Below are 56,802 nucleotides of genomic sequence, written 5' to 3'. Positions count from 1 at the left end.
CCGCAGACCGGCCAGCCCTTGATGGTGGTGGTGAGGATCTGCGGCTCCGCGCCGGGCCGGAGGCTCGCGGAGTCCTCCGGCGCGATCTTCCAGGCGGCCAGCATGCCCCGCCGCCCTTCCAGCACGCGCGTGGCGCCGGGGATGCGTGCTTCGGCGAAGAGCGCGGCCGTCACGCCGTTGCGCACGGCGATGGCGGGGTGCAGCGCCTTGGCCTCCGTCGCCCCGTCATCCAGGAACTGCCAGAGGCCCGCGGCCTGGGTGCCAGCATGGCCGAGGGCCCAGAGGGTGCGCTCGGCATCCAGCCGCAGCAGCCGCGCGGCGGCGGCGGCGGCGCCGAAGGTCCCGGCCGTGGCGGTGGTGTGATTCGTGGCCGAATGCGCCTTGCCGAGATGGGCGCCCATGCGAAGCCCGGCCTCGTATCCCGCCACCACGGCCGCGCGCATGTCCGCCAGCGTCGTGCCCGGCCGTGCCTGGGCCAGCGCGACCACGGCGGGCATCACCGTGATGCCGGGATGCATCATCGCCGCGCGGTGGGAATCGTCGAACTCCCAGAAATGGCTGATCGCGGCATTGGCGGCGGCAGCCTCCACTGGTCCCCAGCCGCGCGCATCGCCGGCCACCGCGCAGGGGCCCGAGCCCGGCGCGGCGCCGGCGGCGAAGGCGTCACGATAGGCGGGGTAGAGCGGGTGAGCCGCGCCGGCGATCAGCGCGCCGCACCAGTCCAGCGCGCTGGAAGAGAGGGAGGACGCCACTGCCTCGGGCCAGTCATCGGGATCGAGCGCCGCGATCCACTCGGCCAGGGGCCGCAGGGCGGGGGTGGTCACGGTTTCTCGGTCTCCTCGGCGTCCTGCGGAATGACGCCCCTGCCCGCCACGGGGATGCGCAGGAAGGTCGGGCCACCCTCCCCGCCCGGGAAGCGCCCGGCGCGGATGTTCACCTGGATGGAGGGCAGCAGCAGCATCGGCGCCGCGAGGGTCGCGTCCCGCTTGGTGCGCATCGCGACGAACTCCTCCTCGCTGCGGCCGCCGCCGACATGGATGTTCTTCGCCCGCTCCTCCGCCACCGTCGTCTCCCAGGCGAAGTGGTCACGGCCCGGAGCCTTGTAGTCGTGGCAGATGAAGACGCGGGTCTCCGGCGGCAGGGCGAGGAGGCGCTGGATGGAGCGATACAGCGCATGCGCGTCGCCCCCCGGGAAGTCCGCGCGCGCGGTTCCCGAATCCGGCATGAACAGCGTGTCGCCCACGAAGACCGCATCGCCGATGCGGTAGGCCACGTCGGCGGGGGTGTGTCCGGGGACGTGCAGCACCTCCACCTCCAGCCCCCCAAGGGCGAAGCGTTCCCCGTCCGCGAAGAGCCGGTCGAAATCCGCGCCGCCCGGGCGCAGGTCCCGGGCGTCGAAGACGGGGCGGAAGATGGTCTGCACCTCCGTGATGCGCGCACCGATGCCGATCGGCGCGCCGGTGCGGTGCTTGATATAGGGCGCGGCGGTAAGGTGGTCGGCATGGGCATGGGTCTCCAGCACCCATTCCAGCCGCAGCCCCTTCTCCTCGGCGGCCCGCAGCATCGCATCGGCCGAACGCGTATCCGCCTCGCCGGATCGGTTGTCCCAGTCCAGCACGGGGTCGATCACCGCGGCCGCGCGCGTCGCGGCGTCCCAGACGAGGTAGCTGACCGTGTTCGTCGCTTCGTCGAAGAAGGCCTGAATGGCCGGTGCCGCGGTGGTCATGACATGACGCCCCTATTGCGGATCGATGCGGACCTTGGTGCTGAGATCCGTCCAGCCTTTGATCTCGCGGTCAAGAATTTCCGCCAGGGCCTGACGCGGGCCAGGCACGAACTCCACTCCGTCCGCACGAAAGCGCTCGCGCAGCCCCGGATTGGACAGGGCCTTGTTCAGCCCGGCGTTCAGAGTCTCCAGCACGGGCACGGGCGTCGCGGCGGGGGCGAAGATGCCATTCCAGCTGAACACGTCGAAGCCCGGCACGATCTCGGAAATGGCGGGCACGTCTGGCAGCAGCGGGGCACGGTTGAGCGAGCTGACGGCGAGCAACTTCGCGCCCTGGCGCTGCAGGGCCAGTGCATCGGAAAGCTGGGCGAAGATGCCGTGTACGCGGCCCGAGAGCAGGTCGGTCGCCACCACGCCGCTGCCGCGATAGGGCACGGGCGTGATCTCGGTGCCAATGCGCAGGCCGAGCAGTTCCCCGGCGAGGCGCGTCGCGGTCATCTGCCCCGTATTGGCCAGCAGGAAGGCGCCGGAATTCGCCTTCGTCCAGGCCACGAAGCCGGCGAGGTCATTCGCGGGGAAGGACTTGGTCACCGTCAGCACATAGGGCTGCGTCGCCATCCGCCCCACCGGCGCCAGGAACTGGCGCGGATCGCCGGGCAGGAGCTGCGGCTGGAAGGCGGCCGTGATGGAGGTTCCGGGGGTCGCGATGAAGAGCGTGTGCCCATCGGGCTCCGCCCGCGCCACCGAGGCGGCCGCGATGGCGCCCGAGGCGCCAGGCCGGTTGTCGATGACGATCGTGGTGCCGAGGGCGGCGGCCAGCGGCTCGGACAGCGCGCGGGCGATGATGTCCACCGCGCCGCCGGGCGCAAAGGGCACGGCCAGCAGCACGGGGCGGGAACTCAGCGACTGTGCCCGGGCGGGGCCCGCGCCGAGCAGGGCGGCTCCGCCGCCGATCACCCCCAGGAGGGCGCGGCGTCGCGTCAGGAGCGGTCCGGTCGAAAGGGATGTGTCACGCATGGTTGGTTCCTCCAGATGCACCGATCCCTGCCGCTTCATACGGCTTATGTCCAGATCAATGCGTTAATTGCCAATTTTCACATTTCTTGACTGTGCATCCTATCGCGCGGCCCCCTGGCCCACCGGCGCATCCGGCTGAGCCGACCACTCGCTCCAGGAGCCGGCATAGAGGGATGCGCCGTGCAGGCCCGCGACCTCCATGGCCAGGAGGTTATGGCAGGCGGTCACACCGGAGCCGCATTGCGCCACCAGCTCGGCCGCTGGGCGGCCACCGGTGATGGCGTCGAACTCGGCGTGCAGGACGGAAGCGGGCTTGAAGCGGCCGTCCGGCCCAAGATTGTCCCGGAAGAAGCGGTTGCGCGCGCCCGGGATATGACCGCCGACCGGGTCGAGTGTCTCGTTCTCGCCGCGGAAGCGGTCGGGGGCGCGCGCATCCAGCACCTGCCGCGTCCGGGGGCCGAGATCGGCCAGCACCGTAGGGTAGTCCACCGTCGGAACGAGGGAGGGGCGCAGCGCGAGGTCGCCGGCCCGGCGCGGCGCGGGGGTGCCGGTCTCCAGCGCGCCACCCGCCGCCTGCCAGGCGGGCAGGCCACCATCGAGCACCGCCGCGGCCTCATGCCCGATCCAGCGCAGCATCCACCAGAGCCGGGCAGCATACATGCCGGCCGCGTTGTCATAGGCCACCACCTGCATGCCGGCCGAGAGCCCCAGCGCGGCCATGCGCGCGGCGAAGTCTTCGCGGCTGGGAAGCGGATGGCGGCCGTTGCGGCCGGTCTTCGCGGCGCTCAGGTCGCGCTCGAGCTCCAGATGCATGGCGCCGGGCAGATGGCCCGCCGCGTGAACCCGCGCACCCGCGGAGGGGTCGGTCAGATCGGCGCTGCAATCGCAGACGAGGATCCGGTCCGGGCCTTGCGCCAGGAGCGCTACGAGTTCCCCGGCCTGGATGAGGGTGGTGAAGGCCACGCCCTCAGCCCTCCAGCCAGGCGGCGGTGCGGGCGAGCACGCGGTCCACGCTCGCCCCGGCCTCGCCGAGATAGCCGCGCGGGTCGGTCATCCGGGCGATGTCGGCATCGTTCGAGACCTTCGAGATCTCGGGATGGCGGCGCATGGCCTCCGCGAAGTCGAGCTTGTTCTCGATGCCATGCATCGAGGCCTCGTAGATCCAGTGATGGGCGTTCTGCTTGCCGACCTTCTCGCCGAGTTCAAGCATCACGCGCTCGGAGAGGAGATAGCCGCGCATCCGGTCGAGATTGGCCATCATCGCCTCCTGGTCCACGCGGAGGCCGCGCAGCAGCACGGAGCATTGGAACAGCAGCGCGCCGGCGATGAGGCAGCATTCCGGCATGGCCTTCCACTCGGTCTTCCAGCCGATGCCGTCGCGCTCATGCTCCGCGACCATCGCTTCCACCATCATGTTGGCGGAGGCGCGCAGGCCGCGGGCGATGCAGGGCAGGTTCTCGGCGAAGACCGGGTTGCGCTTGTGCGGCATGGTCGAGGAGCCGAGCTTGCCCTCGGTGAAGCCCTCCTCCACCTCGGCGAACTCGTTGCGCTGCATGTTGAACAGCTCGTTGCCGATCTTGCCGATCGTGCCGCCGATGAGGTTCAGGATGCCCGCATATTCCGCGAAGCGGTCGCGCGCCGGGGCCCAGGAGATGTCGGGCACGCCGAGTCCGAGGATCGCCATCGTCTCCTCCTCGACCTGCCGGGCCTTGGGGCCGAGCGAGGCCTGGGTGCCGACCGCGCCCACCAGCTCGCCGACGAAGAGGCGCGGCTCGCACTCCTTCAACCGGGCGTGGTGGCGGGAGAGCTCATCGAGCCAGATGGCGCATTTGTGGCCGAAGGTGATGGGCAGGGCGAGCACGCCATGGGTGCGCCCGGCCATGATGGTGTCCCGGTGCTGCCGCGCCAGCCGCGCGAGCTCCTTGGCGGTGGCCTTGATGTCGCGCAGGAACAGGGCATGGGCATCGCGGATCTGGAGCACCATGCCGGTGTCGATCACGTCCTGGGTGGTGGCGCCGTAATGCACCCACTGCCCGTTCTCCTCCGAGCAGGCCGCCTGGAGCTGCTTCAGCGCGGGGACCAGGGCGTGCTTCACGCGCCGGATCTCGGCGGCCATCTTCGGAATGTCGATCGTCTCGGCCCTGGCATGGGCCACGATGTCGTCCGCCGCCGCCTGCGGGATGATGCCGAGCTTCGCCTGCGCCTTGGCCAGCGCCGCCTCGACCTGCATCCATTTCTGCACGCGGCTGGTCTCTTCGAAGATCGCCCGGGTCTCGTCCGTGCTCCAGTTGTGCTGGAGGGCCTGCATGTCGAAGACCGAGATCGCCATCGCTTCCTCTCCGCCGGCGCACCGGGGCCGCCGCGCTTATTTCAATGAATGAAAGATATTTTGCTAAGTGAAATTTTGAGTAGTCCGGTCGAGGCGCCGAGTCAATCATCCCCGGCGCCGCGCGCCTTCCCGGCAGGATTTGATCGGGGGCCTGGAACTTGCACGTCGCCCATCCCTTCCCCTTCCCGCATCCGACGGTGAAGCTCGCCCCATGCCCCTGCACGTCGCCCTGACGCACCGCACCGCCTACCGCTACGACCGGCCGGTCTCGCTCGGCCCACAGACGATCCGGCTCCGGCCCGCTCCCCATGCGCGCACGCCGGTCCTTTCCTACGCGCTGGCGGTCGAGCCGAAGCCGAACTTCATCAACTGGCAGCAGGACCCGCAGGGGAACTTCCTCGCCCGCGTGGTCTTCCCCGAGCGGGTGACGCATTTCGACGTCACGGTCGATCTCCTGGCCGACATGGCCACGATCAACCCCTTCGACTTCTTCCTGGAGCCGGAGGCCGAGACCTGGCCCTTCACCTACGACCCCGTGCTGGAGCAGGAGCTGGCACCCTTCCGGCGGAAGGAGGAAGCGGGCCCCCTGCTCTCCGCCTTCCTGGCGGAGACCTCGCAGGAAGGGGGCCAGGGGACCGTCAACATGCTCGTGGCGCTGAACCAGCGCCTGATGCAGCGCGTCTCCTATGTGGTCCGCATGGAACCCGGCGTCTGGACGCCGGAGGAAACGCTGACGGCCTGCAAGGGCTCCTGCCGCGACAGCGCCTGGGTGCTGGTGCAGGTGCTGCGCCATCTCGGCTTCGCCGCGCGCTTCGTCTCGGGCTACCTCATCCAGCTCGTGCCCGATGTGAAGCCGCTGGAAGGGCCGGAGGGGCCGAGCGAGGACTTCACCGACCTGCATGCCTGGTGCGAGGTCTACCTGCCCGGCGCAGGCTGGATCGGCCTCGACCCCACCTCCGGCCTGCTGACGGGCGAGGGCCATATCCCGCTCGCCGCCACCCCCGAACCCGCCTCCGCCGCGCCCATCTCCGGGATGGTCGAGGAGAGCAAGGCCGAGTTCGACTTTGCCATGCGCGTCACGCGGCTGCGCGAGACCCCTCGCGTGACCAAGCCCTATACCGAGGCCCAGTGGCAGGCGATCCTCGTCCGCGGGCGGGAGGTGGACCGGGTGCTGGCGGCGGGCGACGTGCGCCTGACCATGGGCGGCGAGCCCACCTTCGTCGCGGCGGACGACATGGACGCGCCGGAGTGGACGACGACGGCGCTCGGCCCGACCAAGCGCAGCCTCGCCGGCCGTCTGATCCGCCGCCTGGCGGCGCGCTGGTCCCCTGGTGCCGCCCTGCAATACGCCATGGGCAAGCACTATCCCGGGGAACAGCTGCCGCGCTGGGCGCTGTTCTCTCATTGGCGGGCCGATGGGGAGCCGGTCTGGCGCAACCCGGACCTCCTCGCGTCGGATGACGACCGGGGCGATGCGACGGCGGAGGATGCCGCCCGCTTCGCCGCCGCCCTGGCCGAGCGCCTGCAGGTTGATCCCGGCCTCGTCACCCCGGCCTATGAGGACATCCACTACTTCCTCTGGCGGGAGCACCGGCTGCCGGCGAATGTGGTGGTGGAGGATGCGAAGCTGCGCGACCCGCTGGAGCGGGCGCGGCTGGCCCGCGTCTTCGGCCAGGGCCTTGCCTCACCCGTGGGCAGCGTGCTGCCCATCCGGCGCGTGCTTCAGGATGGCGCTCGGCGCTGGCAGTCCGGCCGCTGGTTCCTGCGCGGCGAGCACCTCTTCCTCGTGCCCGGCGACAGCCCGATCGGCTTCCGCCTGCCGCTGGAAACCCTGCCCTGGATGTCGGAGGAGGATCGGGCGCGGGAGTTCGAGATCGCGCCCGACCCCTTTGCCCCGCTCGCTCCCCTGCCCTCCCGCCAGGCCTTCGAGCCCGTCTCCGGCACGGATGGGCGCGGCCTTGGCGCGGGCCTAGGCAACGGTCTGAGCAATGGGTTGGGCAACGGGCTGGCGAATGGTGCCGAGGGCTTCCGCCCCGTGCCGCAGGACCTGCCCGTGGTGGGCCGCAGCGAGCCCGGCGTGGTGCGCACCGCCATGACGGTGGAGGCGCGCGGCGGCCTCATCCACGTCTTCTTCCCGCCGCTGCATCAGGCGGAGGACTGGCTGGACCTTGCCGCCGCCATCGAGGCAACGGCTGAGGAGACCGGCCGCAAGGTGGTGCTGGAGGGCTACCTGCCCCCGCGCGATCCGCGGCTGCTCAGCTTCTCCGTCACCCCCGATCCGGGCGTGATCGAGGTCAATGTCCACCCCTCCGCCTCCTGGGCGGAGCATGTGACGCGGACGGAGGAGCTGTATGAGGAGGCGCGCCAGACCGGCCTCGCCTCCGAGAAGTTCATGCTGGACGGCCGCCATGTCGGCACCGGCGGCGGCAACCATGTGGTGATGGGCGGCGCGACGCCCGCCGACAGCCCCTTCCTGCGGCGGCCGGACCTGCTGAAGTCGCTGCTGGGCTTCTGGCACAACCATCCCAGCCTCTCCTACCTCTTCTCCGGCCTGTTCATCGGCCCCACCAGCCAGCACCCCCGCGTGGACGAGGCGCGGCAGGACAGCATCGCGGAACTGGAGGTTGCCTTCTCCCAGATCCAGGCCGGGAAGGAGACGCCCCCCTGGCTGGTGGACCGGCTGTTCCGGCACCTGCTGGCGGACATGACCGGCAACACGCACCGGACCGAGTTCTGCATCGACAAGCTCTACGCGCCGGAAAGCGGCTCCGGGCGCCTCGGCCTGGTGGAATGGCGCGCGGCGGAAATGCCGCCCCATGCGCGCATGTCCGCCGCCCAGGTGCTCCTGCTGCGCTCCGCCATCGCGGCCTTCTGGCACCACCCCTATGAGCGGCGGCTCGTACGCTGGGGCACGCGGCTGCATGACGAGTTCATGCTGCCCCACTACGTGGCGCAGGACTTCCACGACGCGCTCGAGGAGCTGGCCGGCCTGGGTTGCCCGCTGGAGCGGGAGTGGTTCGCCCCGCATCTCGAATTCCGCTTCCCGCTGATCGGGGAGGTCTCCCTCCGCGGCACGGGGATCGAGCTGCGGCACGCGCTGGAGCCCTGGCACGTGCTGGGCGAGGAACCCGGCGGCGGCGGCACGGTGCGCTACGTGGACAGCTCCACCGAACGCGTGCAGGCCAGGGTGACAGGCTGGGTGGAGGAACGCTTCATCCTCTCCTGCAATGGCCGCGCCGTGCCGCTGGCGCCCACCGAACGCCAGGGCGAATACGTGGCCGGCGTGCGGTTCAAGGCCTGGGCGCCCCCCTCCGCCCTGCACCCCACGATCAAGGCGCAGTCGCCGCTGGTCTTCGACCTGTATGACCGCTGGACCCGCCGCAGCCTGGGTGGGCTGACGCACCACGTCTCCCACCCCGGCGGACGCAACTACGAAGCCCTGCCGGTGAACGCGAACGAGGCCGAGGCGCGCCGCCGCATCCGCTTCCAGCCCTTCGGCCACACGCCGGGCCCGATGGCGGAGCCGCCTCTCGAGGTCTCGCGCGAGGCGCCGCGCAGCCTGGACCTGCGGCGGGGGGCTTTCTGACCGGGGGAGCCCTGCTTCATTCCTGGCGGCCGGCGCGCCGCCGCACAGGACGACTTCGAGCTCCGGGGCTCTGGTTCTGGTCTGTCGGCCTGTCCCGGGGAGAGAAAGAAGGAATTCTTCCTCTCCCCGGACCCCTCATCTTCTTCTCTTTCTTCAATTTGGAATCGTTCGGTTGACGGTGCGCATCGGGTCGATGACCTGAGGCGACTGCAAGGGCAGGAAAAGCCAGAACTAGAAACCCCTCCATTCCGGGGCATCCACGGCAGTCAGATGGGGTTCCAAGGGCCTCAGGCCCTTGGCGGGTCGAGGGCGGAGCCCTCCCCTTAGGGTCAGAGCCCCCCGCCGGACCGCATCAGCCCGAGGACTGCCCATCGGACCGGACGAGGTCGTGGATGAAGCCCAGTTTCCCGATGGCGGCGGGTGACAGCACGAAGGGGTATAGATCCGGCTGTCCCATGCTGCGGTTGAGGCTGTTCACCGCGAAGGCCAGGGGCAGCCAGTCGTCGATGATCCTGTGGATGTCCGGTTCCTTGTAGGGGTCGTAGTCGATCCTGGCGTGCAGTTCGCCGGTCTTGTCGAGCTTCGGCTGCACCCGCAGGCCGAAGGAGCTGGCCGTTTCCAGCGTGTCGACGATGTGCAGGTAGTGGGCCCAGCTTTCCGCGAAGTCCTCCCAGGGGTGGGTGGTGGCGTAGGCGCTTACGAAGTGGTCCTGCCAGTCGGCCGGCGGTCCTTCCGCGTAGTGGCGCTGCAGCGCCGCCTCGTAGCTCTCGCTGTCGTCGCCGAAGATGGCGCGGCAGGCTTCCAGCTTCCCGCCGTCCCGCACCAGCTTGTCCCAGAAGTAGTGCCCGACCTCGTGCCGGAAGTGACCGAGGAGGGTGCGGTAGGGCTCGCCCATGTTCTTGCGCATCATCTCGCGCTCGGCGTCGTCCGCCTCCTTGAGCGCGATGGTGATCAGGCCGTTGTCATGACCGGTCATGATCTTCGGGCCGCCCGGGTCCGGGGAATCCGCCAGGAAGTCGAAGGCCAGCCCTTCCGGGTCGTCGTTCCGGTTCGCCAGGGGAAGGCAGAAGCGCACCAACGTGTAGAACAGCCGGTGCTTCGCGAATTCCAGCTTCCGCCAGCGCTGCAGGTTGTCGCCTTCGGCTGTGTTCGGGACGGTCCGGTTGTGCCGGCAGGCCGCGCAGAAGCTTTCAGGCGAATCCGCCGGAATGGTCCAGTTGCACACATCGAACTCGGCATTCGAGCAGAAGCGCCGCAGCCCTCCGGGTGCCGCCAGGGGGCGCCAGGCATCGCCTTCGGGCTGCATCGCGGAGAGGGTCGCGTTGTCCGGGAGATAGCCGAGGCGCAGCTTGCAGCGCTCGCAATGCGTGTTCTCGAAATACAGCAACTGCTCGCAGTTCTGGCAGCGGAACAGGCGCATCGGGTCGGCCTTCGGAGGGGGGCGGGGTGGTCGGAAGCCGTGAAACGCGACCGGCCTGTATGCGTTGCCCGGAGCCACGGCGAGCGGTCAAGATTCACGTGGGAACCCGGATCGGTAAGGGCCGGAGCAGGCGCTACTGCAGAAGCCCGGGAAGATTCCTGATGTGGAGATAGGTGGGGTCGAAGGCCGCCAGGTCCTTGAGCGCCCCCCATTGCAGCACCGTGATCGTGTTCCGACGCCAGACGATCAGCTCGTCCCGCCGCAGGTCCTGCAGCACCCGGTTCACATGCACATTGGACAGGCCGAGAGCGTCGGCGATGTCGTTCTGCGTGACGGGCATCTGGTACGTCATCCCCTCGGCCAGGCCCACCGCGGCGAAGCGAAGCGTCATCTCGCAGAGAAGATGCGCCACCCGCTCATGGGCGGTTCTGCGCCCGAGCGCGACCATCCAGGCCCGGAAGACCGAGGCGTCGATCAGCGTCTCCCGCCAGAAGGCGTGCAGGAGGCCGGGAAATCGCTGGGTCATCCGCTGCAGGTTCTCATGCGGGATGAAGGCGGTCGTGGTGCGGGCCATGGCGGCCACGCTGTGGTCCATGGTCTTAAGATGCAGGCTCTGGAGGTCCGGGATGTCGCCCGGCGGGTGGAAGGCGACGATCTGGCGCCGACCGTCCGGCAGCAGCATGTAGCGGCAGACGAAACCGGTCAGGATGAGGCAGCAGCTTTGGGGGTGATCGCCGGAGCGCACGATGTCATGGCCCGCATCGAACTCCCGCAGGATCACGGGAAGGTCCATGAGAGCCTGCCGCTCCTCCTCGGTCAGGTCCGTGATGCTCTCCAGCTTCCGGACCAGCCTTTGCCGCTCCGGCACATGCTCCATGTTCTGCAAGGCACGCTCCATGGGCGTCCGCGCCGCCCCCGCACCGGGACGTTGGCCCCAGAGCCTCAGCTTAGCCGAACTCGGCTTCTTCTACGAAATGCGACTGAATGCGGCATGGCGGTACAGGCCCCGGCGCCGAACGCCGGAGCCTGCTGCATCCCTGAGGGAACTTTAGGCCGACCGGGTCCTGGTCGCCCGCCGCCCGGCATCCCGGGCCCGCCGCTCCTCCTCCAGCTCGCCCAGCGCGGCCGCGAGGATCGGCAGCGCATCCGGGTCCTCGGGGACAGGCGAGCCACGCATCTGGGTTTCGAACACCGCCCGCTGGCGCCGCAACTCCAGGGCGAGAGGCCCATGGCAGGGGCGGCGCCCCCCGCTGGCCTCCAACTCGAACAGGCCGTTGGGGCAGTAGCGGTCATTGTCCCAGCCGAGATGGCTCAGCACGGGGTAGAGGCAGATGCCGCCGACCGGCACGCCCAGCCGCATCGCCGCCCGGACCTCGGCGCAGACATAGCGGAGCCACGGGGCGCGTGGCTGGCCCTCGATGCTTGTCTCGGCCAGGAAGATGGGGCGGCGGTAGCGCTGCCAGGCGTCCACCAGCAACTCGCGGAACGGACGGTAGCGGGGGTCGCCGGCCTCGATCTTCTCGCCTTGATACTCCCACTGGTTGTTCCAGTAGTAGTTCACGCCCATCACGTCGAAGCCGTCATCCCCGCCGCCCAGTTCCGGCCAGCCCTGGCCGAGAAGGGCATCCCAGCCCTGCCACTGGGAGCCGGTATAGGCCTCGGCATGGCCCGCATCCTCCGGCTTGAGCGGCACGACCCGGATCAGCGGATCCACCGCGATGATCCGCGTCCCCGGCACGGCAGCCCGGGCCGCCCGGCCAGCACGCAGCGAGGCCCGGATGAGCTGCTGCTTCAGCTCGCCGCCACGCCCCTGCGCCTTAGGGTTGAAATGCGCGACCTCTCCTCCCGCCCAGGCCCAGAACGAGATCTCGTTCACCGGGCAGAGAATGGGCGGCTGCCCCTCCTCCTCCAGCGCGAGGCGGGCGAAGGCGGCGGTGTAGCGGGCGAGGGATTCGACAAAATCCTCCGACCACGGGTCGATGAAGTCGGGATAGCCGTAATGGGCCATGTCCCACGCCACCCGCACCCCGGCCGCGCGGGCGGCCCGCATCTGCGGCAGCACGCTGGACCAGTCGTATTCCCCCGGTGCCGTCTCCACGAGATGCCAGCGGACGCCATCCCGGGCGCCCAGCATCCCGTGGGTGGCCAGCGCCGCGTAATCCTCCTCCGCCAACTCGTCGTGACGGGTGGAGGCCACGAGATCCAGGCGCCGGCCGTCGTGCCGGCGATGCGTCGAGCATTCGAAACCGCCCATGAAGAAGCTGGGGAAGAGAGGCTTCCCCTGGTCATCCGTCATGGCCGCCATTTCAGTCGGCCGCCGCCACGAGGTTCTGGCCACCGTCGCCGCGCGGCAACGTCGTCTCGATCCGGCGGAAGGTCGCGAGCGCCTGGGCCACGACCTGGTCCATGTTGTAGTAGCGGTAGGTGGCGAGGCGGCCGACGAACCAGACGTCCTGCGTGGCATCCGCCAGCGCTTCGTATTGCTTGTACAAGGCCGCGTTCTCCGGACGGGGCACGGGATAGTAGGGATCCCCTTCGGCGGCGGGGAACTCATAGGTGATGCTGGTCTTCGGATGAGCCTGCCCGGTCAGGTGCTTGTACTCGCTCACACGGGTGAAGGGCACCTCCTCCCCGGGATAGTTCACGGTGCCCACGGGCTGGAACCACTCCTGGTCATGCGTCTCATGCCGGAAGGTGAGCGAACGGTAGGGCAGTTTGCCGAAGCGGAAGCCGAAGAACTCGTCCACCGGTCCCGTCCAGACCATCCGGCGGTGGGGGATGCTGTCCTTCACCGCGGCATAGTCCGTGCTGGTCATCACCGTGATGTTCGGATGGTCCAGCATCTTCCGAAACATGGCGGTGTAACCATCGGCCGGCATGAACTGGTGGGTGTCCGTGAAGTAGCGGTCGTCGTTATCCGCCCGCGTCGGCACGCGGGAGGTCACGGAGCGGTCCAGCTCCGACGGGTCCAGGCCCCATTGCTTGCGCGTGTAGCCGCGGAAGAAGGTCTCGTAGAGCTTCCGCCCGACCCGGGAGACCACCACGTCCTCGGAGGTGCGGATCTCCTCCACCGGCTCCGCCTGGGCGGAGAAGAACGCCTCCACCTCCTCCTCGGAGGTCAGGCTCAACCCGTTCAGCCGGTTCACCGTGGTGCGGTTGATCGGCATGGGAACGAGCATGCCGTCCGCCATCCGCGCGAGCACACGGTGCTCATAGGCCCGCCAGCGCGTGAACTGCGAGAGGTGCTCGAACACCGCCGCGCTGTTCGTGTGGAAGATGTGCGGGCCGTAGCGGTGGATAAGGAGCCCCGCTGCGTCCAGCTCATCATAGGCATTGCCGCCGACGTGATCACGGCGATCGATGACGCAGACCTTCTCGCCACGGACAGTGGCGATCCGCTCCGCCAGCGTGGCCCCGGCGAAGCCGGCGCCGACAATGAGCCAATCAAACATGGGGAGCCGCCGTGGAGCTGGACATCGCGCGGTTCTGCGCCCCATCCGCCAGGTCGCGCGCCGCTGCCTGTCCGATCAGGGCCTTCATCCTCGCCCAGACCGAATCCCAGGAGATACGGGCGAGACGCATATCGGCCTTGGCGAGCCAGGCACTGCGGGGCTGGATCATCGCGGCCTCGGCGCCGGCGATCACCTCATCGGCGTTGCTGGCGATCGCCGCCAGCCCATCCTCGCCCCAATCCCGCACCACATCCGTGATCGGGGTGGACACTACCGGCACGCCGGCCGCCAGATACTCCGGCGTCTTGGTCGGGCTGATATAGCGGGTGGACTCATTCAGCGCGAAGGGCATGAAGCCCACATCCCAGCTTGCCAGGTACTGCGGCAGCTCGTCATGCGACTTGAAGCCGAGCCAGTGGATGTTCGCCGGGCGCGGCAGGCTGGCGGGGTCGATCTTCACCACCGGGCCAAGCATGACGAAGGTCCAGTCCGGCCGGCGCTCGGCGACGCTGCGGAGGAGCTCGAGATCCATCCGTTCATCGACCACGCCGAACCACCCGAGGCGCGGCCGCGGCAGCCCGGCCTGATCGGCCGGCTCCTGACAGGCATCGCCCAGGTTCCGCGCGGGGGCGAAATGCGCGGCGTCCACGCCACTGGCGAAGAGATGCGCATGCGGGTGCAGGCCACGCTTCGCCTCGTAAAGGCTGCGCCCGCCGGTGAAGACGAGGTCCGAGCGCTGCATCAGCCGGCGCTCCAGCAGGCGCAGGCCCGGCGAGGCACCGCGGAAGGCCGACAGCTCGTCCATGCAGTCATAGACCGTGACCTGCGGCTGCAGATGGCCCGAGAAGGAGAGCGCCATCGGGGTGTAGTACCAGGCCACCGCGATCGGCTCGGCCCCCTGCGGCCCTTCCAGCAGGTCGTCGATCAAGGCGCGCTGGGCGGCATCGCTCCGCGCCTCGTCTAGCCCTGCGGGCAGGATGGGGGTCGCGACCTGAACGCCATCCGGGGTGTCGCGCAGCTCCATGCGGGGAAGGCCTGCCTCGGCTGGACGGTGCATCGGCTCCTCGATGAAGAGGACGCGATACGTCTCGGCCGCCCGGGTCAGGAGATGCTGGGGGCGCTGGAACACGAAGTTCCAGCGCAGATGCGAGAAGCAGATGAGAAGCGGCTTCGAGACCTGCGCCTCGGACGGGAAGGAAAGAATGGGACGGCTCCTGCTTCTCGAGGGAGGAAGGGCCGGCCCACCGGTGGCCGGCCTCAAACCCGGTGTGATGTCGCGTTAGGAGATGGTGCCGCCAGGCACGCCTGCCGGGGGCTGCATGGTCGTCTGCTCCGCCTGGGCGCCGCCATCGGGGCGGGCCGGCGCGAGCTGCGGAACCTCGCCGAGCGGCTTGGAGATCATCGCCTCGAACTGGCCCTTGCCGTCGAGCGACGTACCGGTCGTCCAACGCCCCTCGGGCGCGATGCCATCGGCGCTGTGGACGAAGAAGGCGTAGGCGAACTCGCCCTTCTCCTGCGCCTGCGGGAAGCTGTTCGGGATCGGCAGCGCCGCGGTGCCGCCAAGTTCCTCGATCACGGCCAGCCATTGCTGCTGATGCATCGTGTCGCGGGCGATGAGGAAGGACAGCATGTCCTTCATGCCCGGATCATCCGTCATGCCGTAAAGCCGCACCGCGAGGGCGCGGCCGGTCGCCTCCGCGGCGACATTCGCATACATGTCCGCGGCCAGGTTGCCGCTCGCATAGACATGGCTGGCGTTGAAGGGAACGCCGTTGCAGTTCTCCGGCGTGGCGGCAAGGCCGGTCGAGAGGATGTGGCGGAGGTTCATGCCGTTCAGCACGGCGCCCGCCATCGGATCCGCGGACATCTCCTCCTGAAAGGAGAGTGGCGCGCCTTCGAGGTTCAGCGCGACGGCGGTGGAAAGCATCTCGACATGCCCGATCTCCTCCGTGCCGGTATTGAGGAGCATGTCACGATACTTCATCGGCCCCCGCGCGCCCCAGGACTGGAAGAGGTACTGGAGCATCACGCGGATTTCGCCTTCGACGCCGCCGATCGCCTGCTGCAAGGCCCTTGCGAAAACGGGATTGGGCCGATCCACTCGAACAGGGTATTGCAGGCGAGGGGTGGAGAAGAACATGAGGGAATCCTGTGGCAAGCGAGCCGGTGCAGGCTCGTAACTCCGTTCTCCTTGGGGCGGTTTCGAAGCATCCGGCTTAACTTAGGATGATGGACACGCAGCTTTGACCGCTTTTCACTGACGACGGAGCCGCTCATCCAGAGGAGCAACAAGGCCGCGGAGTCGAAGCCCGGCGGGTGCGCAACGCGCGAGAAGCGAGTATTCCGAGAGCTGCGGCGCATGCGATTAACCCATGTTAGTTTCGTCATCCATCTGAAATGTCGTGGGCCGCTGAACCGGTCTGATGCTGGCGCGTTCGAAGGGTCTCGGTGGTGCTTCCACCCTTCCCGGAGAATGTGACGAATGAGCGAACTGCAGACGATGCTGGTCGACCAGCTGAAGGATGCCTTTAGCGCGGAGAAGCAGGCGATCCAGGCGATGAAGAGGACGCTGCGCAAGGCGTCTGACCCCCAGCTGAAGCAGGGGATCGAGGCCCATATCGCGCAGAGCGAAGAGCAGCGCGACCGCGTGGAGCAGGCGCTGGACAAGATGGGCGCGCGCCCCGGCCGCAAGGTGTGCGAGGCGATGCGCGGCCTCGTCGAGGAGGCGATGCATGAGATGGAGGAGCAGGACAAGGGTCCGGTGATGGACCTGGTGATCGTGGCCAGCCAGCAGCGCATGGAGCATTACGAGATCGCGGCCTACGGGACGATGGTCGAGCTCTCCAAGGCGATGGGGCAGACCGAGGTCGCCGAGCTGCTCGCGCAGACGCTCGCCGAAGAGAAGGCGCAGGACCAGCAGCTCACGGATGTCACGCGCGCCAGCATCCTGCCGGCGGCGCTGGAGATGGAGCAGGAAGCCGCCTGACCGGCGGACCGCGCACCACCCCGTCCCGACCAGAAAGAAGGAAGAGTTCATGCAGGAAAGTGCCCGCGACCTTTACGTCACCGGCCTCGTCAATGCCCGCGCACTGGAGACTCAGGCGATCGAGCTCCTCTCCCGCCAGGTGGAGCGGCTGGAGAACTACCCCGAGGTTGAGCAGGCCCTCCGCCGGCATATCACGGAAAGCGAACAGCAGCGCGAGCGGCTGGACACGATCCTTGAGACCCTCGGCAGCTCGAATTCCACGGTGAAGGACTTCATCACTGGCCTGATGGGCAACATCGCCGCCCTGTCCCACGCGCCGATGCAGGACGAGATCCTGAAGAACAGCTTCGCGAACTACGCCTTCGAGCACTTCGAGATCGCCTCCTACAAGGGTCTCCTGGTGCTGGCGGAGATCGCGGGCGACAACACCTCGCCCACGGCCCTGCGCCAGTCCTTGCAGGAGGAGGAGCGCATGGCGCAGTGGTGCGCCGACAACCTGGAGCCCATCGTGCGGAAGTATGCGATGCGGACCATCGGGGGGACGACGGCCGGTATCTGACCGGTCTGACGTGACGTCGGCGGGGCGTGGCGCCCGAGTTCTCCTTCCGCGGGAGGACCTGCGGCACGCCCCGCTGTCATGAGGGGGACGAGTAAAGCGTGACGGACGGCCTCGCGGATCGCTTGCTTCAGCTCGAGCCGGATCCTGCCGGATCCACATCGCAGAACACCGGGGTGGATCGCCTTGCCTGGATCCACCGCGCACCCGATGCGCCCTACTTCATCACGGAGGATGGGGCGGCCTGGGCGCCAGTAGGCCAGAACGATGCCATCACCTGGCCGGAACTGGCCAGCCTTTTCCGGCGCCGCGACCTGGCCGCCGTGGAGCGCCACGTCCGTTACCTCCGCGACCATGGCGTGACCTGCCTCCGGCTGATGCTCGAATACGCCCATACGGAGCACCGCTATATCGAGCGGCCGGCGGGGCGCTTCGTGCCGGCGATGGTCCAGCTCTGGGACGACCTTCTCGCCATCTGCCAGCGCAACGGCATGCGGGTGCTGCTGACGCCGCTGGACACCTTTTTCACCTGGGTTCGGTGGGAGCGCCACCCGTACAACCAGGCGAATGGCGGGCCCTGCGCCGACCGCTCCCAGCTCATGGTTTGCCCGGCCACGCGCGCCCTGCTGAAGGAACGGCTGGCCTTCGCCACCCGCCGCTGGGGCGGAAGCGGCGTGATCTTCGCCTGGGACCTCTGGAATGAGATGCATCCGGCCCAGGCGGACAACCGGCCCACTGCCTTCGCCGACTATATCGACGATGTCAGCCCCTTCCTGCGCGACCTGGAGACGCGGCTGCACGGGCGCGCGCATTTGCAATGCGTCTCCGTCTTTGGCCCCGAGCTGGCCTGGAAGCCCTGGATCGCTGATCCGATCTTTCGCCACCCCCGGCTCGACTTCGCGAACAGCCATTTCTACGAAGAGGGGACGATCGACGACCCGCGGGACACGCTCGCGCCGGCGCTAAGCGCCGCGCGGCTGACACGCGAAGCCCTGGCCCATATCACGGACCAGCGCGCGTTCTTCGATTCGGAGCACGGGCCGATCCACCGCTTCAAGGACAAGCACCGGAACCTGCCTGAAGCCTTCGATGACGAGTACTTCCGGCACATCCAATGGGCGCATCTCGCCTCCGGCGGAGCGGGCGGCGGCATGCGCTGGCCCAACCGCCGGCCGCATGTGCTGACGCCGGGGATGCGGGCCGCCCAGAAGGCGCTGTCCGGCTTCCTGCCCTTGATCGACTGGACGAGCTTCCGCCGCCGCAACCTGAATGACGAGATCACGGTCTCGGCCGGTGACATCCACGCCCTGGGCTGCGCGGATGAGGAGCAGGCCGTGCTGTGGCTGGTGCGCAGGGCGCTGCGCGAGCCGGAAGCGGGGCTGCGCCGGGTGGCGGAGAGCGGAGAGGTGCAGGCGCGCCTCACCGTGCCCGGGCTTCGCCCTGGCCGGTACCATGTGATCCTCTGGGACACCCGGGCGGGGCGCGAGGAGGCGCGGCTGGAGGCCCTTGCGGGAGGCGAAGCCGGGCTGGAACTGGCCGTCACCTTGTCCCGGGCGGATGTCGCAATCGCCATCCGCAGGGCGGAGGGCTGAGGGGCCGCTCCCCTTGCCTCCCCATAGCTCGCGGGACATCCTCGCCGGATCATTCCACCGGGCCTGCGCGGGGGCTGCAAGCCGCGCCCGGCGAAGGCGGAGCCTTTCCATGAATCTGCATTTCCGCGCCGCGCTGCTGCCCCAGGGCTGGGCGCGGAACGTTCTCATCCGTATCGAGGACGGGCGGATCGCCGCGGTCTCCGCCAGCGAGGCGGCGCCGGCGGATGCCGAATGCCATGGGGCGGCGGTGCCCGGGCTGCCGAACCTGCACTCCCACGCCTTCCAGCGCGCCATCGCCGGCCGCACCGAACGGCGCGGACCCGGCGAGGACAGCTTCTGGTCCTGGCGCGAGGTGATGTACGGCTCGCTCGACGTGATGACACCGGAGGATGTGGAGGCGATCGCCGCCCTCGCCTATGTCGAGATGCTGGAATCCGGCTTCACCCGGGTGGGCGAGTTCCACTACCTCCACCACGCGGAGAACGGCGCGGCCTATGAAGAGCCCGCGGAGATGGGTTTCCGCATCGCCGCCGCCGCCGCGCAGGCGGGATTGCGGCTGACGCTTCTTCCCGTCTTCTACGCGCATGCGAATTTCGGTGGCCTTCCGCCCACGCCGGGCCAGCGCCGCTTCGTCAGCGGGCTGGATGGCTTCGCCCGCCTGCTGGAGGGCAGCGCAAGGGCCGTGGCCGGGCTGGAAGGGGCGGGGCTGGGCGTGGCGCCGCACAGCCTGCGGGCGGTCACTCCGTCGGAACTGGCGGCTGTCGCCTCCATGCTGCCCGGCCGCCCCGTGCATATCCATGCGGCGGAGCAGGTGCGGGAGGTGGAGGATTGCCTGGCCTGGAGCGGGGCTCGCCCGGTGCAATGGCTACTCGACCATGCCGGAGCCGATGCGCGCTGGTGCCTCGTTCATGCCACCCACATGCAGCCCGAGGAGACCGCCCGCCTCGCCCGCAGCAGCGCCACGGCCGGCCTCTGCCCCGTGACCGAGGCGAATCTCGGGGATGGCGTCTTCGATGCGGGCGGTTGGGGCGCGGCCGGTGGCGCCTGGGGCGTGGGGACGGATTCGAACGTCTCCATCGCCGCCAATGGCGAATTGCGGATGCTGGAGTATTCGCAGCGCCTGGCCCGGCGCGGCCGCAACCTGATGGCGCGGGCACCCGGCGCCTCCACCGGGCAAAGCCTGTTCGAAGCGGCCCTGGCCGGTGGGGCGCGCGCCCTGGGCGAGGCCACGCCTGCCCTGCAGCCCGGCGCGCCGGCGGATCTCGTCGCCCTGCGCGAGGCCCCCGGCGCGAGGGAGGACGCGCTGGACCGCTGGATTTTCGCGGAGGCGGACCGGGGCGTGGCGGCCGTATGGTGCGCCGGGCGTGCGGTGGTGCGCGACGGCCGGCATGTCGCGCGGGATGCCGTGGCGGCACGTTACGCCGCCACGATGCACCGCCTGCTGGCGGCGCGCTGACCGCGCCTCACCCCATGGTCATCAGCCCCGCATTGCCGCCCGCCGCGGCGGTGTTGGTGCTGATGGACTGCTCCGCCAGCAGCAGCTCCAGCGGGTAGTCCTCGCCGGCGCGAAGCGCCCCGGGCGTCAGGCCAAAGACGAGCCGGATCGGTCCCTCCAGCGCCGCGACCTGCCGGTTCAGGCCGAGCAGCGCATCGGCTTCTCCCTCGAACAGGACCGCCGCGCAGCCCGCCGCATCCGCGGCCCCGATCCGGGAGACGCGCCGGCGCAGCATGGGGGGCAGGGCGGCCATGGCCTCGCCCCATGCGGCCGGCGCGAAAACCCGCGCGGTGTTGCCGGTGGCGAGCGCCGCGCCGATCTGCACGAACAGCCCCAGCTCCGTCGCCGGAACGCAGAGCAGCGCGCCGCGCGGATGCAGCGCATAGACGTTGCTCTCCCCGACCGGCCCGGGCAGCACGGTGCGGAGCCCGAGGCGGGAGCGCCGGGCGAAGGCCTCGCAGCGCGCCGCCGCATCGCCGTGCCCCTGCGCGCGCAGCCAGTCCTGCCAGGCGCCCAGCGCCGGGGCCGGGTCGGCGACCGGCGGCAAGGGCGGCTCGGCCGGGCAGGCCGCGAGCAGCCGGCGGAGATAGAGCGGCCCGCCCGCCTTCGGCCCGGTGCCGGAGAGCCCATGGCCACCGAAGGGCTGCACGCCGACCACCGCGCCGATCAGGTTGCGGTTGACATAGATGTTGCCCGCCGCCGCGCGGCCGGTCGCCCGGGCGATGCTCTCGTCGATACGCGAATGCACGCCGAAGGTCAGGCCGTAGCCCGTGGCGTTGATCGAATCGATCAGCGCGTCCAGCTCCTCACGGTCGAAGCGCAGCACGTGCAGCACGGGGCCAAAGACCTCCCGCTCCAGCTCCGCCAGGTCCGGGATGGTAATGACGGTGGGAGCGACGAAGGTGCCGTGGCGGCTGGACTCGGGCAGGGCCACCGCCTGCACCTCTCGGCCGCGCACCCGCATGGCATCCACATGCGCCTGGATGCCGCGCCGTGCCTCCTCCGAGATCACCGGGCCGACATCGGTGGAGAGGCGATCGGGGTTGCCGACCGAGAGCTCCGCCAGCGCTCCGTGCAGCATGGTCATCACACGGTCCGCGACATCCTCCTGCAGGCAGAGGACGCGGAGCGCGGAGCAGCGCTGCCCCGCGCTGTCGAAGGCCGAGGCGAGCACATCCGCGACGACCTGCTCCGGCAGGGCCGAGCTGTCCACCACCAGCGCATTCTGCCCGCCGGTCTCCGCGATGAGCGGCACGGGCCGCCCATCCCGGTTCAGCCGCTTCGCCAGTTCGCGCTGGATCAGCCGCGCCACGTCGGTAGAGCCGGTGAACATCACGCCCTGCACCCGGGCATCAGCCACCAGCGCGGCCCCGACCGGCCCTTCGCCAGGAAGCAGCTGCAAGGCCGCGGGCGGCACGCCGGCCTCGCGCAGGATCCCGACCGCGAGGGCGGCGGTGAGCGGCGTCTCCTCCGCCGGCTTGGCGAGCACGGCATTGCCCGCCGCCAGCGCCGCCGCGACCTGGCCGGTGAAGATGGCCAGCGGGAAGTTCCAGGGGCTGATGCAGGCCACCGGGCCCAGCGGCCGGTGCGTGTCGTTGTGGAACCCGTCGCGCACCTGCGCCGCATAGTAGCGCAGGAAGTCCACCGCCTCCCGCACCTCGGCGATGGCGTTGGAGAAGGACTTCCCGGCCTCCCGAACGATGGGGCCGAGCAGCTGGGGCAGGCGCGCCTCCATCAGCTCCGCCGCGCGCATGAGACGGGCGGCACGGTCCGCCGGCGCGGTGGCCGCCCAGCCGGGGGCGGCCTCCACCGCCTGGGCCAGCGCGGAGTCCACCACCGCCGGCGTGGCCTCCACCACACGGCCGACGAGGTCGCGATGGTCGGCTGGGTTGCGGATCTCGCGGGCCGTGCCGCCCGCTTCGCCGTCGCCCAGCATGGGGGCGGCCCGCAGCGCGGCCGAGGCGCCTTCGCGCAGCCGCGCCGAGAGCGCCGTGAGGCCGAGCTCGTTGGACAGGTCGAAGCCCGCGCTGTTCGGCCGTTCCTTGGCGAAGAGGGCGCGCGGGTGGGAGATGCGCGGATGCGGCGCGCCGATCGGCCCGGCGGCGCGCACCGCCTCCACGGGGTCCGCCGTCAGCTCCTCCGCCGGCACGGCGGGGTCGTTGATCCGGTTGACGAAGGAGGAGTTCGCGCCGTTCTCCAGCAGGCGGCGGACCAGATAAGCCAGCAGCGTCTCATGCGTGCCCACGGGGGCGTAGATGCGGCAGGGGCGGTTCAGCTTGTCGCGCCCCACCACCTCCTCATACAGCGGTTCCCCCATGCCGTGCAGGCACTGGAACTCGTATTGCCCGGCATAGAAGTTGGCGCCGGCCAGGGCGTGGATGCTCGCCAGGGTCTGCGCGTTATGGGTGGCGAATTGCGGGAAGACCGCATCGGGCGCCGCCAGCAGCTTCCGCGCGCAGGCGAGATAGGAGATGTCCGTGTGGATCTTGCGTGTGAAGACGGGGAAGTCCTCCAGCCCGTCCAGCTGTGCGCGCTTGATCTCGCTGTCCCAATAGGCGCCCTTCACCAGCCGGATCATCAGCCGGTGCCCCGTGCGGCGCCCGAGCGCGATGATCCAGTCCAGCACGAAGGGGGCGCGCTTCTGATAGGCCTGCACCACGAAGCCGATGCCGTTCCAGCCGGACAGCTCCGGCGCCTCGCACAGCGCTTCAAGCAGGTCGAGCGAGATCTCCAGCCGGTCGGCCTCCTCCGCATCGATGTTCAGGCCGATGTCGTAGCGGCGGGCGAGCACCGCGAGGCCCAGCACGCGCGGCAGCAGCTCGCCCATCACCCTTGCGCGCTGGGCGCGGGAATAGCGTGGATGCAGGGCAGAGAGCTTGATGGAGATGCCGGGCCCCTCATAGATTCCGCGTCCCGCGGAGGCCTTGCCGATGGCGTGGATCGCCGTCTCGTAGTCGCGCAGGTAACGCGCGGCGTCCTCGGCCGTCGTCGCGGCCTCGCCCAGCATGTCGTAGGAGTAGCGGAAGCCCTTCGCCTCCATCTTGCGGCTGTTCGCCAGCGCCTCCTCGATGGTCTGGCCGGTGACGAACTGCTCGCCCATCATCCGCATCGCGAGATCCACGCCCTTGCGGATCACTGGCTCACCGCCGCGCGCAATCAGGCGGGTCAGCGCGCCGGTCAGCCCCGTCTCGCTGTTCGTGCCGGTGAGGCGGCCGGTCACCACCAATCCCCAGGTGGCGGCATTGACGAAGATGGAGGGGCTGTGGCCCAGATGGGCGCGCCAGTCGCCGCCGCCGATCTTGTCGCGGATCAGCGCGTCGCGCGTCGCGCGGTCCGGGATGCGCAGCAGGGCCTCCGCCAGGCACATCAGCGCGATGCCCTCCTGGCTGGAGAGCGAGAATTCCTGGATCAGGCTCTCCACGCCGCTGCGGCCGCCCTTGCTCCGCAGGGCCTCCACCAGCCGGCGGGCGAGCGCCCTGGCGGCGGTGGCCTCTGGCGCCTTCAGGGTTGCGGCAGGCAGGAGCGCGGCGACGCATTCCTCCTCCGGCCGGCGATAGGCGGCCGTGACAGCAGTGCGGAGGTCGGTGGGCGGGACCAGCTCCTCCGCGAGGGCCGCGAAGGGGACCGGGGCGGAAGCCAGATCGGTGGCGGTGTGTGACATGCGGATCTCCGGACCGGGGCTGCCGGGGCCTGCCCTATCGGGTCAGGCCGCCGCCGGTCCGCGAGCTGGATTTTCGCATAAGAAAACTGGATCGCCAATAAGAAGCGCATTAGGCTTTCCAGGATTGGTTCGCCGGACCCGGATGAGGTCCGTGACGGACCGCCAGGAGGTGACGAACCATGTCGAGTGCAGCGCGCATTCCGCCCGCGCCCGCGGAGGGCAGCCTGGGCCTGCGCGTGCGGGCCCTGCGCGCGGCGGCCCGGCTGACGATCCGGGAGGTGGCGGAGCGCAGCGGGATCGCGATCTCCTCTGTCTCCAAGATCGAGAACAACCAGCTCTCGCCCACCTATGAGAACATCGTGCGGCTCGCGCGCGGCCTCGGCGTGGACATCGCGGAACTCTTCTCGGACACCAAGAAAGAGAGTCCGGGCGGGCGGCGCTCCCTTACGCCTAAGGGCGGGGGCAAGATCTACCGGACCCGTACCTATGCCTATGAGATGCTCTGCACGGACCTGATCGGGAAGAAGATGATCCCGATGAAGGCCCGCATCCTCGCCCGTTCCCGCACGGATCTCAGCCCGCTGATGAGCCATGAGGGCGAGGAGGTGCTGCTCATCCTGTCCGGTGCCGTCGAGCTGCACACCGAATTCTATGAGCCCGTGGTGCTGAGGGAGGGCGACTGCGCCTATTTCGACAGCACCATGGGTCATGTCTGCGTGCTGCACGGCGTGGAGGACGCGGAGGTCTTCTGGGTCTGCTCGAGCAGCGACGTCCTCGGTTTAGTGGCTGGCACCCCTGGTTGACAAGGCCGTGAGCGGCGGTCCAGTGTTTCCGATAAGAAACTTTCTGGTGCCTTACAGGCCCCGCCGAGGAGAGGTGAGCATGGGAACGAGCAATTCGGGCCGTCGGGCCATCCTGGGCGGCGGCGCCGTCGTCCTCGCCGCGGCGCCGCTTGCGGCCCCTGCCGTGGCGCAGGGCGCGGGCAACACGCTGCAGGCCATCCGCGACCGCGGCGAGCTGCGTGTCGGCGTCGCCCCCGGCGAGCCCTGGTTCTTCCGCGATCAGCGCAGCGAGCAGTGGCACGGCATCGGCTGGGGCGTCGCGGTCGCCATCGCCCGCGAGCTGAACGTGAAGCCCGTTCCGGTGGAGACCACCTGGGGCAATGCCGTGGCGGGCCTGCAGGCCGGCCAGTTCGACGTGATGTTCGTGCTCGATGCCACGCCGCAGCGTGCCCTGGCTGTCGATTTCCCGGTGCAGCCGATGTTCTACTACGCCCAGGGCCTGCTGGTGCGCCCCGGGCTGACGGTGAAGGCCTGGGAGGATGTCAACAAGCCGGAGATCCGGCTGGGCGTCGTCCTTGGCACCTCCCCGGACCGCGACGTGACGGCCCGCCTGCCCCGCGCGCAGATCGAGCGCTTCCCGACGGCGGACGAAACCGCCGCCGCCTTCCAGGCCGGGCGCGTGGATGCCATCTCCCTCTTCCATCCCGCACTGGTGATGCTGCGTGCCCGGGTGCGCCGCGGCACGGTGCTGCTGCCCGAGCCGGTGCGCGCCGCAAGCACCAGCGCCGGCGTGCGGCGTGAGGCGGACAAGTCCTGGCGCGACTGGCTGGGCCTGACCCTCGCCCATCTGTACTCCACCGGAGAGACGCAGAAGATCTACGAGGAATACCTCGCCTTCCGCGGCGTCGAGGCGGGCCAGGCCCCGCCCGTGATGCGCGAGATGTGGCAGAGCCGCGGCTGACGCGGCGCACGACCGGCCGTGGGATACGACTGGGACTTCTCGCCGGTCTGGCGCAATGCCGGGCCCCTCCTGGAGGGGCTCGGCAACACGCTCTGGCTTTCCGGCTGGTCCATCGCGGCCGGGCTGGCGCTGGGCCTCGTGCTCGCGCTGCTGCGGCTCTCGCGCTCGCGCGTCCTGTCCGTGCTCGCCCTGGCGGTGATCGAGTTCTACCGGAACACGCCGCCCCTGCTGCACTTCTTCTGGTACTTCTTCGGCCTGCCGATCCTGCTGAACATCAGCATGAGTCCCTTCGGGGCCGCGCTGCTCGCGCTCTCCGTCCAGTCCGGCGCCTTCTTCGCCGAGATCTTCCGCGCCGGCATCATCTCGATCGAGAAGGGGCAGTGGGAGGCTGGGCGCGCGTTGGGGATGACGGAGGCGCGGCTGATGCGCCGCATCATCCTGCCGCAGGCCGTGCGCCGCATGATCCCGCCGCTGATGGAACGCTCCTTCGAGCTGGTGAAGACCACCGCCCTGGCCGCGACCCTGGCCTATGGGGAGCTGCTCTATCGCGCCATGGTCATCGCGTCGCAAAGCTTCCGGCCGCTGGAGACCTATAGCGCCGTGGCCGTGATCTTCTTCCTCGTCCTCTTCCTCGCCAGCCTCGGCATGCGGCGGGTGGAGGCGGTCCTGCACCGCGGGCGGCGGTAGCCCGGCATGGATTACGAGTTCGACTTCCTCGAGATCCTCCGCAACGCGGACCTGCTGCTGCGCGGCATCTGGTTGACTGTTGCCCTCTGGGTCATCGCCTTCGTCCTGGCCCTGGTCGTGGGGTTGTTCCTCGGCATCGCACGCGGCTCGCCGCGCAAGATCCTGAACTGGCCGGCCACAGCCTACATCGAGGTTTTCCGCAACACGCCCGTGCTCGTGCAGCTCGTGTGGTTCTACTATGCCTTCCCCGTCCTCACGGGCATCCAGACCACGCCCTTCTTGGCGGCCAGCCTGGGCCTGTGCCTGAACACCTCCGCCTATTGCGCCGAGATCTACCGCGGCGGCCTGCAATCCATCACGGCCGGCCAGTGGGAGGCAGGGCGCGCTCTCGGCATGTCCTACTGGACGCTGATGCGCCGGATCATCCTGCCCCAGGCCATCCGCCGCATGATCCCCGCCTTCACCAACCGCGGGGTGGAGCTCGCGAAGATGACCTCCATCGCCTCCGTCATCACGGTGCATGAGCTGATGCATGAGGCGCGGACGCTGAGCACGCAGACCTTCCTGCCGCTCGAGACCTTCACGGTCGTCGCGGTGATCTACTTCTTCCTCATCTATCCCGGCACGGTGGTGGCATCCATCATCGAGCGCCGGCTGAACGCCCGGGGGGCCTGAGCATGGACACGCCGCAGGAGGTCCTCCGCATCGAGGGGCTGCGCAAGAGCTTCGGGCAGCTGGAGGTGCTCTCCGGCATTGACCTGACCGTGGCCAAAGGCGAGCGCATCGCCATTCTCGGCTCCAGCGGTTCGGGCAAGAGCACCTTCCTCCGCTGCATCAACATGATGGAAATGCCGAGCGCCGGGCGCGTCGCGCTCGACGGCCAGCTTCTCGGGCAGGAGAAGGGCGGCACCATCCGCTACCCCGAGGCAGAGCTTTGCCGGCTGCGGACACGCATCGGCATGATCTTTCAGCAGTTCAACCTGTTTCCGCACATGACCGTGGCGCAGAACGTGATGGAGGGCCCCGTCTCCGTCCTCGGCGTCCGGCGGCGGGAGGCGGAGGAGCGCGCGTTGCGCTACCTGGCCAAGGTGGGGCTGACGGAGAAGGCGGCGGAGTATCCCTCCCGCCTTTCCGGCGGCCAGCAGCAGCGCGTCGCCATCGCCCGTGCCCTGGCGATGGAGCCGGAGATCCTGCTCTTCGACGAACCCACCTCCTCCCTCGACCCCGAGCTGGTGGGGGAAGTGCTTCAGACCATTCTCGACCTCTCGCAGGAGGGGCGGACCATGCTGCTCGTCACGCATGAGCTGGGCTTCGCCTATCACTTCGCCACCCGCGTGCTGTTCCTCCACCAGGGCCGCATCCTGGAACAGGGCACGCCGGAGGAGGTGCTGAAGCACCCGCGCGAGGAGCGGACCCGCGCCTTCATCGGCCAGCACTCGGCCTTCGCCTTCTGAACGGACATCGCTGACATGGAAACCAAGGGCGCCCAGACCCCCGCCGAGGACCCGCGCAACGAGAAGGTGCTGATCTGGCTGAACGGCCGCCTCGTGCCGCGCGCCGAGGCGGTGGTCTCCATCTTCGATGCCGGCTTCGGCCTGGGCGACGGCGTGTGGGAGGGCATCCGCCTCAGCCATGGCCGGCTGGTGCTGGTGGACGAACATCTGAAGCGCCTCTACCAGGGGGCGAGCACCATCGCGCTGGACATCGGCGTGGACCAGGCGGGCATGCGCCGCATCCTGGAGGAGACCTGCGCCGGCAACGGCATGGAGCATGGCGCGCATCTGCGGCTGATGGTCACGCGGGGCGAGAAGCGCACCGTGCACCAGGACCCGCGCAACGCGCTCGGCCGCCCCACCATCGCGGTCACGGCCGAGTACAAGCTCCCCGATCCCGAGATCAAGCGCGCCGGGCTGAAGCTCGCCACCTCCACCTTCCGCTGCAGCACGCCGGACGTGTTCGACCTGCGGCTGAACTCCCATTCCCGCCTGAACCTCATCCAGGCCCTGCTGCAGGCCATCCAGGCCGGCGCGCATGAGGCGCTGATGCTGGATCCGCTGGGCTTCGTCTCCAGCTGCAACTCCACCAACTTCTTCATCGTGCGGGATGGCGCGGTGATCACCTCCACCGGCCGCTTCTGCTTCAAGGGCATCACCCGGGCGAAGGTGATCGAGCTCTGTGCCACGGTCGGCGTGCCCTGCCGGCAGGAGGATTTCACCCTCGCCGAGGTCTATACGGCCGACGAGGCCTTTGTGACCGGCACCTTCGGCGGGCTGACGCCGGTGGCCGCCGTGGATGGCCGGCCGATGGGCGCCTCCCGCCCCGGCCCCGTCACGGCACGCCTCTCCGCCCTCTACGACCAGACCTTCCTCGGGCCCTGGGCGTGAACGACGCGGCGGGGACGCTGACGCAACGCGTCGCCTCCTTCGCCGCCGGCCTCACCTTCGAGGCCATTCCGCCGGAGCTGGTCGCCAAGGCCAAGCTCCACCTGCTGGACCTGATCGGCTGCGGCCTGGCGGGGGCGGATTCCACGCTCAGCTACCAGGCGCTCGCCTATCTGGCGGCCGAGCACCGGGGGGGCCTCTGCCCCGTGCTCGGCACCGCGCGGCGCCACGGCCCGGCAGCGGCCGCCTTCGCAAATTCGGTCGCCATGAACGCGCTCGATTTCGACGACGGGTTCGAGGTGGATGGACGCGGCATGGGGCATCCGGGCGCCAGCCTCATCGCGGCCGCCTTCAGCGCGCCCTTCCTGCGGGCGACGGAGGGTGCGGCCTTCCTCACGGCGCTCGTGGCAGCCTATGAGATCAACGGGCGCCTGATTCACGCCATCCAGCCGAGCTTCGAGCGTTTCCGGCAGGTCTACGGCGTGTGCCAGCACCAGGGCGTCGGCTCCGCCATCGCCTATGGGCTGCTGATGGGGCTGGACGCGGTGGCGCTGGAGAATGCCGTCGGCCTCGCCGCCACGCTCAGCCCCCTGCCGAGCCTGCGGAAGTACAATTGGGAGAGCCGCCCCCTCGTCTCCTTCAAGGATTTCAACGCGCCCGCCGCCGAGGCTGGCATACGCGCCGTGCAGATGCATGCCGCCGGGATGACGGGCTCGCGCGACGTGCTGGGCGGCGAAACCGGTCTGTGGCGCATGCTCGGCTCCGACCGCTTCAATCCGGCCTTGCTGGTCGAGGGGCTGGGTTCCGAATGGCGGATGTGGAACGCCAGCCTGAAGCCCTTCCCCACCTGCCGCTGGATGCACACGGCGCTCGAAGGCTTCGCGGACATCCTGCGCGCGGAGGCCCTGGCACCGGAGGAGATTGGACGCGTCACCCTATATACCTCCGCCGGGCTGGCGCGGGACTTCATGCAGGCCGCGCCGGAGACGATGGTGGACGCCCAGTTCAGCTTCCCCTTCGCCTGCGCAGCCCTCGCCCATGGCATCGCCCCCGCGGCCCAGTGGTACCGGGCGGAGACGATGGCGCGGCCGGACCTCGCCGCCTTCGCCCGGAGGGTGGTGGCGGAGGTCGATCCAGCGATCGATGCGATGATGAGCGGCCCGTTGCGGCGGCCGGCGGGGCGGGTGAGCGTCGAGGCCAGGGGCCGCGTCTTCGCCTCACCGCTGATCGCCTTTCCGCTCGGAACCCGCGAACGCCCGATCGGTGCCGAGGCCGTGCGGCGGAAGTTCATGGAGAATGCAGCCCCCGTGCTGGGTCCCGGCGCTGCTGAGGCCCTGGCGGAGCAACTCCTCGGGCTGGAGCGGCAGGCGGATTTGGCACGGCTTCTCGGCGGCCTGGCCCTGGCCTGATCCCCCTCTGCCCCATGGCCGGAACTAGAAGTCGGCGCGCAGCGAGAGGTAGAAGCGCCGCTCCGCCTTCAGGGCATAGGTCTGCTCCTGCCGTTCGTGCAGCAGGTTCTCGCCTTCCAACGCCAGGGTCATCCGGTCGGTCAGGCGGTAGGCGATGCGCGCGGCGACGGAGACGTAGTCCTTGCTGCGCGCCAGCACCGCATCCGCCTCGTTCACCGTCCGGTATCCCTGGGCCAGGCTGGCATAGCGGCCGAAGAGATTGAGCTCCAGCGGACCGCTGCTCCAGCCAAGGCGCGCCGAGACGAGGTGGCGGGGGGAGGCGCGCTTCGGGTCGAGGAGGGACGGGCGGAACTCGGAGGAGACGGCGGCGAGCCGATATTCCACGCCCCAGTCGATGGCTCCGAGCGCCCGCCCCCTCAGCGAGAGGTCGAAGCCCGTGACATCGGAGCGGCCGAGCGCATAGGGGGTGTAGGTCTCATAGGCGACATCCGGCGGGAAATGGGTGGCTGCCGACAGCCCGCTGCTGAAGCCCCGGTTGCGCTGGTGGAAGCCGGTGATGCTGAACCGCCCGTCGATGGCTTCGATCCGCCGCCTGTACTCGAGCTGGTAGTCCGTCACCACCGTGGGGCCGAGATAGGGATTGCCCGTGTCCTGGTAGCCGAAGGCCGGGTAGGAGTCCCGCCAGCCCAGGTCATAGAGGGTGGGCAGCCCGACGCCGCGCGCCGCGCCGAGGCGGAAGGTGTCATCATCCGTCGCGCGCCAGACGAGGCCGAAGTTCCAGGTGGCCGTGCCGAAGTTGCGGTCATAATCCCGGTCCCCATAGGGAAAGGCCGGATCGTCATAGCCCGAACCGTTGAGCCAGAGATGGTCGTAGCGCAGCGCCAGCGTGGTCTCGACCCGGTCCGTGACGGCCCAGTTCCACATCGCGCCGGCGGCGGCGATGTCATAGACCACCTTGCTGGCGCCGATATCCATCGTGGCGCGCCGAAACTCGACCATCGGACGCAGCGTGTGCGCCGCACCGAGCTTCACCGTGTCGCTCAACTCGGCGACGGTCACGGAATGGTCCGTGACGAAGGGCGTGGCCGCGTAGGTGGCCCGGAAGGCGTTGCGATAGATCTGCGCCTCCACCAGGCCGAGCGAGGTGTTGGCCTCCACCCGGCCGCGCAGGCTCCAGATGCGCTTGTCCTCGCGCCAGAACTGGCCGTAATCGGCGAACGGCGCGCCAATGTTGCGGCCGAAGCTCGCATCGATGGCGCCGCGGGCGGCGGGGCCGAGGCGGAAGGCGGCTTCCCCCGCGAATTGCGCACGGGTCGGCGAGCGGCCGGCGTCCAGCGAGGCGCGCTCGAAATCCGTGTAGCCGCGGCCCCAGTTGTGCTCTCCGCGCAGGCCGGCGGAGAGGCGCAGCCCGCCGCCATCGCCCAGGGGCGCGCTGACCACGCCCGAGGTTTCGCGGTAGCCCCCTGTCCCGAGCCGGACCACCGCGTTGGAGCGATGCTCATAGGAGGGATCGTAGGTGATGATATTCACCACCCCCGCGACCGCGTTGAACCCGAACAGCGCGCTGTTCGGCCCCTTCACCACCTCGATCTGCCGGATCTCGCCCAGCTGCACCGGGATCGCGTCCCAGGCGGCATAGCCATAATGGTCCAGATAGACCTGCCGGCCATTCACCAGCACCAGCAGCCTCGGCGTCATCGGCGTGGCATAGCCGCGCACGCCCACCGCATAGTCGGAGGCGTTGTACTGATGCACGTCGAGCGACGTGTAGCGCGCCAGCACGGCCGGAATGTCATGCGCGCCGGAGCGGCGGATCTGCTCGGCGGTGATGATGTCCATCCCCAGCGGCACGTCTGAGGCGCGCTGGGGCTTGCCGCTGGCGCTCGTCGTCACGGACTCGCCGAAAAGCTCCTCCAGCGCCGCACGGTCCATGCCGAGGGCGAGGGCCGGAAGGGCCGCCAGCAGAACCAGGATTCCCGCGACGCAGGCGAGGAGCCGCGATGGGAGGCATCTGCTCCTGGTCACGTCAGCGCTCCTGAATCATCATGCGAAAGGCCGCAGCGAAGCTGACCCCGGCCGCCTGGGCCGCGGCGCGGTTGACGACGATTTCCACCCGTGGCCCGCCCCGTACCGACAGCACGCTCGCCCCGGCCTCCGGAGCCGTGGTTCCCGCGGCAATGGTCACCACCCCGCTCCGCGCCACGGCGGCCGCGACCCGATGCACCTCCGGCAGGGCCGCATCGGTCAGCAGCAGGGCCACCGCGCCGGCCTGGCCGGCCCCGGCGACCGTGACGAGCTTCGGCCGCAGGGTGAGATTGCCGGCCCGCAGCCCCTCACCGAAGATCGCAGCGATCCGCCGGGCCTGGGACAGGCCCTCGGCTGATCCATCGGGGTAGACGATGCCGATATCGGCCAGGCCGGTCGGCGGCTCCTCGAGGAAGGCAAGGGCGCGGACGGCGGCCTGAAGGTCGCGGAGCGTCGGCTCCGCCAGGCCAGGGCCGGGCATCCCGATCAGCGCCCCGGTCAGGCTGAGGAGCACGAGGCGCCTCCCGCCTCCCCACCAGGGCGGAGGCGCATCGGTCAGGCCGGGCCGATTCCAACGCGACAAGCCAAACGCCTCCTGCCCGCACGTCCTACGTCCCGAGGCTCGGCCGGTCTCTGAACCAGGAAGCTGCCCGGCTGCGGCGATTGTGCAACGTTTTTCTGAACAAAGTACCAATAATCAGGCAAGACCGTTGCGCCCGATCCACTGTTGATCCTTTGTTTGCGAATGAGCCCCAGGTTTGCCGGGCTCGCATGAGGACGTGACCTTGCCCTGGAGCTTCGCGCTTCCCTCGCTGGACCGGGTTGCGCAGGAACCGCCTCCTGCCATCGCCGAGGTCCGCCCGAAGGCGCCTCGCGGGGTGACGCGCATGGTGACGGCGCTGGCGGCGCTGGCCGCGCTGCTGATCGCGGCTGCTCTCCCGCTCACCTATTTCTCGGCCTCCCGCTACCGGATGATCGGCGGGCTGGAGGCCAGCGCGCGCATCCATGCCGCGGAGGTGGTGGAGCTGGTGCGCCGCAACCCGGGCTTCTGGGAGTTCGAAGGTCTGCGTGTCTCCGTGCCCCGGGGCGGGGCGTCCGAGGAACGCCGCCGCGTCTTCGCGGCCGATGGCCACCTCGTGATGGAATCCCTGCCGGAGCGGGAGCTGGCCTGGCCCGTCCTCAGCCGGCAGGCCCCCATCACGATGGATGGGCAGGAGCTCGGCCAGGTCGAGGCCGCCCTCTCGATGCGGGACGTGCTGGCCAGTACCCTGGTGGTCTCGCTGGCCTCCTGCACGCTCGGCGCCCTGATCTTCGTGCTGCTGCGCATCGTGCCGCTGCGCCTGCTGAACAACGCGCTGGAGCGGGCCAGCTTCCTCGCGGCGCACGACCTGCTGACCGGACTGCCCAACCGAGGCCTCTTCAGCGACCGGCTACGCCAGGCGCTGTCCCTCGCCCGGCGCGACGGAAAGCCCATGGCGGTGCTCTGCCTCGATCTCGACCGCTTCAAGGAGGTGAACGACACGCTGGGTCACGCCGCCGGCGACCAGCTGCTGAAGGTCGTCACCGGCCGCCTCTCCTCCATGCTGCGGGAGAGCGACACGCTGGCCCGGCTGGGCGGGGACGAGTTCGCGGTCATCCAGCCGCGGGCGGAGCAGCCCAGGGCGGCCGCTTCCCTGGCCCGGCGGCTGATCGCGGCCCTGGACGCGCCGATCGACCTGGACGGCTACCAGGCCAAGGTCGGCCTCAGCATCGGCATCGCCATGACAGACCGCTTCGGCTCGGCGGACCCCACCCAACTCCTTCGGGACGCCGATCTCGCGCTCTATCAGGCGAAGGAGGCGGGCCGCGGCGGCTATCGCTTCTTCGCCCCCGAGATGAACCGGAAGCTGCAGGAGCGGCGGGCCATCGAGGCCGACCTGCGGATCGCGCTGGAGCAGGGCGGGTTCCGCCTCGCCTATCAGCCGCAGGTCCGGCTTGGCAGCGGCACCATCACGGGGGCGGAGGCACTGCTGCGCTGGGCCCGTCCCGCAATGGGCGAGATGTCGCCCGATGCGTTCATCCCGGTGGCGGAGGATACGGGGTTGATCGGGCCGATCGGCGCCTGGGTGCTGCAGGAGGCCTGCCGCCGTGCAGCCCGCTGGCCCGACGGAATGACCGTGGCCGTCAATGTCTCGCCGGTGCAGTTCCGTCAGTCCGACCTGTTCGAGGTGGTGATGGCCGCCCTGGAGAGCAGCGGCCTGCCGCCGGAGCGGCTGGAGGTGGAGATCACCGAGGGCGTGCTGCTGGGCGACACGGAGGAGACGCTGGCCACCCTGCGCCGGCTCCGCGCCGCCGGCGTGCGGATCGCGATGGACGATTTCGGCACCGGCTATTCCAGCCTTGTCTATCTGCAGAAATTTCCCTTCGACAAGGTCAAGATCGACCGCTCCTTCATACGCAACCTGGAGAAGGACGCGAGCGCCGTGACCATCCTCCGCGCCGTGCTGGGCATGAGCAACGCGCTGGGCCTGAGCACGCTGGCGGAGGGGGTCGAAACCGCTGCTCAGGCCGAGATGCTGCGGCATGAAGGCTGCGAATCCGCGCAGGGCTATCTGTTTGGCCGGCCGCTGACGCCCGAGGCGCTGGACGAGCTGATGCTGCGGCAGCGTCACGCCGGCGGAGAAGCGCTGCGCGCCCTGGGCTGAGGCCGCGTCAGGCCTGCCTACACAGCATGGAACGGGAGTAGCTCGCAGGCGCGCTGGGCCTCGGCCCGTGCGCGCGTTGCCGCAGCCCATATCGGCAACAGACTCTTGCCCCGGCGGGGGAGCCTCGCTCCGGACGTGCAAAGCCCGCGCCGTATGCATCCGGAAGGCGCATCACAACTCGGCGAGCCCGGGAGAAAACCTGCCCTAGCCTTGCACCGCAGGTCCTGAAGGCAGTCCGCCGCGCATCATGTCCGGGCTACGAGCGACGAAAGCACGCTAACCAGCACATCCGCGTCGAGCGGCTTTTCCCAATGCGGCACATCCCGGAAACGCGGCGGCAGGGCACCCCGCGCATAGCCCGTCGCGATCACGAAAGGCACGCCGCGCTCGGACAGCGCTTCGGCGACTGCGTAGCCCGCCTCACCGCCGAGATTGATGTCCAGGACCGCGAAGTCGATCATCCCCGTCCCGGCGACCATGTCGAGCGCGCGCTCTCGCGTCGGCACGGGGCCGATCACCTCCGCGCCCGCGCCGCGCAGCGCCTCGGCGAGGTCGTCGGCGATGAAGAACTCATCCTCGACAACGAGAACCCGACGGCCGATCAGCTCCACTTCTGTCTTTGAAACTGTCACTGGGATATCCGCTTTCTGCTTGTGGATAACGCAGCGGCTAATCGCGCCGACGGGACAATAACGTATGTTAAGGCAGCAAGATGCCGGGACGGTAGGAGTTTGCCCGTACACCGGGAACAAAATGACCAGTCACCTGATTCGGAAGCTGGAGCAGTTCACCAAGCTCTCCAGCAAGGACAAGCACGTGCTGGATCAGGTCTCGACCGAGGGCCTGCGGCAGCTCGGAGCCCGCGAGGACATCATCCGGGAGGGCGAGAGGCCACAGGCTGTCAACCTCATCCTCTCCGGCTGGGCTTGCCGGTACAAGTATCTGGAGGACGGGCGGCGGCAGATCATCGCCTTCTTCCTCCCCGGCGACCTCTGCGACAACCATGTCTTCGTCCTGCGGGAGATGGATCATTCCATCGGGACGCTGACCCCGGTGACGATCGCTCAGATCCCCCGGCAGCGGATCGAGGAGGTGTCGCTCCACCATTCCCGGATCACGCAGGCGCTCTGGTGGGAATCCCTGGTGAACATGGCGATCCAGCGGGAATGGACCGTCAGCCTTGGCCAGCGCGACGCGTCGGAACGGCTCGCGCATCTGCTCTGCGAACTCTTCCTCCGCTTGCGCGGCGTGGGCCTGACCGATGGCGACAGCTGCGAGCTGCCGGTCAAGCAGGCGGAGTTGGCCGATGCGCTCGGCCTCTCCACGGTTCATGTGAACCGCACGCTCCAGGAGCTGCGGGCTGCCAAGCTGATCGTCCTCAAGGGCAAGATGCTGACCATCCCGAACCTGGAGGCGCTCCAGGACGTCGCGCAGTTCAGCCCCAATTACCTGCACCTCGACCGCGAGGGCCGGCATCTCGACGCGAACGACTAGGTGCCGTTCCCTGGCTCGCGGGCAGCTCTAGGGTCACCAGATCGGGAGACAGGCGCTTGAACGACGAAGCCGAGGCGGATCGCCCGAGGGAGTGGCTCATCGGCGGCGGCTTGGCAGGGAACGTCATCCGCACCCGCGACTGGTCCGCCACGCCCCTCGGCCCCCGTTCGGAATGGCCGGTCGCGATGCGGACGGCGCTCGGAATCCTGCTCTCCTCCCCCGCGCCCGGCTTCATGCTCTGGGGCGGACCGATCCTGCTGCACAATGACGCCGCCGCCGCCCTCATGGCCGCGCCCCGGCCCGACATGCAGGGGCTTCCGCTGCCCGAGTCCTGGCCCGAGGCCTGGGTCCTGCTCTCGCCCATGGCCACGCGGGTCTTTCAGGGCGGCGAGGCAACGTCCCTCGACGGCATTGCGCTGCCGGGCCAGGACGATGCCGCGGACCGTCGCTTCACCCTCTCCTGCACGCCCCTGCTCGGCGAGACAGGGCGGGTGGAGGGCCTCTTCGCGAGCCTCGCCGAAACCACCCCGCCGGTGAGGGTGGCGGTCCCTCTTCTCGAAGCGGTCCCGCATTTGGTCTGGCGCTCCGCCGCCGGTGGGCGATGGCTCTGGTCCGGCTCGCTGTGGAGTGCGTTCACGGGCCAGTCCGAGGCCGAGAGCCGCGGCTTCGGCTGGCTCGATGCGCTTCATCCCGATGACCGACAGGCCGCCCTGGCCGCCTGGGGCCGGGCCGATGCCGGCGAGGGCTTCGAGGTGGAGTTCCGGCTCCTCGATGTCAGCCAGGGCCACTACCGCTGGTTCCAGAGCCGCGCCACGCCGCTGCGGCAGGACGGCCAGGTTGAGGAGTGGCTGGGCACCTCGACCGATGTGGACCGGCTGCGCCAAGCCGAGCGGCGGCAGGGCATCCTTCTCTCCGAGTTGCAGCACCGCGTTCGCAACACGCTGTCGGTGATCCGCTCCATCATCCGCCGCACGGTGCAGACGGCCGAATCGACCGAGGATCTCGCCATGCATCTCGATGGCCGGATCAACGCCTTCGCGCGCGTGCAGGGTGCCCTCAGCCGGGATCCCTCGGCGGGGCTCGAACTGGCGCAGCTCATCGCGGATGAGCTGCTGGCTCATGCGGCGCGCGAGGACAAGCAGGTGACGATGGAGGGGCCGCCCGTGCAGCTGCGCCCGAAGGTCGCCGAAACCCTCGGCCTCGCCGTCCATGAGCTCACCAGCAATTCCGTGAAGTACGGCGCCCTCTCCGCGCCGGAAGGGCAGATCGTCGTGACATGGCGCCTGCAGGGCCCACCCGGGGAGCGCAGCCTGGAGCTGACCTGGAAGGAAAGCGGTGGCCCACCGGTCCGCCAGCCGCGACGCCGCGGCTTCGGCACCGACCTGCTGGAACGCACGCTCCCCTATGACCTGAAGGCTGAGGTACGGCAGGATTTCCATGAGGCCGGGCTATGCTGCCACATCAGCCTGCCTTGCGCGGAGTGGGTCACCCGCGGCCAGGCCCCGTAATGCGGCACCTCTATCCTGTGTGAAAGACCGGGCACCGCCCATGGCGGAAGCTTCGTGTCGCGGCGTGCAGCACGGAAAGACCGAAGTCAGGCGATGACGGCAAGCATCTGGAAGCCGATCGGCAAGGCGCCGAAGGATGGAAGCCCCGTGCTGCTGTGGTGCCCGGATGGCAGCCGGCTCCCTGGCGCCGCGCAGGACGCCCATGCGGCGGTGGGCCACTGGCACGCCGAAGGCCGCTGGGTGCTGTCCCACCCCCGGGATGGGGAGCCTCTGGACCTTGCGCCCGAATACTGGGCGCCGCTGCCGCCACGGCCGCGCGTGCGCAACATCGCGCTGCGCAGGCCGTTGGGTCGGGTGATGGTGCGCCGCTAACAACCCGATGCGCACCGCCCCCGGCAAGAGGAGACTTTCCGATGGTCACGATGGTTGGGACCGAGGCGACGCTGACCGGTCTGGTCGAGAACCTGCTGCTGCTCGAGCACGACGCCATCGCCGCCTATGAGCAGACGATCGAGCGGCTGGAGAACCCCGCCTACAAGGCGAAGATCGCCGAATTCAAGGCGGACCACGACCGGCATGTGCAGGAGCTGACGGCGCTCGCCACCAGCATCGGCGCCACACCCTACCGTGAAGGCGACGCGAAGCAGCTTCTCACGACAGGCAAGGTCGCGCTCGCCAGCATCATGGGGGACGCCGCGACGCTGCAGGCCATGCGCTCGAACGAAGAGGACACAGTGACGGCCTATGAGCGTGCCTCGGGCCATGCGGACGCAACGCCGGAGGCCATGGCCATGTTCCGGCGCGCCCATTCGGACGAGCTGCGCCACCGCGAATGGATGTCCAACGCCTCCGCCGCAGCCTGAATACGGAGGGGCGGCGGGGGGTGTCCCCCCGCCCCTCACCCCATTCGCCACACCAGGATGCCCGCCAGGAAAAGCAGGCAGACGACGCCGAGCGCGATGGCCAGCGGGCGATGCCCCTTGCTGGGCAGGGCGCGCGTGGCCGCCGCATCCGGCGGAATGGGGGCGTCCCGCCGCTCCCTCTCGCGCACCTCGGCCACCAGCTTCGGGTCCAGCGGCGCGCCGGCAGCCTCGTCATCGGTGCCGAGCGGCGCCAGCCCCGGATCGAGCATCGGCACCTTGTCGCCCGTCGCGCCGCTCTCGACATCGCGCTTGAGTTGCGCGGCATTCGCGCCCCTCGTCAGCGGCGCCGGGACGGGACGTGGCTCCAGTTCGGTAGGGTCGTCATTCTTCGGCATGTTCAGCCTCCTGCCCCGGTCGTCACTTCGGCGCGGAGCCGGCGCCGGTGGGGGCTTAACGCGCGTGCTCAGCCGGACGCCGGGGTGGAAGGCGAGATAACTTCGCCGCCGCGCGTCGAGGGCGGGCCCACCTGCACGGGATGATCCGTCCGCCTTCCCTGCCCGTGCCGAGGATGATCGGCGGTCGCTCACCGGCGGCCACGATCAGTCAAGGTCCAGCTCTTCCCCCTTCCACAGATAGGTGCGGAGGATGCCGTCCTCGCTCGTGGCGATGCCCACCGCGAAATGCGGGCTGTTATGCGCCCAGCCGACATGGCCGGCCCGGTCCAGGACAATGCCGCCCGCTTCGCCGCCCACGCGGCGCAACCTTGCCATCGCCAGCTCGGCGGCGGCCTGTGGGGAGCCTTCCTCGAGCGCCTGCATCACCCGCGCGGCGAGGAGGGTGCGCGCGATGTTCTCTCCGTCGCCGGAGAAGGCCACGGCGCCCATGAGATCATCCGCGTAAAGCCCGCATCCCGGCAGAGCCGAATCCCCCACCCGGCCGGCCATGCTGCCCTCCAGCCCGCCGGTGGAGGTGCCTGCCGCGAGATGGCCGTGGCCATCCAGCGCCACGCAACCGACCGTGTCATGCCCCGCATCCCCGAGCATCGGCAGGTCAGCGGATTCATCCAATTCCGCCCCATGCATCTCGGCGAAGTGGCGCGCGCCCTCGGCGACGAGCAAGGTGGGCGCCTCCCGCAGCATGAGGCGAGCGACGCTCACGGGATGCCGCACGCCGCGCAGGGCCGCGACGCCGCCGAGGTCGAGCGTCGCGCCATCCATCATGGCGGCGTCCATCTCGGTCTCGCCACCGGGCCTGCGGGCGGAGCCGCGGCCCGCGTTGGAGATGGCGTCATCCTCCAGAATGCGGATGGTGGCCTCCACCGCGTCCAGCGCCGTGCCGCCACCCCGCAGGATGGACGCACCCACGCGGAGCGCGGCGCGGCAGCCCTCGCGCTTCGCCTCGGCCCTCTCCGGCGGGATTGCCTTCGCGCCACCGTGCAGAACCAGGGCCCAGATTCCAGTGCCACCTGACATGATCAAGCCATCTCCTCGGTGCGGGCACGGGCAGCGGCGGAGGCAGGGGCGAGGCGCTGCTTCCCTCCCGCGGGATGCGGCCCGGCGCCTTGCGTCACACCGCCAGGCGGGTCCATCCCAGGCAACCGCCGGTGATGGCGGAGCGGCCAACCAGCAGCGCGCCACCGCGATACAGATCCAGCACCGAACCGCCGTCGCGGAGGTCCACGGCCAGCAGCCCGGCGGCGGGATCGCTCCAGGCGACCCGCCCACCCGCCGCGATGGCGGCGGCGAAGGCCTGGTCAGGCGTCACGCCCGAGCGGAACAGCACGAGCACCGTCGTCACGCCCGCCGGCGGCAGCGCGGCGACAGGAGCCGCGCCGAGGACGAGCAGCACCAGGCCAAGCGCGGCCACCACGCCGCGCGGCCCACCGGCCGATTGCCCCGGCGAGGGGGGACCAGGGCGCCGGCGCAGCCACAGCCCGAGCGCCAGCGGCGGCAGGCCCGTGAGGACGAGCCAGCCGATATCCCAGGTCAGCGGATCCGGCACATCCACGCGGACCCGATGGATCCCGACGAGCCAGTGGAAGACCACGACGTCGACCGCCTGCCAGGCCGCGAAGCCGAGCAGCGCCGCGCCCAGCAGGCGGCCTCCCGCGCCAGCCGGCGCCATGGCCCGCCTCGCGCCCCAGAGCAGCAGCAGCCCGAGGGTCGCGATGAGGTAGACGGCCACATGGAACATCCCATCCGCCAGGATCTGCATGCGCAAGTCGCGGAGCGCCTCACCCGGCACCAGGGACAGGAAGTGATGCCATTGCAGGATCTGGTGCAGCAGGATGCCGTCGAAGAAGCCACCCAGCGCAAAACCGAGCACACCCCCCGCCATCCCGAGGCGCATGGAGGACTCGGGGGCCGAAGCCATCATGCTTCCCGCACCAGGGCCGGGGCGGCCGCCCCTCCTCCGCGAACCGCTGCCGCGATGCGGCGCGCGCTCAGCAGCTGCCCGTCGACCGACATCTGGAGCAGGCGCGCCGCCTGGTACTCCTCGCATTCGTGGGCCAGGTGCTGAAGCCGCAGCGTGCCGGCCGAGATGCGCCCGATGGCCCAGGTGGAGAGCGCGACGAGCGAGGCGTCATCCGCCCCCGGGGCCAGCGCGAGGTCGCCCTGGCGGAGCCAGCAGCGCGCGCCCCGGGCGGAGCGGCCTAGGCCCGCCAGCACGTATTCCACGCGCCGCAAGGCCTCCTCGGCCTCGCGGCGCAGCAGGAGGAACTCCTCCCGGAGGGATTCGGCGCGGCCGGCCCGGTGCCATGCGGCGGAGCCCTGGACGAGCGCCTGGTTGCTCGCATGTGCCTCCCGCAGCCCGGCCAGCAAGGTCGAGCGCGCCGAGATGTGCTCGTTCGAACGCCACGGCCCCAGCCAGGGGCGCGGTGACGATCCGCTCAGGTTCAGCTCCGAGGTTCTCACGGTTGGTTCTCCTGCAGGCCGCGACCGCCGCAAGCAGCGCGAGCCCGGCATGCGGGCTGCCGTGGGGCCTGCCAGCTCCGCTCCATGGTGCGTCTCGACGCCAGGGACATCGCGGTCTTCCTCTCTCGCCTATCGCCGGCCAGCATCCTCTAACCTGTGTTAGGCGGCGTCTCCTGCGCCGGCCCGCTCCCGCATCGTTGATGATGCAGCGCGCGCAGGATGAGCCGGAGACGGTGCGGCGGAGGCGGGCGGCGCACACGCAACTTGCGCGGCTAGGTCGTGTTCCTCAGCCCTGACCATGATGAGAGACGACATGGGCCCCGCGCGCTTCGGCTTTCACGCCTCTCATGAACAGTTCCCGCCTTCCGAACTGCTCACCCTCGCGCAGGAGGCCGAGACGGCCGGGTTCGACTGCGGCATGTCCTCCGACCATTTCCGCCCCTGGGGCGCGGCGCAGGGGCATTCGGGTTTCGCCTGGTCCTGGCTGGGCGCGGCCATGGCGCGGACGCGCATCCCCTTCGGCGTCATCTCCGCGCCCGGCTATCGCTACCACCCCGCCATCCTCGCGCAAGGCGCAGCGACGCTGACCGAGATGTTCCCCGGCCGCTTCTGGTTCGCCCTCGGCAGCGGGCAGCGGCTGAACGAGGACATCACCGGCCTCGCCTGGCCGGAGAAGGCCGAGCGCAACGCGCGGCTGCGCGAATGCGCGGAGGTCGTGCGCGCGCTGCTCTCCGGCGAAACGGTCACGCATCACGGCCGCATCACCGTGGTGGACGCGAAGCTCTACAGCCGCCCCGAGACGCCGCCCCCTCTCCTCGGCGCCGCGGTGACGGAGGCGACCGCGGACGCGGTGGGGGCCTGGGCGGACGGGCTGCTCACCGTCTCCGCGGAGCCGGAGCAGCTGCGCAAGGTGATCGAGGCCTTCCATCGCGGCGGCGGTCGCGGCAAGCGCCTCGTGGTCCAGGTGGCGCTGAACTGGGCGCCCACGGAGGAGGAGGCGCTGGCCGGCGCATACGAGCAGTGGCGCACCAACGTCCTGGGCGGCGAGGTGAACTGGGAGCTGCGCCTGCCCGAGCATTTCGACACGGCCACCCGGCTCGTGCGCCCGGAGGACATGCGGGAATCCGTCTGGATCTCGTCCAACCTGCGCTGGCATGCGGCACGGCTCGCGGAGCTGGTCGCGCTGGGCTTCGACGAGATCCAGATCCACCAGGTCGGCCGCAACCAGCGCGCCTTCATCGAGGCCTTCGGCCAAGGCGTGCTGCCCTCCTTGCGTCGGGGGGCGGCGTGACGACGGGTTCAACCATGAAAGGGAGACGGGCATGACGACCGAGAAGAAGGCCAACCGGCACGCCGAGGAAACCGGCTCGGGCAAGGGCGGCGGCATCAGCAACGACGAGGGCACGGCCACGGGGCCGGGGAGCGCTCCGTCGCAGCCGGCGCGGCACGACAACCAGCGCAGTATCGCCGGCGGCGGTTCGGCCAAGGCCGCGAGCGGGCGGCCGGGCCACAAGACCAGTGGCTGAGCGCAGCACGCGCAGCCCCTGCAACGCCGCCGGATGAGCGGGGGCGAGGCGGGGCCGCCGGCAACCACGGTGCTGGTGCTGGGCGGCGGGATCGCCCTCGGCGCCTTCGGTGCCGGCGCCTGCGAGGCGGTCGAGGAGCAGGGCGGCGCCGACTGGCTCCTCGGCTCCTCGGCCGGCGCGCTCAATGCCGCCATCATCGCGGGCAACCCGCCGGGGCAGCGCGTGGAGGCACTCCACCGCTTCTGGTCATCGGCCTCCGCGGATCCGACGCCCTGGGCCTCCTTCTGGCTCGGCCCCCCGCCCGGCGCCGGCGCATGGCGGCGCGCGCATAACGAGACGGCGGCGTGGCAGACGCTGTTGCTCGGGCGCCCCGGCCTGTTCCGGCACCGTCGCTCTCCTGGCGAGACGCCCTCCCTCTACGACCTCGAGCCGCTGCGCCGCCGCCTGCCGGAGTTCGTGGATTTTGGGCGCCTCGGGGCAAAGGGTGCCCCCCGCCTCACCATCGTGGCGACCGATGTGGAAAGCGGCGATCGGGTGGTCTTCGACACGGCCCGCGGCGCGCGCATCGGGCCGGAGCACCTCCTTGCTTCCTGCGCGCTGATGCCGCTCTTCCCGCCCATAGAAATCGACGGGCGCTTGCTCTGCGATGGCGGCCTCGCTTCCAATGCGCCCGTCGATCTCGTCTTCGCCGAGCCGTCGCAAGGCCCGGTGCGCTGCATCGTGACGGAACTCTTCGCGCGCGCCGGGCAGCGTCCGCGCAGCCTGGCCGCCGCGGCGGGCCGCGCCGCCGATCTCGCCTTCGGCAACCAGACCTGGCGCATGATCGAGGCAGGCGCGCGCGAGCATGCGCTGCGCGCCCGTCTCGCGCAGCTTGCAGCGCAAGGGCCGGGCGCGGCGCAGGGGAATCAGGCGCCGGTGCCGCCCGTGCTGGATCTGCTCCTCCTGGATTACCGCGCCGGGCTCGACGAGGCGGGCCCCGGCAAGCCTTTCGACTTCTCCCGCGCCACGGTGGAGGAGCGCTGGCAGGCCGGCGCCACCGCCATGCGAGAGGGAGGGGACCGGCTGCAGGCACGTGGCGGCGGCACGACCCTCGCCCCTGGCTTCACCCTGTTCGAGATGGACGGAGGCGCTGCCAGGCCCGCGAAATGAGGCAAGGCTAAACTATGCAAGTGCGGACACGGCACCGTTCCGTTAGCGCCCCCGGGGTGATGGGCGGAACGACCATGGATCCCGAAGAGACGGTGTTCGAACGCGCCCTGCGGCGCATACGGGAGAACGAAGCCCGCATCCTGCAGCAGCGTGCGCTGATCGACCGCCTGGAACAGCTGCGCCAGGAGCACCTTCTGCCCGAGGCACGGCGTATCCTCACGATGATGGAGAGCAATCAGCGGCTCTTCAGCGAGCAACTCCGCGTCTTCAACCAGGATCCGCCCGGAAAGGCCTGAGCGTTACCCTCGCCGCCCGCGCTGCGGCGCCCGCGCGCCGGGCAGCGCGGCCGCGGCGGGCGCGACGCAGGCGGCCAGCTCCCGCAGCATCATCGGAACATCCCGGGACGGCCGCAGCGCGCTGAACAGGAACCCCTGCACCTCCGAGCAGCCCAGCTGCCGCAACTGCTCCAACTGTGCCTCGGTCTCCACCCCCTCGGCATTCAGGGTGAGGCCCAGCGTCGCGCCCAACGTGCTGATCGCACGCACGATGGCCGCCGCGCTGTCCGAATGCGCCAGGTCGCGCACGAAGGAGCGGTCGATCTTGATCTTGTCGAGCGGGAAGCTGCGGAGATAGGCGATCGAGGAATAGCCCGTCCCGAAATCGTCCAGCGCCACGCGAACGCCCAGGGCGCGGATGCGGCGCAAGGTGCTCACCACCTCCTGGCTGTCCTTCAGCACGATCGCTTCGGTGATCTCGAGTTCGAGCCGCTCCGCCGGCAGACCGGAATAGCGCAGGGCCGCCGCGACAGAGGCATACATGTCGCGCCCCGCGAACTGGGCGGCTGAAAGGTTCACGCCGACCCGAACGGGCTCTGGCCATGCGGCGGCCTCGGCGCAGGCCGTTCGCAGCACCCATTCGCCCAGGGGAAGGATCAGGTCGCAATCCTCGGCCACCGGGATGAACTCGGCCGGGGAGACGAGGCCGCGCTCCGGATGCCACCACCGCACCAGCGCCTCGAAGCCGAGGACGCCGCCGTCGATGGCCATCTGCGGCTGGTAGAAGAGCTCCAGCTCCTCCCGGGCCAGCGCCACGCGCAATTCCGCTTCCATGTCACGCCGCGCCTGAAGCCGGCTCGACATGCTCCAGTCGAAGAAACGGTGCGTCCCGCGCCCGGCGCCCTTCGCCTCGTACAAGGCCATGTCCGCGTGGCGCAGCAGCAGATCGGCCGAGCCACCATCACGCGGCGCGAGGGCGATCCCGATGCTGACGCCCACCGACACCGCCTGCCCGTCGATCCGGTATTCCGCCCCCACCTCACATGCGACGCGCTCGGCCAGCTGCGCAACCGCCGTCGCACTCGCGGCGCCGTCGATGAGGGCGGCGAACTCATCGCCGCCGAGGCGGGCGATCATGTCTCCCGGACGGAGGCAGAGCCGGATGCGGTCCGCTGCGGCGATCAGCAGCCTGTCTCCCACGGCATGGCCGAGGCCGTCATTCACCTCCTTGAAGCGGTCGAGGTCGAGATAGAGCACGGCGAAGGATGCGCCGGCCGGCAGCTCCGCAACGGCACTCTCCAACCGGTCCTGAAACACGGTGCGGTTGGGCAGGCCGGTGAGCGCGTCGTGCCTCGCCATGTGTCGCGCCCGGGCTTCGGCCTGGCGCCGCTCGGTCACGTCCTCATAGGTCGTCACCCAGCCGCCATCCGGCATCGCCTCGCGGGAGAGGGCGACGGACCGGCCGTCGGGCAGGTCGAGCACGGCCCGGTTCGCGTCGCGGTTGCCGTCCTGGGCGGCCGGCACGGCCCATGCGCCCGCATCCGGCACGCCGCGCCCTGCCAGCGCCGCGGCGAGGGCTGCCGCGCTGACGCCGAGCCGGGCTTCCTCCGGCGATAATCCGAAGATCTCGCGGAACCGGCCGTTGACGACCCGCAGCATGCCGTCGGCATCATAGAGGGTGAGCCCCTGGCTCATATTCGTCAGCGCGGCATCGAAGCGGGCAGCGAGGGATGCCTTCTCCCGCTGCGCATCCATGATGCGGCGCACGTCGAGGTAATGGCGCCGAACGATCGAGCAGAGCGCGATGAAATACACCGTGACGAGCGCGGCCTCGACCCAGTGCCACGAGCCGTTCACGACCCCGCCGACGGCCTGCGGCAGCAGCAGGGCCGTGATCTGCGCCAGGGCAAAACGCGGCGTGGCCGCGTTGCGCGAGGCGATGCCGCCCACGGTGCCCATGGCGAGGGTAACGGCAAGGGTCCGGCTAGCCTCATCCTCCAGGGCGACATAGCACATATAGCAGAAGGCACCGGTCACCAGGGCCCAGGCGACGCCGATCGCGAAATAGGGCCGCGCAGCCCGCAGCAGCGCGACGGAGCTGGGGTCGCGCACGCGGCGGATGGAGAGAACCACCCAGAGCCGTGCCGCCATGATGAGCAGATCGGCCGTCAGGAAGAAGAGCGGCCATTCCTCATCCGTTCGTGCCGTGACGAAGAGACAGAGCGAGAGCGGCGCGGCATGCGCCACGAAGAGCGAGGACAGGCGGTCGAACAGCGGGGCGACGAGGGAGGCGGCGGCGTCCACATGCATGCGTCCGCCCGGCATGCCGGGCACAGACCGAAGAAGCCCCTTCAACCACGCGACGAGACCGCCCGATCTGACACCCATAGGAGCAATCCTGCCGACCGCGGAAACCTATGGGAAGGGCCGTGAAGGTTTTCTGAACCCCCACGGCCCGGCGGCCCCCCCGGCCAGCGGGCGCCTATTCCTCGGCCTTGAATCCTGATTCCCGCACGATCGGCCCCATGCGTTCCCGGTCGGCACGGATGCGCGCGGCGAATTCCGCGGGGCTGCTGGTCAGGGCGCGGTATTCCAGCTTCTGCAGCGCCTCCACCATGTCCGGGCGTGCGGCAGCCGCGGCGATCGAACGTTGCAGCCCCTCCACCACCTCGGCCGGCGCTCCGGCCGGCAGCAGCATGCCGAACCACTCCTCGGCCGTCAGCGCGGGAAAGCCCAGTTCGGCGAAGTTCGGGAGGGCGGGAAGGCGCGGCAGGCGCATGGGCGCCGTGTGGGCCAGAATGCGGAGCTGACCCGCATGGTGCATTTCCGTCGCCTCGCCCAGCACCACCATCACAGCGGGGATGGAGCCGGCCAGGAGGTCCTGCAACGCGGGCGCGGCCCCGCGATAGGGCACGTGGCTCATCTCCACCCCGATCGCCTTGCCCAGCTGCATGCCCAGGAAATGCGGCAGGGAGCCGGCGGCCGGGCTGGCAAAGGGCACGGCAGCGCCCTGTGTCTTCGCCCAGGCGACGAAACCCGCCAGGTCCTTCGCCGGATGGGCCGCCGAGACGGCAAAGCCGAAGGGGAAGGTGCAGACCGGACTGACCGGCGTCAGTTCCGTCAGGGCGTCGTAGCGGAGCGTGCGAGTATAGATGTGGGGATAGATGGTGAGCATGCTGGAGGGGGTGAGAAGCACCGTCGTGCCATCCGCCGTCGCGGCCTTCACCGTTTCGATCGCCAGCCGCCCGCCCGCGCCCGAGCGGTTCTCCACCAGGATCTGCGGCGCGAAGCCCGGCCGCATCCGCTCCGCATACAGCCGCGTGACGGTGTCCGTGGAGCCGCCGGGCGGGAACCCCACCAGGATGCGAGCCGGGCGGTTCAGGAGCTGAGCATGGCCCGGGCGGGCCGCTAGCCCCGCCGCCAGGGCCGCGGCTCCGCCCAGCAGGGCGCGGCGCGCGAAGGGGGTGCGATGCATGGTTGTTTCTCCCTTGTGTTGTTTGTCCGGCGTGCCACGGCTTTCTCGCCGCGGCATCGTCCTGTAAGCCGCACTTCATGGCAGCGGACCTGGTCAGCCCTCAGGACAGCCCTCCCGTGCAGGACAAGCGGGCGGAGCGACGTGGTCCGACCGAGGCGGCGGGCGTGGACCTCTCGCCGGTCTCGCATCATCTCGGCTTCCTCGTCCGCCTGGTGCAGCAGCGGATCTTTGACGAGTTCCATCGCCGCTTCGGCGCAGAAGGGCTGACGCCGGCGCGCTACTCCGTCCTCGCCGTGCTGGCCGCCAACCCCGATGCGCGGCAGGTCGCGGTGGCGAATGCGCTGCAGATCAAGCCCTCCAACATGGCGGTGCTGATCGGCGCCCTGGAGGCGGACGGGCTGGTGGAGCGGCGGACGGATGCCGAGAACCGGCGTGCCAACATGCTGCGCCTGACCGCCCGGGGCGCCGCCCTGCACGCCACCGTCGCGCGTGAGATCGAGGAAATGGACCGGGGCTTCGCCGCGCATCTCGCGCCGCAGGAACGCGCGGCGTTGCTGGCGGCGCTCGGCCGCTTCCTGCAACCCTGATCCGCCGCCGGGCGGAACCGGCCCCCTGCACATGGCACTTGCGTTCCCTCTCCCTGACCGTATTGTTATGGACAATAACACCTATGGTCCATAGGAAACATGGAAACGTCTTCGGCGCCGAATGATCAAGCGGGCCTCGTCACCTACGACCTGCGGGGCGCGGTGGCCTGGATCGGGCTGAACCGCCCGGGTAAGCGCAACGCCATCAGCGACGCCCTGCTGGACGCCATCGGCGCGGCGTTCCGCCGTGCCCAGGCCGAGGCCCGGGCCGTGGTGCTGCACGGCCATGGCCCTTGCTTCTCCGCCGGGCTGGACCTGGGCGAGCATCGCGCCCGCTCCGCGGAGGAGGTGTTCCACCACTCCCGCGGCTGGCACGCCACCTTCGCCGCCATCCGGCGCGGCCGCGTCCCCGTCATCGCCGCGCTCCACGGCGCGACGGTGGGCGGCGGGCTGGAGCTGGCGGCGGCCTGCCACCTGCGCGTGGCGGATGAGAGCACCTTCTTCGCCCTGCCCGAGGGACAGCGCGGCATCTATGTCGGCGGGGGCGCCTCGGTCCATGTCGCGCGGCTGCTCGGCGCCTCGCGGATGGCCGATATGATGCTGACCGGCCGCGTGCTGGATGCGGGAGCGGCGGAGCGCGCGGGCCTCGTCAACTATCTCGTCCCGCCCGGCGAGGCCCCCGCGCGCGCGGGCGCGCTGGCTGAGAAGGTGGCCGGCATGGCGCCGCTCACCGTGCTCGGCGTGCTGCACGCCCTGCCCCGCATCCAGGACATGAGCGAGGAGGACGGCCTCTTCGTCGAAAGCCTCGTCGCCGCCCTGGCCCAGACGGGACCAGAGGCTGCCGCCCGGCTCGCGGATTTCATGGAGAAGCGGGGCACGAAGGTAGCCGGCCCCGGGAACTAGGCGGAAGGCGGGCCAGCCGCGCAGGGCGGACCCGGGGGACCAACCCCGGGCCGCGGGGAAACGGGAGAAGGGCAATGGGCATGCAAGCGGACGCCGACGGCGATTGGGGCTGGATTCCCGATTTCCACGTCTTTTCCGAGCCGCGCGTGCGGGTGGCGGCGCATCCGGGCGGCGGCTGGGTCGTCCGCTCGGCCTCCCCGCTGCCGGGCCACTCCCCGCTCATCACGCGCCATCTCTTCGCCTGGGCGGAGCGGACGCCGGACCGCCCGTTCCTGCGGCAGCGCTTGGCCGGCGCGGGCTGGCGCGGCATCACCTACGCCGAGGCGGCGGAGGCCATCCGGCGGATCGCGGGCACGCTGCGGCGCCTCGGCTTGGGCCCCGAGCATCCCGTCGCCGTGCTCTCGGGCAATGCCATCGAGCATGCGCTGCTCGGCCTCGCCGCACAGACCGTGGGCATTCCCTATGCCGCCATCTCCCCGCCCTACAGCCTGGCCGATCCGGAAATGGGTAAGCTGCGCCATGTGCTGGCGAAGCTGCGGCCCGGGCTCATCCATGTGGACGCGGCCCTGCCCTTTTCCCGCGCCCTGGCGCTGGAGGAAGCCCGAGGCGCCCTGGTCTTCGCCTCCGATCCAGGCGGGGTGACGCGTGCCCGCCCCTTCGCGGAGCTGACGGCGCAACCGGCCGATGCTGCGCTGGACCGGGCCATGGCGGCCGTGGACCCGGACGCGCCGGCCAAGCTCCTCTTCACCTCCGGCTCCACCGGCATGCCCAAGGGCGTGATCGCCACGCATCGCATGATGGCGGCGAACCAGGAGCAGATCGCCGAGGCCTGGACCTTCCTGCGCCACGAACCGCCGGTGCTGCTGGACTGGCTGCCCTGGAACCATGTGTTCGGCAACAGCAAGAACCTGAACATGGTGCTGCGTCACGGCGGCACGCTGTGGATCGACGACGGACGGCCGGTGCCCGGCGAAGTCGAGCGCACGCTGGAGAACCTGCGTGCCGTCTCCCCCACCATCAGCTTCAACGTGCCAAAGGGATATGAGCTGCTGATCCCCCGGCTGGAGGCGGACCCCGCGCTGGCAGGCGCCTTCTTCGCCCGGCTGCGGCTGATGTTCTACGCCGGCGCCGCCCTGCCGCCGCCGCTCTGGCGCCGGCTGGAGGCGCTGGCGGAGCGGCATGGCCGCCCGGGCGGGGTGCATATGGTCTCCTCCTGGGGGCTGACGGAAACGGCGCCCTCCATCTCCATGGTCCATGTGCCGCGCGCCGCCGTGGGCTGCGTCGGCACGCCGCTGCCGGGGGTGGAGATCCGCCTGGTCCCCGATGGGGACAAGCTGGAGGCGCGGGTGCGCGGCCCCAACATCACCCCGGGCTATTGGCGCGACCCCGAGGCCACGGCGACCGCCTTCGACGAGGAGGGCTTCTTCCGCACGGGCGACGCGCTTCGCTGGGTCGATCCCGCCCATCCCGACCATGGCTTCATCTTCGACGGGCGCCTGACGGAGGACTTCAAGCTCTCCACCGGCACGCGGGTGAATGCGGGGGAGCTGCGGATCCGCGCCCTGGCGGCGCTGAACGCGGCCGCGCGGGACCTGCTGGTGGTGGGCGAGAACCGGCAGGAGATCGGCCTCCTGCTGGTGCCACCCGATCACCGCCGGGCGGAGCTGGGCTCCCCGGCCCTCGCGGCCGAGGTCGCGGCCGCGTTGCGGGTGCTGAACGAAGGCGCCCCCTCCTCCCGCTTTATCGCCCGCGCGCTGTTCCTCCGCGAGCCACCCTCGCTGGCGGCCGGGGAGATGACCGACAAGGGATCGCTGAACCTGCGCGCCATCCTGCGCCGCCGCCCAGAGGAGATGGTGCGCCTCTATGAGGACGAGGACCCCGAGGTGATTCGCCCGTGATGGGGATGACCGGCGCGTCGGGGTGGCGCACCGATCCCGACCCGGCCATCAAGGCCGCCTTCGCAAAGGATGAAGAGACATGGAGCTGAAGGGCATCGCCGCCATCGTCACCGGCGGCGGCTCCGGCCTCGGCGCCGCCACGGCGGAGGCGCTGGCGGCGGCCGGGGCACGCGTAGCGGTGATGGACCGTAATGGCGAGGCGGCGCGGGCCGTCGCCGCCCGCATCGGCGGCACCGCCTCGTTGGGAGACGTCACGCAGGAGGAGGATGTCGCCGCCGCGCTGGATGCGGCGCAGGCGCTTGGCCCGCTGCGCCTCGCCATCTCCTGTGCCGGGATCGGGACGGCGAAGCGGATCGTCGGGCGCGACGGCCCGCACCCGCTGGACCACTTCGCCCGTGTCATCGCCATCAACCTCACCGGCAGCTTCAACCTCATGCGCCTCGCCGCAGCGCGCATGGCGACCGTGGAACCCGATGAGGAAGGCGAGCGCGGGATGGTGCTGAACACCGCCTCCATCGCGGCCTATGAGGGGCAGATCGGGCAGGTGGCCTATGCCGCCAGCAAGGGCGGGATTGTCGCGATGACTCTGCCCGCCGCGCGGGAGCTGGCGCGCTTCGGCATCCGCGTGAACACCATCGCCCCCGGGCTGATCGAGACCCCGCTGATGGACGAGCTGCCGCCCGAGGCACGCGAGGCGCTGGGCCGGTTGCCGCTCTTTCCCCGCCGCCTCGGCCGCGCCGGGGAATTCGCCGACCTCGTCCTCGCCGTCGCACGCAACCGGCTGCTGAACGGCGAGACCATCCGCCTGGACGGCGCCCTGCGCCTCAGCCCGCAATAGGGCCGGGCCATGCGCTTCCTCGCCGATGCCGTGGAACAGGGGCAGCTGCCGGCGGCCATCCTCGGCGGCTTCCTCGGCAGCGGAAAGACCACGCTGCTGAACGCCCTGCTGCGGCAGCCCGGCATGGCGGGCACGGCGGTGGCCATCAACGAGTTCGGCGAGGTGCCAATCGACCAGCATCTGGTGGAGGCCGAATCCGGCACCGGCCCGGACCGCACCGTGACCATGGCGAATGGCTGCCTCTGCTGCGACCTGTCGGGCGATCTCGAAGGCGCCGTGATGCGCATCTTCGCGCGGCGGGAGGCAGGGGCCCTGCCCCGCTTCGCGCGGCTGCTGGTGGAGCCCTCCGGCCTGGCGGACCCTGCGCCCATCGCCCAGGCGCTGCTACGCAACCCCGTGCTGTCACGCGTGCTCCGGCTGGACAGCATCCTCGTCACGGTGGATGCCCTCTTCGCCCGCGGGCAGCTGGCCGAGCATCCGGAAGCACGCGCCCAGGTGGCGCTGGCGGACAAGCTTCTCCTCACCAAGACCGATCTGGCCGAGCCCGCCGGAACCGCGAGGCTGCGGGAGGAGCTGGCCCGGCTGAACCCGCTCGCCCCCGTGATCGGGATGCGGCAGGGCGAGGCCGATCCGGGCGTCCTTTTCCCCGCACGCTTCCTCGGCACTCCCGGCGCGCCGCCGCCCGTCGTCGAATGGCTGGACGCGCTGCCGCCGCTCCACCACCGCCACCAACACCACGCACATACGCAGGGCACCGCCGCCCTCTCCCTCGTCTCCGATACGCCGCCGCTCTGGCAGGCCTTCGAGAACTGGCTCCGCCGCGTGCGGATCGAGGGCGGGGAGAAGCTGCTGCGCGTGAAGGGGTTGATCGGGGTGCCGGGCCAGTCCGGCCCCGTCGTGGTGCAGGGGGTGCAGCATGTGCTGCACCCACCCGTGCAGCTCCCCGCCTGGCCGGGCGGGGACCGCCGCTCGCGCCTCGTGCTCATCACCAACGGCCTGTCCCATTCGCCGCTGCGCCAGGGTTGGGACGCGCTGTTCGCCGCCCCGGCCCCCGCCTAAAGGAGAGGATCGCCCGATGCGCGCCATCGACGTCCATGTTCACCCGATGAACGCCGCCTATGTGGAGGCAAGCGCCCCCTTCGTGCCGGCCACACGCCGCATGTTCGGAGACCGCTTCGACGCCCGCCCGGACGAGGTGATCGCCGAAGACTTTCGCCGCGATGACACCCTTGCCATTCCCATCGCCTGGGACGCGATGGCCGGCGCCGGGGGCGCGGTCTATGGCAATGACCAACTGGCCGCGCTCTGCGCCGCCCATCCCGATGTGTTCCTGCCAGGCTGGGCCGTGGTCGATCCCTGGCGCGGCCGGGCGGGGATGGAGGAGATCGAGCACGCCATCCGCGACCTGAAGCTGATGGGCGTGAAGTACCAGCCGCCCGTGCAGGGCTTCGCGCCCTCCGACCGGCATTTCTACCCCATCTGGGATCTGCTGCAGGATCTCGGCGCGCCGGTGCTCATCCATTGCGGCACGACGGCCATCGGCTCCGGCGAGCCGGGCGGGCTCGGCTTCAAGCTGGAGCATGGCCGGCCGCTGCATATCGATAGCATCGCGGCCGATTTCCCGCGGCTGAACATCGTCGCCGCGCATCCCGGCTGGCCCTGGACCGAGGAGCTGATCGCGGTGGCCCTGCACAAGGGGAATGTCTCGATCGACATCTCCGGCTGGGGCCCGAAATACATCCCCGCGCCGCTGAAGCACGACATGCAGCGCCGGCTGCAGGACAAGGTGATGTTCGGCTCGGACTATCCCGGCTGGTCGCCGGGGCAGACGCTGGACGAGTGGGAGATGCAGGGCTTCAAGCCCGGTATCATCGAGAAGCTGTTCCGCGCCAATGCCACGCGCATCCTGAACCTCGCCGAAGCCGTCGCCCGCGCGGAAGCCGCCCGCCCGGCCTGAGCCGGCTGGGGGCCGCCAAGGCGGGGCGCATGGCGACCCTTTCCGAGCGCCTCCCGCGCCGCTGACACATCTCCTTCATCCGACTGCAACACGGCTGTCAGACCCTGCACCTATTGCGCCGCCCGGGATAGGCGGGGACAGCTTGTGCAGGGAATCGCGATTGACCGCTTGGCCAAGCGTTTCGGCGGCACCACGGTGCTGCGCGGGATCTCGCTGGAGGTCGCGGCCGGGGAGTTCCTCGCGCTCGTCGGCCCCTCCGGCTGCGGCAAGTCCACGCTGCTGCGGAGCATCGCCGGCATCGAGCACGCGGATTCCGGTACCATCCGCATCGGCGGCCAGGATGTGACCGGGCTGCGCCCGTCGCAGCGCGACGTGGCGATGGTGTTCCAGTCCTACGCCCTCTACCCGCATCTGACGGTGGAGGAGAACATCGCGGTTCCCCTGGCCATGCGCCGCCTGAGCGCGATGCAGCGCCTGCCGCTGATCGGTGGCTGGATGCCGGGCCCGGCCACCGCGCGGGACTCCATCACCCATGACGTGCGCCAGGCCGCCAATGCGCTCGGCCTCGGCAACCTGCTCAGCCGGCGCCCCGGCCAGCTCTCTGGCGGCCAGCGCCAGCGCGTGGCGCTCGCCCGTGCCATCGTCCGGCGCCCGGCGGCCTTCCTCATGGACGAGCCCCTCTCCAACCTCGATGCCAGCCTGCGCGTGCAGACGCGGCGGGAGATCGTGGCCATCCACCGTGCCGCGGGCGTCGCCACCGTCTATGTCACCCATGACCAGTCCGAGGCCCTGACCATGGCCGACCGGGTGGCGGTGATGCAGGCGGGCGAAATCCTGCAGGTGGCGCCGCCCGCCGAGATCTATGCCGACCCGCAGGACCTGCGCGTCGCCACCTTCATCGGCTCGCCACGCATCAACACCCTGCCCGCCGAGGCCGATGCGGAAGGCGTGCTCCGCGTGGCGGGCCAGGCGGTCGGGCTGCGCGTGGCCGGCAGCGGGGCGATGACCCTGGCGATCCGGCCTGAGGATCTGCAGCCCGCCGGCACGGGCATCCCGGCCCGGATGGAGACGGTGGAGTTCCTGGGCGAAAGCCTGCTGGTGCATCTGCGCCATGCCACGACCGGCACGCCACTGGTGCTGCGCCTGGCGCCGGAGGATCGCGAGACCCTGCCTCCCCAGGGGGAGCTCTCGCTGCGCTTCCCGGTGGATCGCGCGCTCGTCTTCGGCGCGGACGGCAAACGCGCCGCCGTGCGCAGCATGGCGCCGGAGGCCGTCCTTGTCGGCTAGCCTCGCCTTCCCCGCGCGGCGCCGCACGACCGGGGAGGCGCTGGCGGGCTGGATGCTGACCGCGCCGGCCGCCCTCGCCTATGCGCTGATGCTGCTGCTGCCCACCCTGGCCACCATCGCCCTGGCCTTCACGGATTACGAGCTGGGCGCGGATGGCCTTGCCTGGATCGGGCTGGACAACTTCGCGGAGCTGCTGCGGGACCGCGGCTTCGCCATCGCCCTGCGCAACACCATCCTCTATGTCGCGCTCGTCGCGCCGCTCTCCGTGCTGGGCGGCCTCGCGCTGGCGCTGCTGATCGAGACGGGAACGCGCGGCCGCGCCTTCTTCCGCGCCGTGTTCTTCCTCCCCGTGGTGTCGCTGCCGGTCGCCATGGCCGCCGCCTGGCAATACCTGCTGCACCCCACCATCGGCCCGTTGAACGCCGCGCTCCGTGGCATCGGCATCGAAGGGCCGGCCTGGCTCTCCTCCTCGGACACGGTGCTGCTCTCCCTCGCCGCCATCGGCGTGTGGGAGAATATCGGATTCAACCTCGTCCTCTTCCTCGCCGGCCTCACCGCCATCCCGCGGGAACTCTACGCCGCGGCCGAGGTGGACGGGGCGACGAGCGGCTGGGAGCGCTTCCGCCTCGTTACCTGGCCACTGCTCGGCCCCACCACCCTTTTCGTCGTCACCATCACCATGACGCGCGCGGTGCGCGTCTTCGACAGCGTGGCGGTGCTGACCCAGGGCGGGCCGAACAAGGCCTCCGAGGTGCTGCTCTACGCGATGTATGAGGAAGGCTTCACCTATTTCCGCCTGGGCTATTCGGCGGCCATCACCCTCGTCTTCCTCGCCATCGTGCTCGCCCTGGTCTGGCTGCAGACCAAGGTGCTGGAGAAGCGGGTGCACTATGCCTGAGCGGTTCCTCCTGCGCGACATGCCGCGCCTGGCCCTGCTGACGGTGCTCGGGCTTGTCGTGCTGATGCCCTACATCTGGATGGTGGCCGCCAGCCTGAAGCCGCTGGACGAGATCTTCCGCGCCTCCCTCTCCCTGCTGCCGGAACGGCTGCATGCCGTGGAGAATTACGGGAAGGTCTTCGCGAAGATCCCGGTCTGGCGCTACCTCTGGAACGGCGTCGTCGTCTGCGGCGGCATCCTCTTCTTCCAGCTGCTCTTCGCCGTGCCGGCGGGCTACGCGCTGGCGAAGCTGCGCTTCCCCGGCAGCGGCATCGCCTTCGGCGCGGTGATGCTGGGGCTCCTCGTGCCCTATCACGTCCCTGCCCTGCCGCTCTATGTCGGCTTCAGCCAGCTTGGCCTGCTGAACGGCTACACGGCCCTCATCGCCCCGGCGACGATCTCGGTCTTCGCCATCTTCCTGTTCCGCCAGTTCTTCAAATC

General features: G+C 70.1%; 51 protein-coding genes (2 of these 51 only partly in view). 30 read left to right on the top strand and 21 right to left on the bottom strand.

Features of this window, described 5'->3' with window-relative positions; translation table 11 throughout:
- The 5 genes from BUB97_RS04255 to purB form a co-directional block, all read right to left on the bottom strand.
- A protein-coding gene (locus BUB97_RS04255; protein WP_086061894.1) for an MmgE/PrpD family protein crosses the window boundary here: on the bottom strand, positions 1-824 show its 5' portion. Its footprint begins 580 nt before the window's first position; the window shows 824 of its 1,404 coding nt (coding positions 1-824); the start codon lies at positions 822-824; its stop codon lies off the left edge, out of view.
- The gene (locus BUB97_RS04250) at positions 821-1,726 is read right to left on the bottom strand and encodes an MBL fold metallo-hydrolase (RefSeq protein WP_073131840.1); all 906 of its coding nucleotides are present in this window, start codon (positions 1,724-1,726) and stop codon (positions 821-823) included. The genes BUB97_RS04255 and BUB97_RS04250 overlap by 4 nt, the downstream gene beginning before the upstream one ends.
- A 12-nt stretch (positions 1,727-1,738) precedes the next feature.
- The gene (locus BUB97_RS04245) at positions 1,739-2,743 is read right to left on the bottom strand and encodes a Bug family tripartite tricarboxylate transporter substrate binding protein (RefSeq protein WP_073132214.1); all 1,005 of its coding nucleotides are present in this window, start codon (positions 2,741-2,743) and stop codon (positions 1,739-1,741) included.
- Positions 2,744-2,842: 99 nt separating this feature from the next.
- On the bottom strand, positions 2,843-3,706 hold the full coding sequence (locus BUB97_RS04240) for a sulfurtransferase (RefSeq protein WP_073131838.1): 864 nt from the start codon (positions 3,704-3,706) through the stop codon (positions 2,843-2,845).
- A 4-nt stretch (positions 3,707-3,710) separates the two neighbouring features.
- On the bottom strand, positions 3,711-5,072 hold the full coding sequence (purB, locus tag BUB97_RS04235; RefSeq protein WP_073131836.1) for an adenylosuccinate lyase: 1,362 nt from the start codon (positions 5,070-5,072) through the stop codon (positions 3,711-3,713).
- Positions 5,073-5,283: 211 nt separating this feature from the next.
- Here purB and BUB97_RS04230 point away from each other — a divergent pair, with 211 nt between their 5' ends.
- Complete coding sequence (locus tag BUB97_RS04230; RefSeq protein WP_073131833.1) at positions 5,284-8,658, top strand: transglutaminase family protein; 3,375 nt, start codon at positions 5,284-5,286, stop codon at positions 8,656-8,658.
- A 352-nt stretch (positions 8,659-9,010) separates the two neighbouring features.
- On the opposite strand, the gene BUB97_RS04225 is transcribed toward BUB97_RS04230, so the two are convergent.
- From BUB97_RS04225 to BUB97_RS04200, 6 genes are all read right to left on the bottom strand, one after another.
- The gene (locus BUB97_RS04225; protein ID WP_073131831.1) at positions 9,011-10,078 is read right to left on the bottom strand and encodes a zinc-binding metallopeptidase family protein; all 1,068 of its coding nucleotides are present in this window, start codon (positions 10,076-10,078) and stop codon (positions 9,011-9,013) included.
- Positions 10,079-10,211: 133 nt separating this feature from the next.
- Positions 10,212-10,955 (bottom strand): Crp/Fnr family transcriptional regulator, encoded by a 744-nt coding sequence (locus tag BUB97_RS04220; protein ID WP_073132212.1) that lies wholly within the window; start codon positions 10,953-10,955, stop codon positions 10,212-10,214.
- 171 nt (positions 10,956-11,126) lie between these two features.
- On the bottom strand, positions 11,127-12,374 hold the full coding sequence (locus tag BUB97_RS04215; protein ID WP_217659570.1) for a beta-glucosidase: 1,248 nt from the start codon (positions 12,372-12,374) through the stop codon (positions 11,127-11,129).
- Positions 12,375-12,384: 10 nt separating this feature from the next.
- Positions 12,385-13,530 (bottom strand): UDP-galactopyranose mutase, encoded by a 1,146-nt coding sequence (gene glf / locus BUB97_RS04210; RefSeq protein WP_073131825.1) that lies wholly within the window; start codon positions 13,528-13,530, stop codon positions 12,385-12,387.
- Complete coding sequence (locus tag BUB97_RS04205; protein WP_217659569.1) at positions 13,523-14,659, bottom strand: glycosyltransferase; 1,137 nt, start codon at positions 14,657-14,659, stop codon at positions 13,523-13,525. The genes glf and BUB97_RS04205 overlap by 8 nt, the downstream gene beginning before the upstream one ends.
- Positions 14,660-14,809: 150 nt before the next feature.
- Positions 14,810-15,670: a manganese catalase family protein gene (locus BUB97_RS04200; RefSeq protein WP_073131823.1), complete on the bottom strand. Its 861-nt coding sequence runs from the start codon at positions 15,668-15,670 to the stop codon at positions 14,810-14,812.
- Between the two features lie 342 nt (positions 15,671-16,012).
- Here BUB97_RS04200 and BUB97_RS04195 point away from each other — a divergent pair, with 342 nt between their 5' ends.
- The 4 genes from BUB97_RS04195 (at position 16,013) to BUB97_RS04180 (ending at position 20,120) form a co-directional block, all read left to right on the top strand.
- Positions 16,013-16,516: a DUF892 family protein gene (locus BUB97_RS04195; RefSeq protein WP_073131820.1), complete on the top strand. Its 504-nt coding sequence runs from the start codon at positions 16,013-16,015 to the stop codon at positions 16,514-16,516.
- A 49-nt stretch (positions 16,517-16,565) separates the two neighbouring features.
- A complete protein-coding gene (locus BUB97_RS04190) occupies positions 16,566-17,075 on the top strand; it encodes a ferritin-like domain-containing protein (protein WP_073131817.1) in 510 nt (169 codons plus the stop codon).
- A gap of 173 nt (positions 17,076-17,248) precedes the next feature.
- Positions 17,249-18,664, top strand: coding sequence for a glycoside hydrolase 5 family protein (locus tag BUB97_RS04185; protein ID WP_217659568.1), 1,416 nt, complete (start codon positions 17,249-17,251; stop codon positions 18,662-18,664).
- Positions 18,665-18,773: 109 nt separating this feature from the next.
- Positions 18,774-20,120, top strand: coding sequence for a formimidoylglutamate deiminase (locus BUB97_RS04180; RefSeq protein WP_073131814.1), 1,347 nt, complete (start codon positions 18,774-18,776; stop codon positions 20,118-20,120).
- Between the two features lie 7 nt (positions 20,121-20,127).
- On the opposite strand, the gene putA is transcribed toward BUB97_RS04180, so the two are convergent.
- Positions 20,128-23,820, bottom strand: a complete 3,693-nt coding sequence (gene putA, locus BUB97_RS04175; RefSeq protein WP_073131812.1) for a trifunctional transcriptional regulator/proline dehydrogenase/L-glutamate gamma-semialdehyde dehydrogenase — start codon at positions 23,818-23,820, stop codon at positions 20,128-20,130.
- 179 nt (positions 23,821-23,999) lie between these two features.
- Here putA and BUB97_RS04170 point away from each other — a divergent pair, with 179 nt between their 5' ends.
- The 7 genes from BUB97_RS04170 (at position 24,000) to BUB97_RS04140 (ending at position 30,040) form a co-directional block, all read left to right on the top strand.
- The gene (locus BUB97_RS04170) at positions 24,000-24,623 is read left to right on the top strand and encodes a helix-turn-helix domain-containing protein (RefSeq protein ID WP_073131807.1); all 624 of its coding nucleotides are present in this window, start codon (positions 24,000-24,002) and stop codon (positions 24,621-24,623) included.
- Between the two features lie 79 nt (positions 24,624-24,702).
- Complete coding sequence (locus BUB97_RS04165; RefSeq protein ID WP_073131804.1) at positions 24,703-25,563, top strand: transporter substrate-binding domain-containing protein; 861 nt, start codon at positions 24,703-24,705, stop codon at positions 25,561-25,563.
- Positions 25,564-25,581: 18 nt separating this feature from the next.
- Positions 25,582-26,250, top strand: a complete 669-nt coding sequence (locus tag BUB97_RS04160; RefSeq protein ID WP_073131802.1) for an amino acid ABC transporter permease — start codon at positions 25,582-25,584, stop codon at positions 26,248-26,250.
- 6 nt (positions 26,251-26,256) lie between these two features.
- Positions 26,257-26,925 (top strand): amino acid ABC transporter permease, encoded by a 669-nt coding sequence (locus BUB97_RS04155; RefSeq protein ID WP_073131799.1) that lies wholly within the window; start codon positions 26,257-26,259, stop codon positions 26,923-26,925.
- Between the two features lie 2 nt (positions 26,926-26,927).
- Positions 26,928-27,704: an amino acid ABC transporter ATP-binding protein gene (locus BUB97_RS04150; protein ID WP_073131797.1), complete on the top strand. Its 777-nt coding sequence runs from the start codon at positions 26,928-26,930 to the stop codon at positions 27,702-27,704.
- A 15-nt stretch (positions 27,705-27,719) separates the two neighbouring features.
- Complete coding sequence (locus BUB97_RS04145) at positions 27,720-28,634, top strand: aminotransferase class IV (protein WP_073131795.1); 915 nt, start codon at positions 27,720-27,722, stop codon at positions 28,632-28,634.
- On the top strand, positions 28,631-30,040 hold the full coding sequence (locus tag BUB97_RS04140; protein WP_217659567.1) for an MmgE/PrpD family protein: 1,410 nt from the start codon (positions 28,631-28,633) through the stop codon (positions 30,038-30,040). Before BUB97_RS04145 ends, BUB97_RS04140 begins: the two co-directional genes overlap by 4 nt.
- A gap of 24 nt (positions 30,041-30,064) precedes the next feature.
- Here the strand turns inward: BUB97_RS04140 and BUB97_RS04135 are convergent, their stop codons facing one another.
- Both BUB97_RS04135 and BUB97_RS04130 read right to left on the bottom strand, forming a co-directional pair.
- Positions 30,065-32,065, bottom strand: a complete 2,001-nt coding sequence (locus tag BUB97_RS04135) for a TonB-dependent receptor plug domain-containing protein (protein WP_073131790.1) — start codon at positions 32,063-32,065, stop codon at positions 30,065-30,067.
- 1 nt (position 32,066) lies between these two features.
- A complete protein-coding gene (locus BUB97_RS04130) occupies positions 32,067-32,579 on the bottom strand; it encodes a YfiR family protein (protein WP_086061892.1) in 513 nt (170 codons plus the stop codon).
- A 244-nt stretch (positions 32,580-32,823) separates the two neighbouring features.
- Between BUB97_RS04130 and BUB97_RS04125 the strand changes: the two genes are divergently transcribed.
- Entirely contained in the window at positions 32,824-34,749 is a 1,926-nt protein-coding gene (locus tag BUB97_RS04125; protein WP_073131786.1) for a putative bifunctional diguanylate cyclase/phosphodiesterase, read from the top strand.
- A gap of 245 nt (positions 34,750-34,994) precedes the next feature.
- Here BUB97_RS04125 and BUB97_RS04120 read toward each other — a convergent pair whose 3' ends face one another.
- Entirely contained in the window at positions 34,995-35,381 is a 387-nt protein-coding gene (locus BUB97_RS04120) for a response regulator (protein WP_217659566.1), read from the bottom strand.
- Positions 35,382-35,502: 121 nt separating this feature from the next.
- Between BUB97_RS04120 and BUB97_RS04115 the strand changes: the two genes are divergently transcribed.
- The 4 genes from BUB97_RS04115 (at position 35,503) to BUB97_RS04100 (ending at position 38,614) form a co-directional block, all read left to right on the top strand.
- Complete coding sequence (locus BUB97_RS04115) at positions 35,503-36,243, top strand: Crp/Fnr family transcriptional regulator (RefSeq protein ID WP_073131782.1); 741 nt, start codon at positions 35,503-35,505, stop codon at positions 36,241-36,243.
- Between the two features lie 56 nt (positions 36,244-36,299).
- On the top strand, positions 36,300-37,751 hold the full coding sequence (locus BUB97_RS04110; protein WP_073131780.1) for a sensor histidine kinase: 1,452 nt from the start codon (positions 36,300-36,302) through the stop codon (positions 37,749-37,751).
- A gap of 93 nt (positions 37,752-37,844) precedes the next feature.
- Positions 37,845-38,123, top strand: a complete 279-nt coding sequence (locus BUB97_RS04105) for a hypothetical protein (protein ID WP_073131777.1) — start codon at positions 37,845-37,847, stop codon at positions 38,121-38,123.
- A 41-nt stretch (positions 38,124-38,164) separates the two neighbouring features.
- The gene (locus tag BUB97_RS04100; protein WP_073131775.1) at positions 38,165-38,614 is read left to right on the top strand and encodes a DUF2383 domain-containing protein; all 450 of its coding nucleotides are present in this window, start codon (positions 38,165-38,167) and stop codon (positions 38,612-38,614) included.
- 35 nt (positions 38,615-38,649) lie between these two features.
- Here the strand turns inward: BUB97_RS04100 and BUB97_RS04095 are convergent, their stop codons facing one another.
- The 4 genes from BUB97_RS04095 to BUB97_RS04080 all read right to left on the bottom strand — a co-directional run bounded on the left by BUB97_RS04095 (position 38,650) and on the right by BUB97_RS04080 (position 41,529).
- Positions 38,650-39,009 carry a hypothetical protein gene (locus BUB97_RS04095; protein WP_073131772.1) on the bottom strand — a complete coding sequence of 120 codons (360 nt, stop codon included), beginning with the start codon at positions 39,007-39,009 and terminating at the stop codon, positions 38,650-38,652.
- 204 nt (positions 39,010-39,213) lie between these two features.
- Positions 39,214-40,086, bottom strand: coding sequence for an isoaspartyl peptidase/L-asparaginase family protein (locus BUB97_RS04090; protein ID WP_073132202.1), 873 nt, complete (start codon positions 40,084-40,086; stop codon positions 39,214-39,216).
- A gap of 94 nt (positions 40,087-40,180) precedes the next feature.
- Complete coding sequence (locus BUB97_RS04085; protein WP_073131770.1) at positions 40,181-40,990, bottom strand: DUF2243 domain-containing protein; 810 nt, start codon at positions 40,988-40,990, stop codon at positions 40,181-40,183.
- Positions 40,987-41,529: a hypothetical protein gene (locus BUB97_RS04080; protein ID WP_073131767.1), complete on the bottom strand. Its 543-nt coding sequence runs from the start codon at positions 41,527-41,529 to the stop codon at positions 40,987-40,989. Before BUB97_RS04080 ends, BUB97_RS04085 begins: the two co-directional genes overlap by 4 nt.
- Positions 41,530-41,842: 313 nt before the next feature.
- Between BUB97_RS04080 and BUB97_RS04075 the strand changes: the two genes are divergently transcribed.
- From BUB97_RS04075 to BUB97_RS04060, 4 genes are all read left to right on the top strand, one after another.
- A complete protein-coding gene (locus BUB97_RS04075; protein ID WP_217659565.1) occupies positions 41,843-42,820 on the top strand; it encodes a TIGR03885 family FMN-dependent LLM class oxidoreductase in 978 nt (325 codons plus the stop codon).
- 31 nt (positions 42,821-42,851) lie between these two features.
- Positions 42,852-43,055: a hypothetical protein gene (locus tag BUB97_RS04070; RefSeq protein ID WP_073131762.1), complete on the top strand. Its 204-nt coding sequence runs from the start codon at positions 42,852-42,854 to the stop codon at positions 43,053-43,055.
- A gap of 33 nt (positions 43,056-43,088) precedes the next feature.
- Positions 43,089-44,204: a patatin-like phospholipase family protein gene (locus tag BUB97_RS04065; RefSeq protein WP_073131759.1), complete on the top strand. Its 1,116-nt coding sequence runs from the start codon at positions 43,089-43,091 to the stop codon at positions 44,202-44,204.
- A 74-nt stretch (positions 44,205-44,278) separates the two neighbouring features.
- Positions 44,279-44,500, top strand: a complete 222-nt coding sequence (locus BUB97_RS04060; protein ID WP_073131757.1) for a hypothetical protein — start codon at positions 44,279-44,281, stop codon at positions 44,498-44,500.
- 3 nt (positions 44,501-44,503) lie between these two features.
- Here BUB97_RS04060 and BUB97_RS04055 read toward each other — a convergent pair whose 3' ends face one another.
- Positions 44,504-46,804, bottom strand: coding sequence for a putative bifunctional diguanylate cyclase/phosphodiesterase (locus tag BUB97_RS04055; RefSeq protein ID WP_073131756.1), 2,301 nt, complete (start codon positions 46,802-46,804; stop codon positions 44,504-44,506).
- A 157-nt stretch (positions 46,805-46,961) separates the two neighbouring features.
- A complete protein-coding gene (locus BUB97_RS04050; protein ID WP_073131755.1) occupies positions 46,962-47,954 on the bottom strand; it encodes a Bug family tripartite tricarboxylate transporter substrate binding protein in 993 nt (330 codons plus the stop codon).
- 77 nt (positions 47,955-48,031) lie between these two features.
- On the opposite strand from BUB97_RS04050, the gene BUB97_RS04045 reads away from it, so the two are divergent.
- The 9 genes from BUB97_RS04045 to BUB97_RS04005 all read left to right on the top strand — a co-directional run.
- Positions 48,032-48,541: a MarR family winged helix-turn-helix transcriptional regulator gene (locus BUB97_RS04045; protein WP_086061888.1), complete on the top strand. Its 510-nt coding sequence runs from the start codon at positions 48,032-48,034 to the stop codon at positions 48,539-48,541.
- A 99-nt stretch (positions 48,542-48,640) separates the two neighbouring features.
- Positions 48,641-49,444, top strand: coding sequence for a crotonase/enoyl-CoA hydratase family protein (locus tag BUB97_RS04040; protein WP_073131750.1), 804 nt, complete (start codon positions 48,641-48,643; stop codon positions 49,442-49,444).
- An 80-nt stretch (positions 49,445-49,524) separates the two neighbouring features.
- A complete protein-coding gene (locus BUB97_RS04035; RefSeq protein WP_073132200.1) occupies positions 49,525-51,342 on the top strand; it encodes a feruloyl-CoA synthase in 1,818 nt (605 codons plus the stop codon).
- A gap of 79 nt (positions 51,343-51,421) precedes the next feature.
- Positions 51,422-52,180 (top strand): SDR family NAD(P)-dependent oxidoreductase, encoded by a 759-nt coding sequence (locus BUB97_RS04030; protein WP_073131747.1) that lies wholly within the window; start codon positions 51,422-51,424, stop codon positions 52,178-52,180.
- 9 nt (positions 52,181-52,189) lie between these two features.
- Positions 52,190-53,239 (top strand): CobW family GTP-binding protein, encoded by a 1,050-nt coding sequence (locus BUB97_RS04025; protein ID WP_073131745.1) that lies wholly within the window; start codon positions 52,190-52,192, stop codon positions 53,237-53,239.
- A gap of 16 nt (positions 53,240-53,255) precedes the next feature.
- Complete coding sequence (locus tag BUB97_RS04020) at positions 53,256-54,137, top strand: amidohydrolase family protein (protein WP_073131742.1); 882 nt, start codon at positions 53,256-53,258, stop codon at positions 54,135-54,137.
- A 168-nt stretch (positions 54,138-54,305) separates the two neighbouring features.
- Positions 54,306-55,424: an ABC transporter ATP-binding protein gene (locus tag BUB97_RS04015; protein WP_245818188.1), complete on the top strand. Its 1,119-nt coding sequence runs from the start codon at positions 54,306-54,308 to the stop codon at positions 55,422-55,424.
- Entirely contained in the window at positions 55,414-56,322 is a 909-nt protein-coding gene (locus BUB97_RS04010; RefSeq protein WP_073131737.1) for a carbohydrate ABC transporter permease, read from the top strand. The genes BUB97_RS04015 and BUB97_RS04010 overlap by 11 nt, the downstream gene beginning before the upstream one ends.
- Positions 56,315-56,802, top strand: the 5' portion of a protein-coding gene (locus BUB97_RS04005) for a carbohydrate ABC transporter permease (protein WP_073131734.1). Its footprint extends 346 nt past the window's final position; the window shows 488 of its 834 coding nt (coding positions 1-488); its start codon is at positions 56,315-56,317; its stop codon lies beyond the right edge, outside the window. The genes BUB97_RS04010 and BUB97_RS04005 overlap by 8 nt, the downstream gene beginning before the upstream one ends.

It is taken from the genome of Muricoccus roseus (assembly GCF_900141905.1).
GTDB classification, from domain to species: Bacteria; Pseudomonadota; Alphaproteobacteria; order Acetobacterales; family Acetobacteraceae; genus Roseomonas; species Roseomonas rosea.
The sequence above is the reverse complement of the archived record's forward strand: the minus strand, read 5'-3'. Positions and strand labels throughout refer to the sequence as shown.

Bases quoted from the DNA above. Each gene is read 5' to 3' on its own strand.
- BUB97_RS04250 (WP_073131840.1), bottom strand. From the start codon at position 1,726: ATGACCACCGCGGCACCGGCCATTCAGGCCTTCTTCGACGAAGCGACG.
- BUB97_RS04245 (WP_073132214.1), bottom strand. From the start codon at position 2,743: ATGCGTGACACATCCCTTTCGACCGGACCGCTCCTGACGCGACGCCGC.
- purB (WP_073131836.1), bottom strand. From the start codon at position 5,072: ATGGCGATCTCGGTCTTCGACATGCAGGCCCTCCAGCACAACTGGAGC.
- BUB97_RS04230 (WP_073131833.1), top strand. From the start codon at position 5,284: ATGCCCCTGCACGTCGCCCTGACGCACCGCACCGCCTACCGCTACGAC.
- BUB97_RS04225 (WP_073131831.1), bottom strand. From the start codon at position 10,078: ATGCGCCTGTTCCGCTGCCAGAACTGCGAGCAGTTGCTGTATTTCGAG.
- BUB97_RS04220 (WP_073132212.1), bottom strand. From the start codon at position 10,955: ATGGAGCATGTGCCGGAGCGGCAAAGGCTGGTCCGGAAGCTGGAGAGC.
- BUB97_RS04215 (WP_217659570.1), bottom strand. From the start codon at position 12,374: ATGACGGATGACCAGGGGAAGCCTCTCTTCCCCAGCTTCTTCATGGGC.
- glf (WP_073131825.1), bottom strand. From the start codon at position 13,530: ATGTTTGATTGGCTCATTGTCGGCGCCGGCTTCGCCGGGGCCACGCTG.
- BUB97_RS04200 (WP_073131823.1), bottom strand. From the start codon at position 15,670: ATGTTCTTCTCCACCCCTCGCCTGCAATACCCTGTTCGAGTGGATCGG.
- BUB97_RS04195 (WP_073131820.1), top strand. From the start codon at position 16,013: ATGAGCGAACTGCAGACGATGCTGGTCGACCAGCTGAAGGATGCCTTT.
- BUB97_RS04190 (WP_073131817.1), top strand. From the start codon at position 16,566: ATGCAGGAAAGTGCCCGCGACCTTTACGTCACCGGCCTCGTCAATGCC.
- BUB97_RS04180 (WP_073131814.1), top strand. From the start codon at position 18,774: ATGAATCTGCATTTCCGCGCCGCGCTGCTGCCCCAGGGCTGGGCGCGG.
- putA (WP_073131812.1), bottom strand. From the start codon at position 23,820: ATGTCACACACCGCCACCGATCTGGCTTCCGCCCCGGTCCCCTTCGCG.
- BUB97_RS04170 (WP_073131807.1), top strand. From the start codon at position 24,000: ATGTCGAGTGCAGCGCGCATTCCGCCCGCGCCCGCGGAGGGCAGCCTG.
- BUB97_RS04165 (WP_073131804.1), top strand. From the start codon at position 24,703: ATGGGAACGAGCAATTCGGGCCGTCGGGCCATCCTGGGCGGCGGCGCC.
- BUB97_RS04155 (WP_073131799.1), top strand. From the start codon at position 26,257: ATGGATTACGAGTTCGACTTCCTCGAGATCCTCCGCAACGCGGACCTG.
- BUB97_RS04150 (WP_073131797.1), top strand. From the start codon at position 26,928: ATGGACACGCCGCAGGAGGTCCTCCGCATCGAGGGGCTGCGCAAGAGC.
- BUB97_RS04145 (WP_073131795.1), top strand. From the start codon at position 27,720: ATGGAAACCAAGGGCGCCCAGACCCCCGCCGAGGACCCGCGCAACGAG.
- BUB97_RS04115 (WP_073131782.1), top strand. From the start codon at position 35,503: ATGACCAGTCACCTGATTCGGAAGCTGGAGCAGTTCACCAAGCTCTCC.
- BUB97_RS04105 (WP_073131777.1), top strand. From the start codon at position 37,845: ATGACGGCAAGCATCTGGAAGCCGATCGGCAAGGCGCCGAAGGATGGA.
- BUB97_RS04100 (WP_073131775.1), top strand. From the start codon at position 38,165: ATGGTCACGATGGTTGGGACCGAGGCGACGCTGACCGGTCTGGTCGAG.
- BUB97_RS04095 (WP_073131772.1), bottom strand. From the start codon at position 39,009: ATGCCGAAGAATGACGACCCTACCGAACTGGAGCCACGTCCCGTCCCG.
- BUB97_RS04090 (WP_073132202.1), bottom strand. From the start codon at position 40,086: ATGTCAGGTGGCACTGGAATCTGGGCCCTGGTTCTGCACGGTGGCGCG.
- BUB97_RS04085 (WP_073131770.1), bottom strand. From the start codon at position 40,990: ATGATGGCTTCGGCCCCCGAGTCCTCCATGCGCCTCGGGATGGCGGGG.
- BUB97_RS04075 (WP_217659565.1), top strand. From the start codon at position 41,843: ATGGGCCCCGCGCGCTTCGGCTTTCACGCCTCTCATGAACAGTTCCCG.
- BUB97_RS04070 (WP_073131762.1), top strand. From the start codon at position 42,852: ATGACGACCGAGAAGAAGGCCAACCGGCACGCCGAGGAAACCGGCTCG.
- BUB97_RS04065 (WP_073131759.1), top strand. From the start codon at position 43,089: ATGAGCGGGGGCGAGGCGGGGCCGCCGGCAACCACGGTGCTGGTGCTG.
- BUB97_RS04060 (WP_073131757.1), top strand. From the start codon at position 44,279: ATGGATCCCGAAGAGACGGTGTTCGAACGCGCCCTGCGGCGCATACGG.
- BUB97_RS04055 (WP_073131756.1), bottom strand. From the start codon at position 46,804: ATGCCGGGCGGACGCATGCATGTGGACGCCGCCGCCTCCCTCGTCGCC.
- BUB97_RS04050 (WP_073131755.1), bottom strand. From the start codon at position 47,954: ATGCATCGCACCCCCTTCGCGCGCCGCGCCCTGCTGGGCGGAGCCGCG.
- BUB97_RS04045 (WP_086061888.1), top strand. From the start codon at position 48,032: ATGGCAGCGGACCTGGTCAGCCCTCAGGACAGCCCTCCCGTGCAGGAC.
- BUB97_RS04040 (WP_073131750.1), top strand. From the start codon at position 48,641: ATGGAAACGTCTTCGGCGCCGAATGATCAAGCGGGCCTCGTCACCTAC.
- BUB97_RS04035 (WP_073132200.1), top strand. From the start codon at position 49,525: ATGCAAGCGGACGCCGACGGCGATTGGGGCTGGATTCCCGATTTCCAC.
- BUB97_RS04030 (WP_073131747.1), top strand. From the start codon at position 51,422: ATGGAGCTGAAGGGCATCGCCGCCATCGTCACCGGCGGCGGCTCCGGC.
- BUB97_RS04025 (WP_073131745.1), top strand. From the start codon at position 52,190: ATGCGCTTCCTCGCCGATGCCGTGGAACAGGGGCAGCTGCCGGCGGCC.
- BUB97_RS04020 (WP_073131742.1), top strand. From the start codon at position 53,256: ATGCGCGCCATCGACGTCCATGTTCACCCGATGAACGCCGCCTATGTG.